Consider the following 57,671-nt stretch of genomic DNA (forward strand, 5'->3'; position numbering starts at 1 on the left):
GACGGACTGCACCACCGCAAGAGCGGTGATGGTTTTCCCCTCTGTTTTGGGCACGGCGATAATCTCCGCCTCCCTGATCACTCTCAGCGCTTTTAGGGTCAGGAGCTCCGGATCACCGGGTCCTACCCCTACTCCGTATAATTTCCCCTTTGTTCTCATTGTCATACACGCCCTGTTTCTTTCATTTTCATCAATATGTCATCCGCTCCCTCTGTTTTCCCCAATATGCCGTGTTCATTGGTAAAAAGGATCACAGCGGTTTTCAAGCTGCCCTGAACACGGTTTTGCACATGCTCGGCGATCTTCTTCATGACAGAGGGAAAAACCTGCCCGCTTAAACCCTGGGCAATGAGATAAGCGGCCGCTTCTTCCGTGGTGTTGCAGGTCATGAGATGTTTGACCTGCTCTGTTCCCGCCCCCTGCAAAGCGGCATGGGCCGCCAGGATTTCCATGCGGGCGTCCGCGTGCCGGGAGTGAGTGTTCATGATCCCGGCAGCCAGCTTGACCAGCTTCCCGGCATGCCCGATCAAAAGAAGGTTTCCAAAATCCAGTTCTCGGGCAAAATCCAGCATTTCTCCGAGATAATTGCTGCATTTAATTGCTTTCGCCGGGTTGATCCCCAGAGAAGCACGGATAAAATTCTGCCCGTAATTTCCCGGACAGACCAACAGATTCTCACTGCCGCCGGCCCGGTGTACCTTCATTTCCAGATAAATGGTGTCGATCCAGGCTTTTTCACTCATCGGCTCCACAATTCCCGTCGTCCCCAAAATCGAGATTCCCCCCTCAATACCCAGACGGGGATTAAAGGTTTTTTGAGCGATCTTTTCTCCCCCTGGCACGGAGATCCTGATGGCCAAACCACCGCTGTAATTCAGATTACGGCATACGTTCCGGGTTTCGGCAAAAATCATTTGCCTGGGCACGGGATTTATGGCCGCTTCACCGACCGGACAAGCCAGACCCGGTTTGGTGACAATGCCGATCCCTTCCCCGCCCGTAATAGAGATTGATTCCCGCCCTGTTTTCTCTACCGTGGCACAGACCATGATGCCGTTGGTGATATCCGGATCATCCCCGCTGTCTTTGGGAACCGCGCAGGATACCCGGCCTTCCCTGATTTCGACATCCCGAACCGGCAGGGTAAGCTCAACCCCTTTCGGCGTCTCAATATGAACCGAACTGCGGCTTTGACCGGTAAGCAGCATCAGAACCGCGGCTTTGGCTGCCGCAGCTGCGCAGGAGCCTGTCGTAACCCCTGTTCGGAGCTTTCTTTTTCCAAGATCATTATCCTTCATTTTGGCCGCCCCATCTCTTCACCGGCTATCCTTCCAGTTCTGAAATGCCCTGCGGGCTTCAGATATGGTGAAAGCGTTTGCTATACCCCAACCATCCTTTTCCTGAAGGATTTCCATCAGGTGCCCGATCCGGGGAAGCCGCAGGTGCACGCTCCGAACCAGTTCTTTTCTAGAAAAAACCTCTGTGGGGGTACCGCCCATAATAACCTTTCCTTCATTCAGGACGTAAGCCCGGTCACAGTATAAAGGTACAATATCAATATCGTGGGTGGCAATCACCACGGAAATGCCAAGCTCCTTTTGGGTTTCCATCATCAGTTTCATGATCTCGCTTGAGCCCATGGGATCAAGCCCGGCCGTGGGTTCATCCAAGACCAGGACCTCCGGTTCCATGGCCAGGATTCCGGCGATGGCCACCCGTTTCTTCTGTCCGAAGCTCAGACAGTGCGTGGCTTTATCTTTTAGATGGCTGATCCCGGTTCTGGCCAGGGCTCCCTCCACCCGCCGCCGCACCTCCTGCTCGGGCAGTTTCATATTGACCGGCCCAAAAGAAATATCTTGATAAACACTGGCGGAAAACAACTGGGTATCGGGGTCCTGAAATACAATTCCGACTCTCCTGCGCAGTTCCCGCAAACCTCCGTGGGAATATTCTAAAGGCTTGCCGCCAAATAATATTCGGCCCGAGGAAGGTTTTAGAATTCCATTGAGATTCAGAAACAAAGTCGACTTCCCGGCTCCATTCCCGCCCAGAACGGCCGTGGTTTTCCCGTTCCTGATCTCCAGATTTATTTGATGAAGCGCCTTGGTGCCGTCGGCATAGACATAACTGAGATCCTGCACCTCCAGGATATTGTCTTTCACCAAATCCCTCCTTCTCCATATTGCCTTAAATACAGGGTACACAATACCAGAAAACAGTTCAAGCCGACTGCCGGCAAAAGTCCGGTCCACCTGAAGGGACAGGAAGTTTCCTCAAGCACATTGAGTTCCCCGTCATACCCCCGGGCCTCCAGTGCCGTATACAGCTCGTCGGACCGCTTATAGGCGCGGATAAAGAGGTTGGACATCAGCGCCGCCAGAGAACGGTATCCTGCAGGCAAGGTAGCATAGCCCAAGCGGGAATTCTGGGCGGTCAGCATATTTTCCGCCGTTTCCAGAAAAACAAAGATAAACCTGTAAATCAGCCCCATCATCTCAACCAGGAGGCGAGGAACCTTTAAACGGCGAAGAACAGCCAATACATCCGTCATGGGCGTGCTTAGGGATAAATAATACAGACAGGATACGGAACCCAGCGCTTTAAAGAACAAATGCAGGGCCGTCTGCAGACCGGCCTGTGTTACCCCCAGATACATCCTGCCCAGTGTTACGGAAAACAAAAAAATTTCTTTGTCTCCCCCGAGATTCACGGCAATGGCGATAATGCCCAACAGCAGAAAGGTCATCGGAGCCATTAGTAATTTGCTAAAGAGGGAAAAAGGAGTACCCCCTTGATAGACGGTAGCCCATCCCATCATCAATAGGACCAGCATAGAGACGGCCACCGAGTTTGCCCAGAGACAAACCCCCAGGGTAAGCAAAGCAAATAACAGCTTTTGCCTGGGATCCGTGTTTTTGAGTTTAGACGCATAAGCATACTGGTCGATATTGATCATTGTTTTTCGCTTTCTCTTTTGCTTCTGCCCCGGACAAAACCCAAATAATAGCCCACGATACCCGCTCCCAAGGCTGCCTGCAGGGCAAAAAGCAGGCTTTCAATCTCCCCGCTGGGCGGTTCCCATACTGAAGAGAACCAGGGCTGGTAATCCGGATTGATTTCCGTGATCGCGGCTTCCGCCTGATCATCAGAACCGCCAAATTCAGCGCCTTTAGCCAGGAAGATAGGAACAACGGCCAGAATAACCACTAAAGCAATTAATAACAAATTATTTCTTAATGTAACATTCTTATTCTTCTTTTCAATTGTCCCCATAGCACCTTAAGCCTCCTCAGCAAAAATTTTCAGGCTTTTCAGCTCCTGCCCGCTGTAAGCGGTGATGGCGTTAAACACCAGCACGGTTAAAATCCCCTCACTGATGGCAAGCGGAATCTGGGTGACGGCGAATATGCCCATGAATTTAAAGAGCGAGGCTGCAAAACCGCCGGTTTCCGCCGGGAAAGCCAAAGCCAGCTGAACCGAGGTCGTGACATAGGTCAGCAGATCTCCGAGAGCGGCCGCCAGAAAAACTGCCAGCCAGCGGGGGCCATGAAGCTTTTGAACGATTTTGTAAGTGGCGAAAGCAACAAGGGGCCCGACCACCGCCATGGAAAAGGTATTGGCGCCCAAAGTCGTCAGTCCGCCATGAGCCAGCAGGATGGCCTGAAACAACAGGACAATCATGCCCAGAACCGTCATTGCTGTCGGCCCGAAAAGAATCGCGCCAAGCCCCACACCGGTGGGATGGGAACAACTCCCTGTAACCGAGGGAATTTTTAAAGCCGAAAGCAAAAAAGTAAACGCACCCGCCATAGCCAGGAGCAGTTTAAGCCTGGGATTGTCCCGGACCGTTTTTTGAATGGACAAAAGCCCCAGGACAAAAAACGGAATGACAATCACTCCCCAGGAGATGCTCCAAACCGGAGGCAGAAACCCTTCCATGATGTGCATACCATAAGCTGCTTGTGGCAATAACGTAAGCATCAGAGTAAAACTTAAAATCATGACAATTTTACGCTTTTTCATTCTTTTTCTCTCCTCTCCTGCCCTGAATTGCTATTTTAGTATTCGATCCCTTTTCTCATGCCGACACCGCGGTCATAGGGATGCTTGCGCTTGACAATCTCGGAGACATAATCAGCCAGGCCGGTCAATCCGGCCGGAGCATTGCGTCCGGTAAAGACCAGCTCCACCTGGGGCGGACGTTCCCGGATAAAATCACTTACCTCTTCTTCGGAAAGAATGCCCATATCTACCGCAGGGAGAATTTCATCGAGAATCACAAGGTCATACCGGCCGCCGGCGGTCTCTTGCCTAACCCGCTCAAACAGCAGCCGCTGTTCGGCGTAAACCCGCTCTTGTTCTTCCGGCCGCATATTCTTGATAAAACCTTTTACTGATTTGTACTGAAGCACGGTCAGCCGTTCCCCCAAAAGGGCCAAAGCCTGATGTTCGCCGGAATCTCCCGACTTCAAAAACTGGCAGTAAAGAACGCGCAGCCCGCTGCCAAAAGCCCTGAGCGCCATGCCCAGCGCCGCAGTGGTTTTGCCCTTTCCTTCTCCTGTATAAATATGGAATAACCCCTTCATTACAATGCCTTCTTCCTCTTTTTCCAATACTTTCCGGACAAAGGTCAGCACCTTTCCGGATCGCTCTTTAAGGTAACCGGGATCCCTGCCCAAACTCGCTCGACTTTTTGGGCGTTGGCAGCCAGAAGTTGATAGACCCTTCCTGTCTCATCCCGCCAGGCCCGGTCCGCCTTTTCCACAGGCACAATTCCACAGCCGATTTCAGTGCCTACAAGAATTTTACCCGCCAGCTTCGCCAGATTGTCCCGAAAATATTCTTCAGGACGGATATCCATCCTGATCAGCTGCCTGACCCCTTCCTGGAGATTCACGATGATCCCGGCCCCATACATACCGGTGATCTCCTGCCCGGCCAAATCAAATACGACCGTACCAGAACCGTAATTTTTCAGCGCATAGGCAGTCTTCCCCTGATATCTTCCGCCCAATATCAAAATCATATCCTTCTCCTTTTTCCGCCATCATCTTCCATTCAAATCAACGAGCAATCAGATGAAAACACACAAGGCCAGCATCAATAATTCGGCCAGCTCCACAAATCCCCCCGCAATGTCGCCCGTAATTCCCCCAAAATTTTTCCGGACCCAGAAATAATAAAAGAAGCTGAACAAAAGTAACCCCCCGGGCAGATATAATCCAGTGCCGCCCGTCAAACCATAGATGGCGCCAACAGTGAAAGCCAGGTCCACGGCAAGTATCCAAACGGTCTTTTTCCCCGCTCCCGCCTTAAAAGTCACAGCCAGCCCGTCAGCTTTGGCGTAAGGGAAAGAGCACAAGATAAAGGCTTGCACAATCCGGGACAAGAGCGGGATAAAGAGCAGCAAAACGGGAAATCCCATGGTCTTTCCGATCAGTTCGGTAAAGCAGGCAATTTTCAGCAGGATTACCGCCCCAAAGGCCATCACGCCGAACGCTCCGGTCCGGGAATCTTTCATGATTTCCAAGCGTTTCTCCCTGCCGGCTCTCGAAAAATAAGCGTCAGCCATATCCATCAGCCCGTCCATATGTAATCCTCCGGTCAGAACCAGGTAGGACAAAGTCAAGAGGATGGCTTTGCCGGATACGCTGAGTGTTGAAAAGGCGAAGAGACGGAAAAGAAGATAGCCGCCCGCGCCGATAAACAAACCGGCCAAGGGCATCAGCACTAGCAAATATTTCTTTCTCCGCTCGGTCCATTCCACCATGGGAAGAGGAAGAAAAGTGAAGAAAGAAAAAACAATGATCAAAGAATAAAATATTTCTCGCATAAAACCCTCAATTCAAAGGATTAGGCCCGGACCAGCAAGCTTCGAGCCGGGTTTTCCCCTTATGGCACTGGTATCCCGTATATACACATTCTATCGCAATATCTCCATGCAGCACAATCTCCCGGTGCAGCCGGGCCAGGGTCCGGATATAATCTTCGACAGGCCGGTCATATTCGATTCCGTCGGAAAACAGCTCATTGGAAACAATGATCAGATTGCTGACTCGCCGGTTCAGACTGATAATCTCCTTTAAAATCCTTTTGCCGACCACTGCCGGCTGCCGAGGGTTCCTGTCCGCGCAAAAAAGCTCATTGGCCAGCAGGATTCCCAGGCAGTCCAGTAATACGGTGTCTTCCGGCTGAAAGAAAGGAATGTCCCCTGTGATATTCACGCTCCTATCCACACTGATAAATCCTTTATCGGCCCGCTGCCGCCTATGCAGACAGATTCGTTCGGCCATTTCCTTATCCTCATCTCGGGCAGTCGCCAAATAAATTTTTCGTCGTTCTTTGGCTAAAGCAGCGGCCAGTTTTTCTCCCAAAGCGCTTTTTCCGCTGCGGACGCCGCCGGAAATGAAAATCAGCATCTCTCATCCCTCATCTCAGATTGGTTCGGCTGAACATTACCGGATATCTACCAGGACGCTGCCGTCGATCTCGCCCTGCTCAAAGGTTCCCATCTCCCGCCCCACAGCCAGGGCGCAATCGATCAGATAGAAAGTGAGCGGGCAGCCTGTCCCCTCCCCCAAACGCATATCCAGGTCAAAATAGGGACTGATTCCCAGTTCGGCCATCACGGCCCGATATCCCGGTTCCGCCGAGAGGTGGGAAGGCAGCATGTACTGGACGGAAAGTGGATTCAAACGGGAAGCAATCAGGGCTCCGGTAATGGAAATCAACCCGTCAATGACGACCGGCAGACGATAATAAGCACAGCCCAGGAATACGCCGGCAATCCCCGCAATATCATATCCTCCGACTTTGCTCAGAACGTCGAGCGGATCGCCGGAGTCAGGCTGACGCTTGTCCAATACCGCGTGAAGAACCGCTTTTTTATGTTCAAAATCAATTTCCGTCATCCCGGCCCCTTTCCCAACCGCCTCGCCTGCGGAAAGGCCGATCAGACTCATGATCACGGCTCCGGAAGTGCTTGTATTGCCAATCCCCATTTCTCCGGTCCCAATGACCTGGTAGCCCTGGTCAACCAAATCCTTCACCATCTCAATTCCCGTTTCAACCGCCCGAATGGTTTCTTCCCGGGTCATGGCCGGTTCAAGCAGCATATTTCTCGTCCCCCGGCGGATTTTCCGGTCGATAATCATCCCGTCCTGCGGCAGGTCGGCATCAACTCCAATATCGACAACATAAACATCGGCTCCGGCCTGCCTGCTTAAAACATTGATTCCGGCAATCCGCTTGGTCATGTTGATGGTCTGCAAAGCAGTGATTGCCGCCGGTGCCGCGCTGACTCCTTCAGCACAGATCCCGTTGTCTGCAGCAAAAACCAGCACACACTTTTTCTCCAAACTGTTTGGTCTTTTTCCGGTGATTGCCGAGATACGGACAGCGATTTCCTCCAGTTTACCGAGACTGCCTAAGGGCTTGATCAGATTATCCAGATGTTTTTGGGTTTGAAGCACAGCCTCCGGCGACACGGGATTGATCCCAGACAAAATTTCGTTTAACAATGACATTTTCCCCTTCTCCTTTTCCAATTAACAAAAAAGTTGCCTCCATATCCTGGAAGCAACTTGGTTGAACGTAATACAAAACTACATTTACAGAGCAAATCTCCTCACGCATTTTGCTTGCCCAATCCCAGGAGTCATATACAGGCAGGTCTCCCGACTTAGCTTCATCCTACTCCGACACCTTCCCGCTTTCCCTGTCAATCCTGACACCCAAAGCAGTGGTATACGTCATTTCGTCCGCATCACGGTTGCTGGGACAGTTCCGGGATTTTCACCCGGTTCCCTATTAAGCATCTCTGCACCTGTACAACGTTTCTATGCAATTGGTATTTTAATTAAACATATTCCTCTATATTTTATCACCTTTTGAACGCAATTGCTGAATTGAATCAAAAAAAATTTTGATTCTTCAGGCGACCGCAGGTAAATTTTCACTTCCCGTAAAGTTTTATAATATCTGCCGCAAATAATCAATACAATATATTAACAGGTTCTTCATTCCCATGAAAGGAGGAAACCTCATGCTTTCACCAAGCCTGGAAGACTATTTGGAAGAAGCTTATCGCTTCTCCCAATTCTCCGCACCGGTCCGGGTGACCGATATCAGCAAAAAGCTGAATGTTTCAATGCCATCGGTCACCAAAGCCTTGGGGAAGCTGAGGGAAAAGAAATATATCTATTATCAGCCTTACGGAGAAATCATCCTGACCGAACAAGGCAAGCGTCTGGGAAGCTTTTTGGTCGAGAGAAACCGGCTCCTGCAAAAGTTCTTAAACCTGATCTGCGCCAAATGTGATACAGCGGCCGAAGCAGAGGCCATGGAACACTATTTATCGGGAGAAACCATTAAAGCAATCCAAAAACTGGTGAATTTTTATCATCATTATCCCGAAGTTTATCAAAAATATCTTGACTATATCTGCGAGCCGACAGATGATCAGTTACTGGAATTCTAAAAAGAGCCCTCCGCTTTGTCCTTAAGCGAAGAGCTCTTTCTTTGATCAGTTTAGCTTTAAATCAATCCGAATATTCGTACAGATTGGGCAACTGCCAGGCACACCAGGAAGGCAATTCCGGTCGGGAGAATAAAGGCCAGAAAAGTCCATTTTTTGCTGCCGCTTTCTTTCAGCGTTGTTAAGACGGTCGTCGCACACGGCCAATGCAGCAGGGCAAAGAGCATGGTACAAAGCGCCGTCAGCCAGGTCCAGCCCTGATTGACCAAAAGGGTTTGCAGTTCTGTGATATTATCCAGCTCAATCATGTAGCCTGAAGACATATAGCTCATGATCAGAATGGGAAGAACAATCTCATTGGCGGGAATTCCCAGAATAAAGGCCAGGAGAATATAACCGTCCAGGCCGATCAATTGTGCAGCCGGATCTAAAAAGCCCGCGGCATGAGCCAGGATACTGGCATCCCCTACATAGATATTGCCGACGATCCAGGTCAGGGCGCCTGCCGGTGCCGCTACCACAACCGCCCGCCTGAGCACGAAAATCGTCCTGTCAATCATCGATCGGTAGAGCACGGAAACGATTTTAGGCCGGCGGTACGGGGGAAGCTCCAAAACCATGGAAGATGCTTCACCCTTGAGCAGAGTGTGAGAAAGTGCCCAGGAGACAATAAAGGTAACCAAAATGCCGATCAGGATCAGTCCGGTAATTATTCCCGCCGTTGCCGCAGTCCGAAACTGCTGGGTCAGGGCTCCGGCCCCAAAAATAGTGCCGATCGCAATCAAGGTCGGGAATCTTCCGTTGCACGGCACGAAGTTATTGGTCAGGATAGCAATCAGCCGTTCCCGGGGGGAGTGAATAATGCGGCAGGATACTATGGCGGCGGCATTACAGCCGAAACCCATGCACATGGTCAGGCTTTGTTTCCCGCAAGCTTTCGCTTTTTTAAACAGATGATCGAGATTAAAAGATACTCGCGGCAGGTACCCCAGGTCTTCCAGCAAGGTGAATAAGGGAAAGAAGATCGCCATCGGCGGCAGCATCACAGATACAACCCAGGCCAGACCCCTGTATAATCCCAGAACCAGAACTCCATGCAGCCAGTCCGGCGCTCCCAGCGCCACAAAAATTCCTGTCAGAACATCCTGAAAATCGAACAGCGCATCAGCAAGCATCCCGGAAGGAACATTGGCCCCTGCAATGGTGAGCCAGAGAATAACACCGAGAATCATCAGCATGATCGGATAACCGAAAACTTTGGACGTCAGAATGTCATCAAGCTTGCGGTTCCAATCGCTGTTTTTCTCCTGCCTGCTGACATTTTGGCAAGCAATATGTTCAGCATCAGCAAAAATATCCCTGACAATTTTATCACCGAAAGTGTTGCCGACGGCGAGTCGGACATTTTCGGCCTCCCCCTGGAGATCTCTCAGCGCCGTATGAAGGATACTATCGTTCATTGTGCTGCCTTCGCCTCCCTGATCATGGATTTCTCACTTTGCAGTTCCAGATGCCGGGCTATATTTTGGATTAATTTTTGATCGCCATCCAAAAAACGCAGGGCTACCCATCTTGGATTAAGAAATTTCCCTAAGCCCAGGCCCTCAATTTTGGGCAAAAGGTTTTCCAGCGTCGCTTCGATTTCCTGGGAATAGCGTACCTGCCTCGGCCGGTTTTGACTTAGACCCTGGACGACCTGGCAGACCTTTTCCCTGAGATCATTGATGCCTTTTCCCTGACGGGCGGCAGTCGCTACAACCGGAACACCAAGCTCCTGTTCCAAGCCGGTAAAGTCGACGGAGATTTTCTTTTTTTGGGCTTCATCAATCAAATTGACACAAACAATGACTTGAGAAGTGATTTCCATTACCTGCAAAGCGAGATTCAGGTTCCGTTCTAAAGAAGTGGCATCCAGCACAACTACGGTTACATCAGGTTTGCCGAAACAGATGAAATCCCGGGCAATTTCCTCTTCGACCGTATGCGCCAGAATAGAGTATGTACCGGGAAGGTCGACCAGTAAGAAGGATTTATCCCTGTAAGAAAAAGTACCCTGGGCATGATCCACCGTTTTTCCCGGCCAGTTGCCCGTATGTTGTCTCAATCCGGTCAAGGCGTTAAAAACGGTGCTCTTGCCGACATTGGGATTACCGGCTAAAGCAATGACGATTTGTCCTTCCTTGCTTGTAATTCCAAAATGCTCTCTCAAAATTCTGCCATGCGTAACGTCAAACTGCATTAAACTCAACTCCCATGTTCATCATATGATCTTCTCACACCGGATAAACGTTGATTTTGGCGGCATCTTCCTTCCGCAGGGCTATTGTCGTCCCTCTTACGCTGTAGGCAGTGGGATCTCCCGCCGGGCCCTTCCGGATACACTCCACGGTCGTTCCGGGGATAATCCCCATATCCATGATTCTTCTGCGCAAAAGTCCGTCCAGCCGGAGCGCCGCTACCGTACAGGCGAACCCTACTTGCACTTTGGCTAACGTCGTCTGGTCTTCTCTGGAACTTCTATTCCGATCCCCCATTTTAATTCCTCCCCGTTTTTTTGTTTACCCAGGCTAACATCGCTCTAAAATAATAGGGTTAGCCTGGGCTAACTTGAAATTCTTCTGTCATATCTTACGGTTGAAGGGGAGGTATTGACACAGGAATTTTGGCAAAAACCCCTGGCAATAAATGGTCCTCTCGATTGTCTTGACTGGTTTATGTACGTGAAAAAGAAAGAATCAAGATTCGGTCAAAAAAAGGCCCGGCGATTATTTTTCGCCGGGCCTCTCTTTTGCGTAAAAGTGAAAGTCACAGTATGCTCCTCCGTATCCTAAGGAGTTCTCTCGATAAAATTTCAAATATTTGCTGACATCAGTGAAATTAATTTCATCGTTATGGCAAAAGATCGCGCAGAGCTCCGGACAACCGTATTCTTTAAACATGTCATGCCATAAACATCTGTGAATCTCAAATTCAAAATTCGTTTTATTATCGGCAACCCAGGAAACATCCCAGCTGTCTCCGGTTAATCCTTTTCTAAACATCAGCTTGAACAAAGAGAAAAAAAACGGCAGTTTTCCAAGCATTTCCCACATTTTTCTGGTATGATTCCGGGTGTTCTCACCAATCATTTTCTCCATGTGGATAATTGCTTTTTCTTTTGTCATTCCTGACTGCTGAAATGTCTGATAGACAGAAATCACGGGAAAAATGCTGCCCATCAAATATCTTTGTTGGGTTTTGCTTTTGCCAGGCGCGTTATTGTTAAGCTGAGCCAGCTTCTGCTCGGCCTTTTCATCAAGAGACTCTCCCTCGCGCTTTCCGAACTCGTCGATCAAATATGTCTTGATAAATTTTTTCATCCCTTGTCCAGCCTTTCCCTGCGGCGACTCTGCTGAGAATACTTCCTTTCGGGCAGGACTGCCCCCTGTTTCACACGCTCCAGCCCAGACTTTCCTGCTGAATGGTGTAAAGCTTCTCATACAATCCCTTTTTCCCGATCAGCTCCTCATGAGTGCCTTCTTCCACTGTTCTGCCTTGATCAAGGACAATAATTTTATCCGCGCCCGCCACTGTTCTCAGGCGATGGGCGATGACAATGACTGTTTTGCCTGCGATCAGCTTTGAAATCGCCTGCTGGATCAGCACTTCATTTTCAGGGTCCAAAGAAGCGGTCGCTTCATCCAGAAGGACGATGGGGGCGTTCTTCAGAAGGGCCCGGGCAATGGATATGCGCTGTCTTTCCCCGCCCGAAAGAGTACTTCCGTTCTCTCCGAGCAAGGTCTGATAGCCATCAGGCATACTACTGATAAATTCATCACAGCACGCTGCCTTAGCCGCTGCCATAACCTGCTCCTCCCCGGCATTCAAATCACCGATTCTGATATTGTTGTAAACCGTATCGTTAAAAAGCACCACATCCTGAAAGACAAAGGACATATAGCTCATCAGGTGTTCCGGATCCAGTGTCCTGATGTCAATACCGCCTATTTTTACTGTTCCCTTGTTGACATCCCAGAATCTCGCGATCAGCTTGGACAGGGTGCTTTTCCCGCTTCCGGAAGGCCCGACCAACGCGGTGATCCCGTTTGCCGGAATGGTAATACTTACATTCTTGATGACTTCCTCCTCGGGCGAAGAGCTTCCGGAGTAGCTAAAGGATACATCTTCAAACACAATATTGTAATCTTTTATTTCCTTCTCGGCGTCTCCCTGCATAATCGGTGTGGAAACAAGGGTTCTCATCCTCTTTGTGGAAATCTGCAGATAAAAAAGCTCCGGAAGAAGAGTAAGCTCTGTGAGGATCGGCCCATAGATTCTCACGACAATCAAAAAGAACATCAACAGAGGGATTAATTCAATTTCCCCTCCTGTCAGCAGATAGGTTCCTCCGAAAACCGTAAGTCCAATTCCTGCTTGCAAAATGATCTGAGCCCCGGTAACAAAAACTCCGGTTCCAAATTCCATTTTGATGGCCATTTGCTTCATTGATTTCAGGGCATTGTCTAAGGCAGTAAATTTAGACCCGTCCAATCCGTAAGACTTAATCACCTTAATGCCTTCCAAATATTCCTGCACTTGGTCTGAGGCCTTGAGCTTAGCTTCCACGTGCTTTTCGCTTAACCTTTTCTGGATCTTCCTGCTCAGGACAATAATGAGAAAAGCAACAGGCACTGTACAAAAGACCGTCAGGGCCAGCCTCCAGTCAAAAATCCCCAGCATAAGGCAAATGAGCGTAATGGAGATGGCGTTCGCTGAAAGCTGGGGCACAACATGGCTTAAAACATGCTCTGTCGTCGCGCAATCCCCCATAATATTGGTCGTCAGCTCAGATAAATCCTTGGAGTTAAAAAAGCTCATCGGGAGCTTTCTGATATGCTCCGCAACACGTGTTCTGGTTGCTTCCGACTCCATATAGGAAGCAACATAGGTTTTCTTGTAATCATTCTTGTTGGCCAGGAAGACCAGGATTGCCGCAATAATCCCGGTTACGAAATAAATTCCCATTCTGGTCCAGGAAATTTCCTCTCCTGTCAGCGGTCTCATCAGTTCGGCAAAGATCTGGATGGTAACAGCGAAGGGCAGCAACAGGGATAGATTGGTTATGGTGCAGGCGATGATGGCTTTCTTTAAATCCGCATACCCCTTATCGGTCAGCATCAGCTTTTCCTGAATATTAAACATTTGCCGTAACCTCCCTTACCGCACTGATTTTCCAGTCAAGTGACTTTGTATACATTTCCCACATGGCACTGTATTTGCCTCCTTGCAAAATCAGCTGGTCATGTGTCCCTTCTTCCACGACTTGACCTTTATCCATCACAATAATTTTATTGGCTCTGCGGATAGTAGACAGGCGGTGGGCAATAATGATGACCGTTTTATTCTGCATCAGCTTTTCAAAGGCTTTTTGAATCAAATGTTCGTTTTCCGGGTCCGCGAAAGCCGTGGCCTCATCAAGCACAATAATCGGGGAATCCTTGACAATAGCCCGGGCAATGGCAATCCGCTGCCGTTCCCCGCCGGAGAGGTGTACACCCTTTGTCCCGATAACCGTGTGGTAACCATTCGGCAGATTTTCCACAAACTCATGGCACTGGGCAGCTTTAGCCGCAGCGATCACCTGGTCATCTGTCGCATTCTGATTCCCCATTCTGATATTTTCCATAATGCTTTGTTTAAACAAGAAGACATCCTGAAAAACAAAGCTGACTCTTTCCATCAGATTATCCAGCTTCATCTGCCGGATATCGATGCCGCCAATTTCAATGCTGCCTTCAGTCACATCAAAAAACCGGGGAATCAGATGAGCAATGGTACTTTTACCACCGCCGGAAGGGCCCACAATAGCCGTAACCTCTCCCGGGCTTGCTTGAAAAGACACCTTGGATAAAGCGGGATGATCCTTGTCTTCATCATAGGAGAATGACACGTTTTTAAACTCAATATTGCGGCCTTCCGTGGTTTGAGGATGAACCGGCTCGGGCAGGATTTCCCTGCGCAGCACCTGATCCATCCGCTCTATCCCCCCGGAAATATGCATCCCGTTGCTGGAAACATACATGATCTTCATCATCACCGAGGAAATGGACGGAACAAAAAGAAGATAAAAAATGAAGGTCATCGCATATTCCGCATAATCGGTGGTATTTAGTCCGATCAGGATTCCAACCGGAATAAGAAACAGGTAAACATTATTGACGATAGTGGAAAAGCCGGACATATAATTCTCCCAGCTTAAAGTAAAGGGAAGCACAAACTCGGTATAGGCTTTAATGGTTTCATGCAGCCGCCGGAAGGAATAGACCGTCTGCTTGAATGCCTTGACCACAGAAATCCCCCGGATGTATTCCACCGAGGCATTGTTCATCTCCTCCAAAGCAGTCTGGTATTTATCCATCATCACCTTGGAGCTCTCATTGCCGTAGGCCCTGAATTGCAAAATAAAGGCCAGGACAATACCGACCATGGCCGCCAGGCCAAAACGCCAGTCAAAGACAAGCAAAATGATCAGCATGACAACCGGCGCTACCATAGATGCGACCAGATCGGGGAGCTGGTGGGCAATAAAGCCCTCAATCTTCTCAATGTTATCATCCATTACTTTGCGGAGCTTGCCGCTGCCGAAATTCAGGTGAAAACCAAGAGGCAGCCCGGCAATATGGGAAGCAAAGCTTACCTTGAGTTCGTATAAAGTTCCGAAAGCGGCCAGATGGGAGCACATCAGAGCCACAAAGTAAAGCAGAATATTGCCGATGACTCCTCCCAGAGTAATCCAGCCGAATACCATTGTCTTCTGCACGTCCAGCTGTGCAAAGTCAGGATAAACGCCTATGATTTCGCGGATAATATAGTAAATTGCTATAAATGGTACAAATGAAACGATAGATGCTAATGCTGCCAGTATCACTGCGGCGATGACCAGGGGCTTTTTTGTTGCGGCCAGCTCCAGAAGCCTTGCCACCCCCCTTTTTGGTTCTGCTTTTTTCACATCCTTGTTCTCCATTTCTCAACCTCTTTTCTTAAATCGCCGGATTTTTTAGTTAGATTATTCTAACTTTTTATTCGATTAAACGTGCCTGGCGGCACAGAACAGAGACCTTCATCTAAAAAGGGTTATAGTCAAATCAAAGAGGACTCTCTCCCAGGGCAAGAATCTCTTCCTGCACCGTAAATAAAAGGAGCAATAGACTGTTTCTCACTATTGCCCTTCAGAAAAATTGGCCTTATTCTACATCGTTTTGGAGTTTAATTTTCATCCTCTGACCAATCAGAACGGCTCAGATAGCAACTCGCACTTCCCCTTTAAGCCCCGCAATAAGCTTCATGACCATCTCTTTGGCCAGATCATATTTACGGAATACCTGAAGGGCCTGGTCAGGATTATGATAGACCTTCCAGTACCCGCACAACAGGGAGCCGGAACCCTTATGCCGGATAAAATCTTTGACATCTTCCAAAGGATACCCCAGTAAGATCCCAATTTCATGCGGAAACTCTTTTTGAAATCTTTGCTTAAATGATTGTAGCAGATCCTCTAAATTTGTTCCGGCAGGGTGTCCCATACTTTTTAAGAAATGCCTGCTTTCCGGCTTTTCAATGGTTTGCAGGATTTTATCTTTTCGGTAAAAAAGAATACTGACATGTTTATCTGATTTGAGCAATTCAAAATAATGAAGATTCAACCTGTCGGCTATCCTATCTTTATTCTCTTCCCAAATATTCATGACTTTTCTGGAATTGTTGCTTAATGAGATGAGCGAAGAAGGCTTCATATCCATTAAGGTTGGCGCAGCGTGTGAAGCTATTCTCATGTACAAATATTCATGATCTTCGCTGTTATTCATATGTTTTTTAAATTGCTCTACCATATAGCTTTCAGCTCCATTTCACCTTTTGAACAATCATTTTTTTCTTTTAAGGTATGACCGGACAAGGCGTTCTTCCAATTGTTCAGAAATCCCCAGCTTTCGGCCAGGGATTTTACCTTTTCAAGCTTTTAACTAAGGATTCTCAATCTTTAAGCCTTGGCTAACGTCTCTCCCAGCTTTCGGCATTCGCCCAGGCCTTCCTCATCCGGCTCCAATTGAAGAATTAAGCCTTCCGCCAGCAGACTGGCTCCGGTTTTTTTCATCCTTTCCTCCCAGTCTCTCATCCACTTTCCATCACCCCAGTCATAGGAGCCAAAAAGCACTACGGAAACATTTGCTAAACTCTGTTTTTCCAGAGAACAAATAAAGGGTTCCATTTCACTTTCTTCTAAAATTTCATCCCCCATCGACGGGCAGCCCAAAGCAACGGCATCCGCAGACAAAACATCTTCTACAGACGCACTCCCGACAGGCACTATCCGAACTTCCGCCTCCAGTGCCCGGGCCCCTTCAGCTACACTTTCCGCCATTTTTTCCGTATTGCCTGTTCCGCTCCAATAAATCACTGAGATTTTTTTCATCGTAACACCTCTCCATTATTTTTTATTAATATTTTGTATCTACATTTCTGATTGCCTTTAAGAGCATTAAGTAATTTTTTGTTTCATCCGAATATACTGCCGTTTCCAGCTCGATTTTAGAACACAGCCTGTCAAATTGTGTTCTGTTCAGATGACTGGTAAACTCTTCAAAGGTCTTTATGCCAAAAATTTTGGGGTTCTTACGGTTCATAGATAATTATCCTCTCTTTTCATCATTTGGTCCGGAGCATATTTTCAGCCTTAACTGATGTAACTGCCAGAAGAAGCAATAAACTCTTACCCCTTGTCATCTTAAAACTGCGGTTCTCTGTACAGCAAAGGCAATGATGTTTTTCCCAAAGATTGATTTGTGTCTATTATAATTAACTGGCCGGGTGTTGTCAATAATGATTATCATTATCAATTGTTTCTTTTTAAAGCTCCTTTATTTTTTCAAAAAAAAAAGCTGCTCAGAAATAAATTTCTGAGCAGCTTAACAATTCCTTCATGCCAAATAACCGATGATTTGGGACTTTTTACTTGATTCCCCTATTGACATAATGGGTATGCAGAATGTGATGGGCCTTGTGGCTTCCCGGCTTATCCAGGTATTCAGCATACAGCTTCTGTATTTCTTCGTTCTTATGGGATTTTCTCTTCGGATTGTTTTTATCCTTATTATAGATCCCGGCTGTTCTGAGCTGTTTCACTTCTTCTGTCTTGGATTTGTCCATAATGATCGGCTGGCCGCCGCCGTTGATGCAGCCGCCTGCGCAACCCATTATTTCGATGAAGTGATAGGTTGACTCACCCGCTCTGATCTTATCCAGAAGCTTGGAAGCCGCACCTGTGCTGTTGGCTACCGCTACTTTCAGTTCCAGGTCTCCGATATTTACGGAGGCTTCCTTGATTCCTTCCTGGCCGCGTACCGCGATATAATCGATATCTTTCAGGTCTTCCCCTGTCAGGATATCGGCTACTGTGCGGATCGCCGCTTCCATTACCCCGCCTGTGTTAGCAAAGATTACAGCAGCTCCTGTGCCTTCTCCCATCATGCTGTCGGCTTTGCTGTCAGCCAGGTCGGTAAACTGGATTCCGGCCTGTTTGATCATTTTCGCCAGTTCTCTGGTTGTGATTGCCACATCAATATCTTTTAACTCGTCTACGACCAGTTCTTCTCTGTCTGCTTCATACTTTTTGGCTGTACATGGCATTACAGATACGACAAAGACTTTCTTGGGATCAATTCCTGCTTTTTCAGGATAGTAGGATTTTGCTACCGCTCCAAACATCTGCTGCGGTGATTTGCAGCTGGAAAGATTATCGAGGAAGTCAGGATATTTGTGTTCGCAGAATTTGATCCAGCCCGGTGAACAGGAGGTGATCAACGGCAGTTTGCCTCCATTGTTGATTCTGCTGATCAGTTCCGTTCCTTCTTCCATAATGGTCAGGTCGGCTGAGAAGTTGGTGTCAAAGACTTTGTCAAATCCTAACTTTTTCAGAGCCGTCACCATTTTGCCCTCAACATCTGTCCCAACCGGCAGTCCAAATTCTTCGCCCAAGGCGATTCTGACGGCCGGAGCTGTCTGTACGACAACATTGAGCTCGGAGTTTTCCAGAGCCGCCCAGACTAAATCGGTATCATCTCTTTCCGACAGGGCGCCAACAGGACAAACTTTGATACATTGTCCGCAGTTGATGCAGTTTCTGGCTGTCAGCTTTTCTTCATACGGGGTGGTTACGGAGGTCTGTGGTCCTCTGTGCGCGAAATCAATGGCGTCAACGTTTTGCACACTTGAGCACACACTCACGCAGCGTCCGCAGAGTACGCATTTGCTGGTGTCTCTGACGACCGGACCTGTTTTGTCCATCGCGGCGCGGGCCGCTTTCTTCTGGTAATAGACTTCTCCTACACCCATTTCTTCGGACATTTTCTGCAATTCGCAGTTTTGGTTTCGGGTGCAGGACAGGCATTCTCTGTTATGGTTGGCCAAGATCAGCTCTAAAATGCCTTTTCTGGTTTCTCTGACCACTTTGCTGGCCGTCTTCACCACTATGCCTTCTACCACTTTGGTTACGCAGGCCGGCTGCAATCCTCTCCAGCCTTCCACTTCCACTACGCAGATTCTGCAGGATGCCGGTTCGTTAAGGCCCTGCAAATAGCAAAGTGTCGGTATTTCGATATTGGCCTGTCTGGCCGCTTGAAGAATTGTATAATCTTTCGGTACGGATACTTCGATCCCGTCAATTTTCAAGGTTACGTTAGACATTCTTATTTTCCCCCCTTGCAGCAGCAGTTTGCGTCTGAACATTTTCCTTTAGCATATGCTTTGAATTCATCTTCAAAGTGTTTGATCAGGGTCAGTGCGGGAACCGGCGCGCTTTGTCCTAAGCCGCAGAAGCTGGTATCTCTCATAATCTGAGCCAGGTGCTTCAGTCTTTTGATATCTTCGGCTGTTCCTTTACCTTCGGTCAGTTTCTCCAGGATTTCCACCATTCTCTGGTTGCCTTCCCTACAAGGCGTACATTTTCCGCAGGATTCTTCTTCGAAAAATTCCATCACTGCTTTGAGGTATTCCACCACACTCTGGTCTTCGCTGACAACCAGAACAACACCTGAACCAAGGGAAATACCGGCTTTTCTCAGGTCATTGTAGCAAATTTTGGTATCGAGCATGCTTTCCGGGAAGCAGGAACCAGACGACCCGCCCAGATGAACGAATTTCAGCTTTTTACCGTCAGCCATGCCGCCGCCACAGTTGTCGATCAATTCTCTGACCGTGGTTCCGAACGGTACTTCATAAACTCCCCTGTTCTTTACATCGCCAATCAGGCACATCAGTTTTGTTCCGCCGCTGAATTCGGTTCCGTAAGAAAGGAACTTCTCTCCACCTTCTTTAACGATATAGGGAATACAGGCATATGTTTCTACGTTGTTTAAAACGGTAGGTTTCAAGTTCAGTCCGGCATTTTTCAGATAGGGCGGTTTGCGTCTTGGCCGACCTGTTTTTCCTTCAATGGATTCTGCCAAAGCTGTATTTTCACCGCAAACATAAGCGCCTGCGCCTGATACGACTTTAATATCGAAGTTAAGGCCTGTTCCCAAAATGTTGTCTCCAAGATAACCGGCCGCTTTGGCATTGGCTATGGCGCTTCTCAGGAGCTTCTGAATCTTGCCGTATTCACCGCGGCAATAGATAAAGCCTTCCGAAGAACCGAAAAGATAGGCCCCGATAGTCATCCCTTCAATCAGCATCAGGGGGTCTCTGGACATGATTTCTCTGTCTTTTATGGTCCCGGGCTCGCCTTCGTCAGCATTACAAACAATATATTTTGTACCGGGAATTGCATAAGCCTGTTCCCATTTTATCCCTGTCGGATAGGCGGCTCCGCCTCTGCCGAAGAGGTTGGCCTTTTTGATTTCCTCAATGGTATCCAGATGCTGCTGCGTAATGGCTTTTTTCAATCCTTCGTATCCGCCATTGGCAACATACTCCTCCACGGAGTCCGGCTTAATTTTGCCGAATCTGGAACTTAAGATTTTTACGTTTTCCATTAGTTAAGCCCCTCCTTATAAGAGTTGATGATTTCCTTAAGCTTAGCTTCGGTCAGGTTTCCGTAAACGTTTTCTCCGATTTTGATGGCCGGAGCGATGTCACATGCTCCGAAACAGGCGGAATATTCCAGGGTAAACAAACCGTCATCGGTTGTTTCTCCCGGTTTTATTCTCAGTGCTTCTTCCAGTAATTCCATCACATTTTCGGCCCCGGCGACATGGCAGGGACCGCTCTTACAGACTTCAATGAGGTTTTTGCCTCTCTTTTCCGTGTCGAACATAGCGTAGAAAGTCATTACTCCATACACCTTGCTCATTGGCATCTCAAGCGCTTTTGCCACTTCTTCCACCCACTCCTGCGGCAGGTAGTTGTTCCCGGAAAGCTGCTGCAGTTCCAACATGATCTGAATCAGGTTTTCTTTTCCGGTTCCAAATTTTTCTAGAACTCCCTTTACTGTCTCCATTCTGATCCCCCTTCGTGTTTTTTGTTCAATATTATTACTAAGTTATTAAACGACATTATCAGGCTGAAAAAATCACTGGTTGAATTTTCCCGCCCAATAACCTTGTTCAATATTTAACAAGCAAAAAAACAAAAAAAAGCTGTTTCCCTTCCCAAAATTTGCAAAAAAGACAATTATCCAAGTTTTTTTATTCTTGTTCCAGATTCATTTTAATTCTAAGACATTTTTTCGTCAACTAGAACTTTCATGTTTTTTACGAACAATATTTAGCATTTTAAGAATTTCTGCGCTAATCCGGCTTTCGTTCATTTTTGCAAAGTGCCGGCAATTGTTCCGATTCCCTCTTCTTCTATCAAATCCTTATGCATCTCCGGCTCAGAAAAGACATCCTTGTTTGGGCCTTTGATTGGGCATTCTTTGGGGCCCTGCTCTATCTCTCGATCTCCGCCAGAAAGACATCTCCGTATTTCTCCAGCTTTCTTTCCCCGACTCCGTTAATTCGAAGCAGGGCCTCTTTGTCTGCGGGACATTTACGAGCCATTTCCCTTAATGTACTGTCAGAGAAAATCATATACGGCGGCAAACCTTCTTCCTGGGCTATTTGTTTGCGTAACGCCCGCAGCCGTTCAAACATCCTCTCGACATCAGATAAGGGAGCCTCGATCAGTACCACCTGTCTCTGAAATACCTTTTCCTGCCCTTTGAGCACCCGGACTGCTTTACCTGAAAGCTTTACGATCGGATACTGTCCCCCGGCAACCGTTAAATACCCTTCCGCAGCCAGAAAATTAATCCTGTCCTTGATTTCCTGCAAAGGAGTATCTTTCATAATCCCATGTGTCGAAAGCTGATTCAGTTCGAACTGCCTGACCTTCTTATTTAAAGAGCCCTTCAAGACATCGGCGACCATGGCCATCCCAAAGCGCTCCCTCATCCGGTAAACACAAGACAGGATTTTTTGAGCGTCTATCGTAACATCGACCCGCTCTTTTTCACCCTCGCAATTGCCGCAGTTCCCACACTGTTCCGGAACATTTTTCTCTTCAAAGTAGTCCAGGATCGCTTTCCTCAAACAACGGGAGGTATGACAGTAATCCACCATAGCCTGCAGTTTCTTGTATTCCTTGGCCTGCCGCACCTCGCTGCCGGTGCTGTCCTCAATCAGCAGTTTCTGAATCTGAACATCCTGCGGACCAAAAAGCAGGATACACTCCGCCTCTTCTCCATCCCGCCCGGCTCGGCCCGCCTCCTGGTAATAGGATTCCATATTTTTCGGCATATTGTAATGGATGACAAACCGCACATTGGATTTATCAATCCCCATCCCAAAGGCATTGGTGGCCACCATAACGGAAATATCATCAAAAATAAACTTTTCCTGATTTTTTTTGCGTTCCTCATCTCTCATTCCGGCGTGATACCGTCCCGCACGAAAGCCCTTGCTCAGCAGCAATTCGCAGAGCTTATCCACATCTTTTCGGGTCGCCGCGTAAATGATCCCGGACTGATCGGGGTGAGTCCTGAGATATTGGCTGATATAGGCCTGCTTGTTTTCCCCGCGCAACACAGAGAAATGCAGCAGGGGACGGTCAAAGCTCATCACAAATACCTGCGGCTGTTTCAGTCCCAGCAGGCGTACGATATCTTTTTTTACTTCTTCGGTCGCTGTCGCGGTGAAAGCCCCCACTAAAGGCCTCTCCGGCAGAACCTGCAAAAATTGGTTGATCCGCATATAACTGGGACGGAAATCATGTCCCCACTGGGAAACACAGTGCGCCTCATCGACTGCCACAAAGCTGACCGGCAGCTCTGTGAGCATCTCCAGAAACTCCTCTGACTCCAAACGTTCCGGGGCCAGATAAACAAGCTTGAACTCCCCTTTCCGTATACCGGCAAGACGGGATCGTGTTTCACGCAAGGGCAGGGAGCTGTTGATAAATGTCGAAGGGATTCCGGTCTGGCCCAGACTGTCCACCTGATCCTTCATCAGTGAGATCAGGGGTGAAATGACCACTGTGATGCCTTCCAGCATCAAAGCGGGGATCTGGTAGGTTATGGATTTGCCCGCGCCTGTGGGCATGACGGCCAAGGTGTCGCGGCTTTCCAATAAGCTGAGGATGACTTGTTCCTGACCTTCGCGGAAGCCGTGATAACCAAAATGTTTATGAAGTTTAGCTTTGGCTGCTTGCAGCATGGCGCTTTACCTTCCTTTTAGACATCATGCAAAATCTTTGAATTTTGGATTTTCAACAAATTAATGGTTGAGAATTATGTAATCAAGGGTAAAAATGGTATAATGTTTCCTGTGAAAAATCATGGACTACGGTCCGGATACCGATGTTTACCTCTTTCTCTCAAACAATAAAAAATTCAGATGGTGGTTTTTATGCGGATATACCAAAGATTTATTCAATATTACAAGCCTTATCAATTCCTGTTTTTTATGGATCTGTTCTGTGCGGTAATCGTCTCGTTTGTAGACTTATCCTTTCCTCAGGTCCTTAGTTATTTAAGCAAGCACCTTTTCAACCAGGGCCGGGAGGTGATTTACAGCTACCTTGTTTATATCGGCCTGATTTTGCTGGCTATGTATATCATAAAGTATTTTTGCCAATATTTCATTACAACCTGGGGACATATTATGGGTGCCCGGATGGAATCAGATATGCGGCGGGATCTGTTCGAGCATTTTCATAAGCTTTCTTTTGCCTATTATGACAAAAATAACACCGGTGAAATGATGTCCAAATTGGTCGGCGACCTTTTCGACATTTCCGAGCTGGCCCACCACGGCCCGGAAAACTTGTTTATCTCCATTCTCAAGATCTTGGGTTCCTTTACCCTTCTAATGCTGATTAACGTCCCGATGAGTCTTATTCTTCTGGTGATCACCCTGCTCATGGTGACGTTCAGCGTCTATAAAAACCTCCGGATGAAGTCCGTTTTCAGGGACAACAGGGTCAAGATCGCCAAGGTCAATTCCCGCCTCCAGGACAGCCTTTCCGGAATCAGGGTGGTGAAATCCTTTGCCAACGAGGATTTTGAAAGGGAAAAATTCGGGCTCAGCAATGACGAATTTTTGCTTTCTAAAAATGAAAGCTATCATATGATGGGCGGCTATCACGCCTGGAACTCCTTTTTCGAAGGGCTGCTCTATACTCTGATTATCGTTTTGGGCGGTATTTTTATTGCCGATGGTTCGATCGGACTCGGCGATCTGGCTGTCTATGTCCTTTATGTCAATGTTTTTATCAGTCCGATCAGTGTCCTGATCAACTTTACCGAACAGTTTCAAAAAGGCTTTGCCGGATTCAGACGATTCACGGACATCATGGAAACCGAACCGGATATTGTAGATAAGAAAACAGCCGCCCCTTTGGTTTCTGTCAAAGGGGACATCGCATACAACAATGTTTCTTTCCGTTATCATGACGAATACCCTGTTCTGGATGATGTCAGCCTTAAAATAAAAGCGGGCCGGAATATTGCTTTGGTCGGACCATCCGGGGGAGGGAAAACAACCCTTTGTTCATTGCTGCCCAGATTCTACGATGTGACAGCCGGCTCCGTCACCATTGACGGCAAGGATATCCGGAATGTTACGCTCAAATCTCTAAGAAATGCTATTGGCATCGTCCAACAGGATGTTTACCTGTTTGACGGCACCGTCAGGGACAATATCGCTTATGGCAAAGCCAACGCCACCGAGGAGGAAATTATGGAAGCTGCCAAAAATGCCAATATCCATGATTTCATCCTGTCTCTGGACACAGGCTATGATACCTACGTCGGGGAGCGGGGGGTAAGACTGTCCGGCGGTCAGAAGCAAAGAATAGCTATCGCCCGGGTCTTTTTGAAAAACCCGCCGATCCTGATCCTGGATGAAGCGACCTCCGCTCTGGACAATGAAAGTGAACGATTTATTCAACAGTCTTTGGAAAAACTGGCTGAGAACCGGACAACCATTGTGATTGCCCACCGGCTGAGCACGATCAAGAACTCGGATGAGATTATTGTTATAACCGAGGGAGGAATCAGAGAAAGGGGCACACACAAACAGTTGCTGGAAAACAACGGCCTCTACGCCGATTATTACAACATGCAGTTTGAAGGTTTGGAATAAAATCATGGTCATAGAAGAAAACAGATAAGCCATCGCGTCCTAAAAGAAGATTCCGGTCAGGAAATGATACAAAAAGGTGATGGGCGGGCCGATGATCTGATTGAGGATCCCGGTCAGGATGAGCAGCAGGAGAATATATGTGCCGATCCGGCTGATTTGATGATACAGCGCACTGCCGCTCAAGCCCAGCAAACCGAAAAGAACATGCGAACCGTCCAGCGGGGGCACCGGAAGCAGGTTAAACACACAAAGAACAATATTGATTTTCACCGCATACTGGAAAATATTAATGACGATGTCATAGGTATCCTGCGCCAGAAAACCCGACGGCATAAAGGTGCTTGCTTTCATGAGAATCAAAAATAATACGGCCACCAGAATATTCATGAGCGGCCCGGCCAGAGAAACGATCATATCATCCCTGACTTTGTTCCGGAAACGATTGGGATTGATCTGGACCGGTCTGGCCCAGCCGAACCCGGCAAGGAGAATCATGATAAACCCAATGAGATCAATATGGGCCAGGGGATTAACTGTATTCCTGCCCTGAGCCCGGGGAGTATCGTCGCCCAGCCAGATCGCCGTCTGCGCATGGGCAAACTCGTGTAAAGAAAACCCGATTAATATACCCGGAAGCAAATAAATGATATTGGCAATACTTGACGTAATGAAGATTACCCTCTTTCTTCGCAATTCTGCCTGAGCCGTCTCACTACCTCTTCATCTGCGGGACAAAAGCGATAATTGTCCAATTCCTCAGGCTGTACCCATTTCAGATCATGGTGAACTTTTTTTCTCAGATCACCGCTTATTATTTTGGAGTCAAAAAAAGTAATTTCAATTCCTTTGCTCCCCTTAAAGTGCCGGGTTTTGGCGAAAACCCCCATGACGGAAAGATCAATATCCAGTTCCTCCCTGCACTCACGCCGAATACACTCTTCCATCGTTTCCCCCGGCTCCAGCTTTCCCCCGGGAAATTCCCAGAGCAGGGGAAGAGTGCCGGCGGAAGCGCGCTGGCAGATGAGGATTTTATTGTTTTGGCGGATAATAGCGGCGGCTACATATAACAAATCGTTCCCTCATTATTTTTACGGTTACTGTCAGTTTACTCTAATTTGCCCGAATCATAAAGTGTTCATCCGCTGTTTTAATCGGAAAGGCTGATTTCGCTGAGGATCAATCTGTTCCCGTTTTCGCTTTTTTCTAAAGTGCCTTTAACCAGATACCTGTTCCCTTCCTTGACCTGCAAGGCATTTTTCGTATTTTTGTCGATCAGGGCGTCAATGGTGCTTGTCCCATCGGAGAGGATCAAAAAAATGATCTGATTGCGGCTGTCATCCAAAAATTTTGTGACAGTCAGCATCATCTCCTGTTCTCCGGTACTGTCTGCTCCATTAACTAACCGGTCAATTGTTCCGCTCTCCTTGTTTTTGCCGGTATTATTACCGGCACTGCCGAGACCGACCGCACTTTGCAGGGAGGGAAGATTTTTTACCGCCAGGGAGCCGCAGATCAAAATGATCAGCAAAAACAAAGCGATTGCGATGTTTCTCCAGTTGAGGCCGGTTTTATTTTGCCCGGGCTTCCCCTGCTGCGGAACTTGCGGGTCTTGATCATGGGAGACGTCATTTTCTAAGTCTTGTTCTTCTTCCGGGCCGGAATCCTTTTGGCCATTTTCCCCCTCGCTGTTTTCCTCCGGTTCCTCCCGATCCTGCTCTCGGTCCTCTTCCACAGCCGGTTCTTCTTCAAGCTTTGTTATTTGAACATAGCGTTTTTCTTGGGCAATATTTTCCGATATCTCAATCGCGCTTAAAATGGTTTGAATATTACTGTCAATCAGACCTCTGTTCACATATTTGGAACTGGCTTTTAAGCGCTGTTCAATCCGGGTGTCTATCTGGTCCTTAAACAAGATGTTCCGGTAGTAGTCAGGCGGAAAGATTTTAGAGACCTTGTCCTTGAATTCCCCTGCCGTAAACCTGCAATGAACGATCAGCCCTTCTATGGTGATATTGGTCATCCCCAGATTGGTGTCTAAGTAGATGCTCAGCTCGTCGCGGTATTTTCTGATCTGTTCGGTCAGATTGATTCGCCTGCCGTCCTTTAGGGTAATCTTTCCGTCCGGTTCTATTTCCGTTATTTCTTCCGGACTCCAGCTCTGCACCTCAATTACTCGGCACCCGAAACGGGAGGAGATCACAAGAAAATCAGGGTCATACCCGCCTATTTGCGGATGGGCAACGACATAGGTGTCCTCCGGCAAATATTTTTCCAGAAGCTCTCCGATTTCTTTTTCGGCGCTCAGTCTGGAATAAAGCGTCACATTTTTTGTTTTGATCTTGCTTAGAGCTTCGCTTAGCTCCTCTTTCCCTAAAAATATTCCCATCTGGTCATCTCCGCCAATTCTCTTTCTACCCTCATTTTCGGATATATGATCCGGAATGTTTAATTAATCGGAAAAAGCCTTCTGGTTTTTATCCACCAGAAGGTTTGGCGTCTTGCCGTCAGGACACTCTGTCTTCATCAATAATCTTAATGAACAGCTCTACAATTTCCGGATCAAACTGTGTTCCGGAACACCTTTTGATTTCCTGAACTGCCTCCTCTTTGCTTTTTGGTTTACTGTAAGGCCTTTCACTGGTCATGGCATCAAAGGAATCGACGACGGATAATATCCGGCACTCCAGGGGAATATCTTCTCCCTTTAGTCCGAGAGGATATCCTTTCCCGTCCCATCTTTCATGGTGTTTGAGAATAAGCTCGGCAATGTCTTTCAGATCAGGCGATACAATAGCGATCCGGTATCCCTTTTCAGGGTGCATGCGCATAACTTCCCATTCTTCCTCTGTCAGCTTTCCGGGCTTGAACAGGATTCTGTCTGGGATACCCACTTTCCCGACATCGTGTACCTGGGACAATAAGGCCAGGGCCGTGATCATTCTGGGATCGAGGACTTTTCTCGTCCCCACCTTCACACTGAGATCCAAGAGCCTGTTGGCATGGCCCTGGGTAATGTAATCTCTTTCAGCCAGGGCAGCCATCAGGGAGTTGATGATTTGACTGCGGCTGCTTTGCTTCTGGAAAAGCTTATTGTGGTACATGTGTTCATCGGCCTTTTTGAAGATCTCATTGATATTCTCCTCCGCGCTGTAGGCAGTCGCCTGTCCTATGGAAACACTGATTGAAATATCCGAGCTTTGACGGTTATGTTCGACAATGTTGTCTATGATTCGTGTGACTACTGATTCTGCCGCCTTTTGATCGGTTTTGTACAGGACAACCGCAAATTCATCCCCGCCCGTTCTGGCCAGCAGGTCATTGTTGCGAATGGAGTTCTCCAGAATCCTGGAAAGCTCGCGCAATAATTGATTGCCATATTCATGGCCCATTGTCTCATTGACAGCCTTCAAACCGTCTACATCGATAGAGAGCACAGTCAGGGGATAGTCCTCCTGGCAATTTGGGAGGTTTTTGATTTCCATTTCAAAAAACAAGCGGTTATTCAGCCCTGTGATGGCATCATGATAGCTGATAAATTTTAATTTTTCTTCCGCTTCCCTGCTCCTGGTCACATCATAGGCCACCATTCCGATTAAAGAGGTCTGATCTTCCTGATTGTCTATGGGAAATAAACAATACTCCATATAGCCTTCTTTACCGCTCGGAAGGCTCATGCTATCTGAATAAAAAAAGGAGCGGTTATTCTTGTTTACTTCCCGGATTCTTTCATCGAACAGTTCAAAGTAGGCGGGAGAAAACATCTTTGCAACATTGGTTCCTTCCATCATTTTGGGCGTCAGCCCCATTCTTTTCGCTCCGGAACTGGAAACACGGATAACATTTCCTTTCGTATCCAAAATGCAGATGGGATTGGGACTGTGCTCCAAAAAGGAGTCCAAAATATACCGGGCCCTTTTCAATTCACCTTTGCTCATCCGCAATGCTGTTTCGGTCTGGGTACGCACCAATAGCTGTCCTACCTGAGCGGCGTATAATTCCGCTATTTCCGTATTCTTTATCTCGGTCTCCTTGGACAGGAGTAAGGAAAAATTGCCAATCATCTTATCCTGACAAGCAATTTCCAATATGGTCACTTTCCCTAATTCGAATTGGTTCTCCAGGGTCCGGGCCAGCTTCAAAGGAATAAATTCCTGAGAGAAATACACAAAGCTGTTAAATGAGATATTTCTGTTGTTTTGAAGCTTTTTAATATAGATATCACTGCGGGAAAATTCTATTCCTCCAACTTGTCCTTTAAGAATTTTCTCAAATTCCCGCAGGTCTTCCTCTTCTCCGGATATTGCTGTTAGAGTAGAAACATCCCTGACAGGGTCATACAGATCAAGCACTGCGAATCTGGCTTCGGTGATGAAACGAATATCTTCGGTCAAGACCTGAAAATCAATCTTGTTGTCTTTTTTACAGACTATGCTGCCGGCCAGTTCAGCCATTTTCTCCAGAATAGTATTCTTTTCCTTTTCCTTATGGTACCGGGATATATAGATGCCGATTGTTTTGGCTGCCATACGCACAATCGGTTTCAGCTTTTCGGGGTCGCCTTCCAGGCCCAGACTTCCTGCTCTTCTGCCCAGAACCGTGATCACATGGCTGTAGCCTGCATTGGTGTCTGTCCCTAATTTGCGGAAGTGTTCCGCCTGTTCTTCGTCGATGACCGCCTCATCTGTCTGCCCGGATCTGATGATGATGGAACCCATATGCTTTCTGCCTATTCTGGTGGTGTCGGTTGCTTCGATTATTTCGCCCTGATGATCACAAATGATAAGGCTTCCTCCTGTTTCTGCACTTATCATTGCGGATACTTCCCGAAGGGTATCCAAATTCATTTTTAGTATATTGTCCATCAAAGCAACATCCTTTTGCCTATTTGTTCAACCAAAATAAATTTTTTAGTATTTCGACATTCTTTAAAAATCACCTTCTTTTTTTCTTGATCATTCCAATAATGCTGGGACAATCGCTTGTTATTCGTCATTTTTCCCTTACACACGAAAACGATATCCGGCCCCCCAAACTGTCTCTACATACTGGGGTGATGAAGGGTCACTCTCTATTTTTTCTCTTATGCGGGCAATATGGACGGTTACTGTTGTCGAATCCCCCAGAGAATCTAATCCCCATACCCGTTCGAAAATTTCTTCCCTGCCAAAAACATGGTTGGGATGTTCGCTTAAAAAAAGCAGCAGGTCAAATTCTTTTTGGGCCAGGTTAACCTCCTGCCCGTGAACATAAACCCTGCGGGCTCCCTTTTCAATTCTCAGCCCCCGGATACTGATGGCTTTCACCGGGGGAGGTCCCTCCTTGAAACGATTTTTCAGCCGTTCGTAGTTTTCCAGGTGGGCTTTGACACGCGCCACCAGTTCTCCCGGACTGAAGGGCTTGGTGATATAGTCGTCCGCACCCAGACTGAAGCCTTTGATTTTATCTATCTCTTCTTTTTTCGCGGAAACCAACAATACCGGAATATCTTTTTCCTCATTCATGCGCCGGAGTATTTCCAGACCGTCCAGGCCGGGAAGCATGATATCGATGATCAGCAGATCATAGGACTCCTTTTGGATTTCCTGAAACCCTGCCAGCCCGTCCGCACAAATTTTCACAGCGAAACCGGCTACTTCCAGATAGTCCTTTTGAAGCTCCGCAATGCTGGGGTCGTCTTCCACAATCAAAATCTTTTTCGCTTCCTGGTTTAAGCTCGTGCTTTTTTCTTTACTCCTGTTCATCTTTCTTCCCTTCCCGTCTTTTTTCTTCTGCAGCGGGGGACCCGGTTCCAAGTGAGATCAGGATACTTGTCCCTCCCCCCGCATTGCTGACCGCCCAAACTCTTCCGTTATGCCCTTCCACAATCTGTTTGGCGATCGCCAGTCCCAAACCGCTTCCCTGGCTGCGCGCGCTGTCCGAACGGTAAAAGCGGTCAAAGATATAGGGCAGGTCCTGCGGACCGATTCCGGCTCCATTATCCCGCAGTTCAATAATGATCCCGGTATAAGTCTCCCTCAGCAATATTTTGATCTCACCCTTTTCCTTATCCATATATTTGCAGGAATTATCTAGGATATTCATCAGTACCCGGCGCATTCTCTCCCGGTCTAGGGGAAGAACATGGCTTTGCCCCAGTCCGCTTTGCAAGCTTATCCTTATCTGGCGGCGTTCCAGCTCAGGCTCGAATTCCAGGATGCATTCCCGGATGTATTTCTCGATATCGGTAGGTTCAAACTGAAAGGGAATCTGGTTCAAATCAAGTTTTGCGTAAAGCAGGAGATCATCAATCATCGTATCAACCTGGCCGGCTTTGACATAGATTGTCTTTAAATATTTATCCATTTTCTCCGGTGTATTGGCTATTCCGTCAAAAATACCTTCCACATAGCCTTTGATGGAAGTCACGGGGGTCTTTAAGTCATGGGAGATACTGGAGATGAGCATTTTGCGGTTTTCCTCATATTTCAGCTGGGTATGGATGGACTCCTTCAGCTTGATCCGCATCGCTTCCAGTTTGCGGCATAAGGCCTGGATCTCTCCATCCCCCTCTTCGGCAATCTCATAATCGAGATTGCCCCGGCTGATCTCACCCGCAGCGTTTTGCAGGTTGCTCAAGGGCCGAATGATGCTCCGGGAAAAATGGAAAGAGATCAAGACACTGGTCGCGAGATATAAAACGAAAAAAAGCAGACCGAGAGCCGCCGCGGCCATCTTCATCTGAACGGCAGCTTTCTCAACGGGCAGTAAAATCACGGCCTTTCCAGGGGCACCATCCCGAAATTTCAAACCGACGCTTCGAATGGTATAGGTGGTGTCGGCCAGCGTAAGCCGTTTATTTAAACTGCTGTGCCAATCCTCGGCTTGCAGGCACTTGTCTATCTCAATCTGATTGAATTCACGGGAAGCAAAAATGACCTCTTCTTTTTTGACGATCAGGATTTCACCTCGGTAAGAAGCCAACTGTTCCTGCAAATGCTTTTGAAAATTCTGATCTTCCAGCATCTCGGGTTTTTGCTCCAGGGCGCTTTTGATGCTCTGGCTCACCTCCAGCTCAGCCTGGACCAATTTTTGAAAATTGACCACGGTTTTATCCGTAAAAGCAAACTGGCCGTAAAGATAAAAGACGGCCAATGCCGCTAAAACAGTAATCAGTCCGGGGATGATTACTGTTGCCGCATTGGCCAGGATTAAACGTTTTTTCAGGTCCATTTTATCACCTTAGAACTCTTTTTGGTCAAACAAATAGTACCCTGCTGTAAAGAACATTATACCATACCCTGCCATGATCAAGAATTCCCTGATGATTTTCCCCAGGGGGAAAGTATTGGCCAGCCACAGGTTGTACCAGCCGAGATGATTGGTCAGGAATAATCCGGAATAGGAAGAGAAGAAGATCTCTATCACCTTGAAGGCCAGAAAAATGAGAATTGCAATAAAAAAAGCGGAAATCCCGCTGCGGAAAATATTGGCCAGCAGAGCGATACCCAAAGCAAGGACATAGATGGGGATAAAGCTGACTGCATAGGCGAGGAGGATCTGACCCACCTGCACTCCGCCGGCTGAACCGGTGTTAAATATCAATCCGGCCGCCAGGGAAAAAACAAGAAGAATCAACAGATTACCCAGAATGAACACTCCTATGGTCAAGACCTTAGCGGTATATATTTTCAGCCTGCTTACCGGACGGGTCAGCGTGACCCGGATCGAATTCTGGGCAAATTCCCCGGCAAAGATTTCAATTGCCACTAAAGCTGTAAAAAGGGGAAGAACAGTATAGCTTACGGCGGAAAGAACAAGCAGGGGGAAATCCGCACTGCCCGCTCCGCGCATTCCTATCCCGCTGCGCATCCCGATGATGGCCAGTTGTCCGATTACTACGGTCATCAGGGAAATCACCACGGCAACAGAAACCTTCTTCTTTTTGCTTAACTTTTCTATCTCATTAAGAAGCGCTGCTCGAAACACGGCCATTTCTTTCTACCTCACTCACAAAATAATTCTCCAGGCTGGCATAGTTTTGCAGGATATCCGGCATGCTCTGGACACTGAGCATTTTTCCGTTTAAGATTACCCCGATACGGGTACAGGTCAGCTCCACATCATGAATCAGATGGCTGGAAATAAAGAATGTGGTGTTATCTTCTTCAGCCAGGCGGTGGATCAGCCTGCGGATGTCGATCATTCCTTCGACATCAAGCCCATTCAGCGGTTCATCCAGAATGAGAAGCCTGGGTCTGGATAAAATCGCTGCCGCTATCCCCAACCGTTGTTTCATGCCCAGGGAAAATTTCCTCGGTTTTTCATGCTTGTATTTGAGCATCCCGGTCAGTTCCAGGGCTTCATCCAGACGGCTGTCATCGACATGCGGATAATAACGGGCGATTTGCTTTAAGTTTTCCCAAGCACTGAGATAGGGATGCGATTCCGCGATTTCAATAATACTCCCTACCTGAGCGGTGGCCTTTTCGTATTCTTCCAGTACACTATGGCCAAAAATCCTGACATCTCCCCTGTCGGGCCTGATTAAACCCGTCATGATTTTCATGGCGGTTGTTTTGCCGGCTCCATTCGGTCCTAAAAAACCGAAGATATCCCCTTTGCCGATCTCCAGATTAATGTCTTCTATCCCTCTGTGGTTGGGATAAGTTTTGGTCAGGCCGGTGATTTCTATTACTTTTTCCACTTTCTGCTCCTCCCTGGCATTCGTTTCCCGCAAAACAGTCCCGGCAGGACTATGATCAACGTGATGAGCAGGACCGCTGAAAATCATTCTCAGCAGCCCTGCTTTTCAATATGAGCCTTCCTTACTCCAAGACCATCCTATATTGCGAATCATAGTTTCTGCCCATTCTGTTGTGAAGATTAAAATAACACTGACTGCTTCCTGAATTAAAGAACAGATCTCCCTCAAGCTTTGATCCGTCTTTCTGAACAGCTTCAAATCTTGCCGTAGAGTCATTTTTATCCTCACCGTAATTTGCCACAAAGCTAAATTCACTTATGGTCTGGGAAGCGTACTCTTCATAGCCCTGCCGATATTCTTCACGATACTTTCCGCTGACCGACTGCTGGTTGATGTCCGTGATTTCCAAGATTCTCTGACCGATTTTGACAAACTTCTGGTCTTTTTCGATCACAATGTCATTGGTGTATTGGCCAAGATATTTTTGCGGTGCGGTTTTCACTGATTCGGTGCTATTCGCAGAAGTCTTTTCAACTTTCTTGCCTGTCAGGTCGGGAGCTTGGACGGTCGTTGTATTGATTCCGGAGATCTTCACCAGCACTTCCAGTGTCAATTCGTGGACCTTGCCGTCCTCTTCGGTCCCGCAAAGCTTTCCTGTCGCCGTCACCTTTTCTATGGTCCCATCCTGATTTACCGCAGCATTGCCCGTTACCTCTTTGACATAGATATCTTTGGTCAACCTCGGCATTAACATCTCTGCCCGGCTTTGACCCATCTGCTTAACCTGCAATGAGGCTACGGCATTTACCAAAGCCGGGATTTGCGTCTCCTGCAAGGAACCGGAGAACTCCTTGGAGCCGTCCGCTTTTTCCTCAACAACGACATAATCCTTGAGATTGCCGATTACCGCATCGGCAATTTTCTCAATATCTTCCGCTTCTTCTTGTTTGAAAGGATCCTCCATGATGGTCCCGTTTCCTTCCGTAAATTCAGTTACATAATAGGTCTCACTGTCGCTGCCTTTACCGATCATCTTATTTTTTTCCCGATAATAATAACTGGTGTGTGATTGCCCCTTACTGTCTTTACTGGAGCCGGTGTTTTCGGAAATATTATTTATCCGGTCGTATTTTTGGCTGCTGTTCTCATAGCTCAATTCCGTCCCGTTATCCTTGAGGCTGTAGGAAAAATCCACCTGGTAGTTATTAAAGACCTCCGAACAGTCGGCCGTAGTCTTTTTCACGGCAGCTTTAAACTGTTCATAACCGCTCTTATTCGCAATATCCGCCAGGGCTGTGGTGGTAAACAGCATGGCCCCGGCGAGAAAGCCGGCAATAACGGCTGTTTTCTTTTTTATCTTCATTTCTCTGACTCCTTTCTGTTTGGGAAAAGCTTTCCTGATTTTTATTATAGAGCTCTGGTCTTGATTTTCTCTAAACAAATCATTAAAAAATTATTAACGATTGATCCTTCTTTCCGGAACAGCTAACCGCAAAGACAGAAAAAAAGCTCCCATTGTAAGCAAAACAATCATACCGACAATACCGGCCCAGCCGAACCTGATCCAGAATAGCCCCCCTATCGTGCCGCTGATGCTGGAACCGACATAGTAAAAGAATAGATATAATGCCGAAGCCTGAGCTTTATCCTCCCCGGCCAAGAGCCCGATCCAACTGCTGGCAATGGAATGGCAGGCAAAAAATCCGAAAACAAAGACAGCAATGCCAAAAATCTTCACCCACAGGTTGGCCGCCAGGGTAATTAGGATTCCAGCCAGTACGATTGCTATTGCTATGCTCAGCACCTTATGCCTTCCTTTTTTGTCGGCCAGTCTGCCCATCCAGGTCGAGCTGATTGTTCCCACAGTATTGATGATAAAGATCCAGCCGACAATGGATTGGCTGAGGGAATACGGCGGAGCAAGCAGTTGAAAGCTGATGTAATTAAACAGGGTGACAAAACAACTCATGAACAAAAAACCCAATCCATAAAGAGTGAGCAAATTGGGGTCTTTACACTGGGAAACAAGCTGTTTCACGATATTTTTCACCTCGACGGGCTTCCGTTTAAAATTGCGGGAGGGCGGCAGCAGGAGCCAGAACATGATGGCGGCGGCCAGACCGAAAGCCCCCACCGCCGCTATCGCCACCCTCCAGCTGTAGTACTCCGTAATTATGCCGCTGATAATTCTTCCGCTCATCCCTCCGATAGAGTTTCCGCTGATGTAAAGGCCCATGGCCAGTCCGAGTCCCTCCGGCTCGATTTCCTCGCTTAAATATGTCATGGCAATTGCCGGCAGCCCGGCCAAAACAATCCCCTGGATGACCCGGATGAAAAGGAGCAAGTGATAATCAGGGCTTATTGCCGTCAGGACAGCCAGCAGAGATGCGGTGATGATGGAAAATGTCATAATGGACTTTCTGCCAACAGCGTCGGAAAGAAACCCCACGAACAGCATGCTGACCGCCATGGCCATAGTTGTGATGGACAAGGAGAGGCTGGCCGCGGCCGGGGAAATATTAAATTCCCCCGCAAGCTCCGGCATAAGGGGCTGAACATTGTACAATATCGCGAAGGTATTGACTCCTCCCGCAAAAAGGGCAAGCACAATTCTCTGAAATGATCTGGTGCCTTGTTTTACGTAATTCACTGAAGATGACTTCTTTCCGCTTTATTCATGATCGAGTAGGTTAAGGAACTGCTTAAGCAGGGCTTCCCCATAGTGATTTTCCCGTACTGATTGTCTGATCTTGTTCACGTCGTAACCTTTTCGAAGCAGGTAATCGTTTTGTTCTTCGATATAAGCGGATATGAGGTCCGCTGTGAATTCCGGGTGAAATTGAACTCCCCAGATATTGTCGTTATAGACAAAAGCATGATGCTGTTCATGCTCACTGGATGCCAGGACCACGGCCCCCGGCGGAAGCCTCTCCGCAGTCTGGGCATGGAGGACATGCGCGGTAAAATTGGGAGGAAGGATCCCCAGCAGGGGATCTTTTCTTCCTCCGGCTGTAAGGTGAATATCTACGGTGCCTGTTTCCCTGCCTCTGGGATGAAAATCCACCCTTCCTCCGAAGGCATCAGCCAAAAGCTGATGCCCAAAGCAGATGCCCAGAGTGGGAATTCTCCTGGGAGCATTGGCACGCAGCCAGTCTTCCAGGAATAAAATCCAGGCTGCGCGGCTGCCGACACTGGCATTTGCTCCGGTGATGATCATTCCTGATACATCATCAAGGCTGGGCGGCTGTTTCTCCTGGTATACGGGCCAGATCACAGTATCCTCAGATACGTCCATTTGGCGGAGAAACACTTCTTCAGCGTCCCCGAACCGTTCCTTTATGGCCTCAGGCGTCGTTCCGGTCTTAATCAGTAAAAGCTTTTTCATGGTGATGCTCCTTTCCTCAAGAGACCTCCTTCCTTCTCTCTTTAGTATGCTAAGGTATCTCCCTGCGCAAACAGGTAAACATATTTCTCTTTAACCCTTTTACCGGTCAGGGTTTCCAGGGCCCTGGCATAATAGGCAAGCTGTACCCTGTACCTCTCTCGAAGCTGACCTGACCCACCTTCAGGCACATAGTCCGTTTTGTAGTCGAGCAGGACGAGACCGTCCGGCTCCTCAAAGAAACAATCGATCACACCTTGGAGCAAAATATTTTCTCCTTGATAAACCTCGCTGTCCATATGTTCATAGACTTCCCCGCAGGGAATCTCCATGTTAAAGGGTACTTCCCGGTTGATGGAGCGGGAGGCGCACATTCTTCTCCCTAAATCCGACTGCAGGAAGGTCCGGATTTTGTTTACGTCAATGCCTTGAGCCTGTTGTTTGGTCAACAGGTCTTTATTGATCATCTTCTCTATCTGAATTTCAATATCCTCTTTGCCATAGTCCAGATGCTGCATGATAAAATGGAGAACTGTCCCTGCTTCGGCCGCGCTGAGACCTTTCTTCTCTTCCATAAACATGGGCCTTTTCACGGGCATATCCGGATAGAGGTATGCCAAACCCTCTTCAGGGCTGTTTTGCTCAAAACGTCTTTTCAGCTCTGTCACCGTCAGTTTGGCCGAGGTCCCGGCAAGCGCCGCAAAGGGGTATACCCAGCTTAATCTGCGCTCAATCTCGGGTTCGACGCCCTCCGGCTGGTTTTCGCCGGTCAAATAATCGAGCCATTTTTCCAATTCCTGCTCACTTTCCTCCCGCCCCGCGGGTGGAATCTTCATCTCTCTGATGTCCCCTGTATTGATCCGCCAGATGGAAGGATCGCCGATCAGCCGCCCTGAGAAGATGTGCGGGCGCAAGGTGCAGGCCTGGTGCCTCATCAATGCCGGCCCGATCCAGTCCAGATATCTGTTGCTGTGCAGAACCTCATAAGCAGGCAATTTTTCCCCAGCGCTGCCCGCGGATTCGGCCCATTTCCTGACGTCCTTGTCCAGATCCTTGACGGTTGCCGTAATCACCAGTTTTTCCCTGGCCCTGGTCAACGCTACATATAATATCCGCATTTCCTCCGAAAGTGTTTCTGCCCGGAGCTTTTCCCTGAGGGCTTGTTTGAGCAGAGAAGGGTAAGAGAGGCGCAGGCTTGGCGTGACGACCTCCGGGCCGAATCCCAGATCATGATGGAGAAGAATATTTTTATTCATATCCTGCAAATTAAATTTTTTCCCGCAGCCCGCCAGGATCACTACCGGAAATTCCAGGCCTTTGCTTTTATGGATGCTCATTATCCGGACTACATTGTCGTTTTCTCCAAGTATTTTGGCACTGCCCAAGTCATTGCGGCTGTCTTTGAGCTTATCGATAAAGTTGACAAAATGAAATAGTCCCTTATAGCTTGTCTCCTCAAACTGCCTGGCCCGTTCAAACAAAATGCGCAGATTTGCCTGTCTCTGCTCCCCCAAGGGCATCGCCCCTATCGCTGCGTAATAACCTGTTTCCTGATAAAGGCGCCAAAGCAGCCGCTCAGTTGACAGGTGCTGAGAAACACGCCGCCATTGGAGAAGCTTTTGGCTGAAAGCAGCGGCTTTCATGGCGGCTGGGGTCTCCGAGCCGGCCAGAATCTGCAGGGCCTTGTATAAAGACGCTTTACGGTCGGCCAGGCGCAATTCAGCCAGGTCCTCGGTCGTAAAGTCCGCTACCGGCGACCTGAGCACGGCCAGCAGCGGAATGTCCTGTAAAGGGTTATCGATGATCTGCAGCAGGGACATCATCACCTGAATTTCGATGGTCTTGAAAAAGCCGGCCCCGGTATCGGCAAATGCCGGTATGCCCTGAGCCGTCAGTTCTTCCATGAACACTTCCGACCAGTTTCGGGTTGTCCGCAGGAGAATGACAATGTCTCTGAACTCGACACAACGATATCTTTCCGCAATTTTATCCCAGACCTGAAAAACCTTTCCTTTTTCATCAGGCTCCCTCAGTTGTTTGATCAGCCGGGCAATCAGGCGCGCTTCACACTGGATATTTTCCAAAACTTCTTCTTTTTCCTCATTTTCACTGTCCCTCTGCCGGCCTTCTTCATTACCGGCACTGTCGTCAATAGGATTGCTCCTGCCGTTTGCTCCGGCCTCCGCCTCATCCTGATCCGGGCTGTCCGAAAGACCGGCCTCTGCTTGTCCGCCGGTCTGAAGGAGATAGAGCTCGACTTCTCCCCCTACTTCGGCATTTTCGGTCTTGCTTTCTTCAAATGCCGCTCCCGGGTTCAGGGCCTCGGCATCCGTATAATGAAGTTCGCCCACTTTTTCTGACATGATTTGTTTGAACAGGAAATTGACCGCGTTTAAAATCTCAGGACGGCTGCGGAAGTTTTTGAACAGAAGGATCTTGCGGTCAGAACCGCCTCTTTCAGAGGCATAGCTGTTGTACTTTTCCAGGAACAGCTCCGGTCTGGCCTGTCTGAACCGGTAAATGCTCTGCTTGACATCCCCGACCATAAAGATGTTCGGATTGTCTTTTCCGGTCAGCATGCCGATCATAAATTCCTGCACATCATTGCTGTCCTGATATTCATCAACGAGAATTTCGCTGAAACGCTCCCGATAGCTCAAGGCGACAGGTGAAGGGACAATGTTTCCCTGTTCATCGGTTTGGGTCAGAACCTGTAAACAAAAATGCTCGAGGTCGTTAAAATCAAGAACGGATTTCCCGTTCTTGCGATCGGCGTATTTTTTGCCGAGATCCAGAACAAGGCCGCTGAGACACTTCATCAAAGGGTATAAGGATTTCAAATCAGCGGACAGACCTGCTGAATCGGTCAGAAATATTCGTTCTTTGATTTTTCGCAGCCGTATTTTCACCTCGTCACGGATATTTTTGACGGATTCCTGTTTGGTTTTATCGGCGTCCTTGCCTGCTGAGGGCCAGCGGCTGAACTGGACAGACTGCATTTTGGCCAAAAGGCGGTCCCATCGGTGACCGCTTCCCGACCTGCTGAGAGCCAGCAGCTCCTCCACATGGGAGAGATCCTCGCCCAAGACCGGAATATAGTTTTGCAGGCCGCCTGTCCCGTCCTTGATCATCTCCAAGGCCCGGTTCAGCTGTTCAACCAAATTCTCCAGTTCCATCTCAGCTGATTCCAGGAGGATCTTTCCCCAGGGGGTCTCGCTAAAATCCTCATCCGTATATTCAAGCAATTCCGCATATTTAAGCAATTCCGCTGTTTTATCCTGAAGCCATTTTTCCGGCCAGGGACTGCTCTGAATAAAATTGTAAAGATTTAAGACCATGTCCTGGAGGGCCTGGTCATCCCTGTTTCCCCCATAGCATTCCAGAAGTTCGTCAAAATTTTCGTCTGTGGTTTCCTTCTCATAAAGCTCTTCAAAAAGCTCCTGTAAAGACTCCAGTTTCATTAACGCGGCTTCGGTTTCATTGGCAATTCTGAAATCGGGATCAAGATTGATCCGGTGAAAGTTCGTACGGATCACTTCCAGGCAAAAGGAGTGAATGGTGGTGATGGAGGCTTTATGGAGGAGGGTCAGCTGTCTCTGAATATTCGGGGAATCCGGATTGTCCTCCAGGACTTTGCTGATCGCCTCTGCTATTCTTTCCCGCATTTCGGCGGCGGCGGCATTGGTAAAGGTCACAATAAGAAGCTTGTCGATATCCACCGGGTGCTGACGGTCGGTAATTTTGCGAATGATTCTTTCAACCAGCACCGCGGTTTTGCCTGCCCCCGCGGCGGCGGCCACCAGAATACTGCAGTCCTTCTCCGATATGGCCTCCCATTGTTCATTCGTCCACTTTGTCTCACTCATGCCCGTTTTTCTCCTCCATCAGCTTCCAGACCTCCGCATCCTGATAATCGGGGAGCAGTTTAAAGCTGTTTTCTTTTCTGGCGGGATCAAACTGGCAAATTGCCCCAAACCTGCAGTACCTGCAGGAATTGGCGGTTTTCTTCCTGTAAGGGGCTATATCCACGCGGCCCCGCATGATTTCCCCGCCTAAATGCTGCAAAAGGTTGCGGACATATTTGCGCAGAAGGTTGAATTGTTCAAATGAAGCCGCCGAAGACCTGCCCAAACCGCCGCCTTTATTGATTCTGGCCGGAATGATCAGGGAGCTGCCATCGATCTGTCTGTCCATTTCTCTAATCAGGCGGACATCGGCCAGGATCAGGCCTTTCATTTTCAACTGTTTCATGATCGCCTGTTCTATTTCTTCCTTGGAGGTCTGCTTGCTCCCCCGGATCAGAGGATCATCAATCCGGAAATAGAGAAGGCCCCCGGGAAGAAGCGGCCGGGGAATATCCAGGCCTTTATTTTCCCATATGGCATCCAAATAGGTCATCAGCTGAATCTGCATTCCATAGTAAACATCGGCCAGTTTGAATTCCTTGTTGTTTGATTTGTAATCCACGATTCTTAAATACGTGCCTTCGGCGGTTTTCAAGGCGTCAACCCGGTCTATTCTGCCGACAAGGTGAATTTTTTCACCGGACTCCAGTTCAATGACAATTGGCGGAAAATCCCCGCTTTCACTGAAATCCATTTCATAACCCAAAGGCTCGAAGCCACTGCGCCTGATATGCTCGGCAATCAGCCGGACTGCCCTCACCAAAACTCTTTTCAATCTCATGGTCAAGGCCGTATATCTTTTGGAAGCGGCTAATCCGGTTCCCTGCATTTTCGCCAGCATCTCGTCGACGATCTGTGAAACCTTAATCTCACACCACTCTTTGTCCAATTCGCGCCAGGAAAGCGCTTGTTCGGCAACCTGCCGGGAAAATGCCTCAATGACGCCATGCATAAATGTCCCGACATCGGGCGGGCTGAATCTATATATTTTTCTTTCCTTCGCTCCCAGGCCATATTGGACATAAAAAGCAAAGGGACAAGCGGTATATCTCTCCAAACGGGAAACGCTGGCATAAGCGGGCTGTCCGTATAATGCCGCGACTTTATCCCCACTGATCGGCGGAGCAATGTTTTTGTACAAGAAAGCTGCCCTGACTGCCCGGCAGCGGTCCCGCCACTCTTCCTGCCCGGCAAACCAGATACAGGTGTCCCGCCAGAGCCTGCTGATTTCCCGGCCGTCGGCTTTGCGGCGCAGGGCCTGAACCATCTGGCTGAACGCAGAGGCCTGCCCTGTGATCAGCTCCAGCTCTTCCGCTCCGGCGGTCGAGGTCAGAACATTGCCGGTTTCAGCCACCATCGGAAAAAGCTTGCGTATACGGGAAATTATGATTGACGGTCTGAGCGTTTTGCCTTCCTGATCAGCAATAGGCCAGCTCAGCCGCAGGTAATTTCCTGATGTGGTTAAAACCTTGTAGATAAGGTATTGCTCATCAAAGGCCTGTGTCCTGGTATCCTTGGCCAGTTCAATCCCTGTCTTGCCCAAGACGGCCCGGTCCGGGTCGGACAAAATATTTTCTTTTATTATCGCTGAGGGGAATACGCCGTCATTGACCCCCAGTACATATAATGCCTTGATTTTGTGACTTTTGGAACGCTCGGGACTCCCCACCAGAACCTGATCTAATGAAGCAGGAATCAAGCCAACCTTAAACTGAGCAAGACCTGTTTTGAGGATATCGGCAAACCTCTTCAGGCTCAGCTTTTCATCCCCCATAATTTCAACGATCTGATCAAAGACTTCCATCAGGATATTCCAAACCTGAGCATATTCGCTGGCCAGGTTCACTTCTCCGCTTTGACGAAATTCGGCGATGGATTGCTCCAGCTTGGCCGGAACCCCGATCCGGCAGAGAAAATCATAAACTGCCGTGCAGATTTCGGCGGTTTGCCGGCGCCCTTTGGTTTTTCCGCGAAATTCCTGAAGGGGCCCTGCCACCTCCAGCCTGATGCGGTTAATCTCTTCGAGCTGCTCGCGATATTGTCCGGAGCTCTTTTCATCCGGCAGAAAATCAGGACTCATTGTCCACTCTTCCTGCTTTGTCCAGCGGCTGCCCCTGATGCCGCAAGCTAAAACATAGTTTTCTAAACGATCAATTTTTTCCTGTTCAATTCCGCTTAAGCCTGTTTTCAAATAGCGGAAAACCGCTTCATAGGACCAGTTTTCCCCAAAGATATCCAGCATGGCCAGCAAAAGGCGTACCAGGGGATGATTGGTGATCTCCACCTTGCGGTCAAGAAAATAAGGAATTCCATATTCAGCGAAAATGATTTCAATAAAGCTCTGGTATTTGTCCAGGTTCCCGGCGACAACCGTGATATCCCTGAAGCGCATATTCTGATCACGGCATTGCCTGATGATATCCCTGGCCGCCGCCTCGATTTCCGAAAAAATATTTGCCGCTGAGAATAAGGCAATATCCTTTGTCTTTGAGTCGTATGTCTGATATGGATATGTATTTAAATAGCGCTCTAAATGAGCAAGCTCACTGCTGTTTTTAAACCTGGGCAAATGCGCCGTCTCCAGCAGCAGCGGTTTTTCCATCTCCGTCCGGGAGGCCTGGGCAACTTTTACGAGCTTATGGTACGCTTCTTTGGTGGGCGCAAAGATATCTAACCCCCCGGCCGGTCCGATCCCGGGCCCATCCGCACAAAGACTGACACTGATCCTCCCGGCTTTGCCCAACAAGCTCTCAATGACAGAGTATTCCTGGACGGTAAACCCGTCAAAGCCGTCGATCCATATCTCCGCTCCGTCATAGGTTCTCGTTTCCGGTATTTTTGCCGCTGCCAGGGTCAGATCATCATCGGAATCATGGTATCTCTCGCGAAGGGCTTCTTCAAACACGGCATAGATTGAACTGAGCTCCAACAGTTTATCTTTGAGAAAATTGTCGTCTTCGAATTCCCCGCTTACTTCTTCAAGACGGTGTGGGGAAATATGATATTGTTTCAACTCTGTGATCAGCTCGGCTATGGTATTGACAAAACCCTGCCGGTCGGCGCTATTGGCAAATACCTTCAAACTGTCCTTCATTTTATGGAGAATCCGGTAAAGGATCATACACTTCCCCGCCTGGTGAATGTGGGGATAGGTGATCCCCCCCGCTTCATTAAAAACACGGAAAGCCAGCCTGCGGAAGCTCAAAACCTCTGTCTGGAAAATCCCCCCGGTTCCCAGGACGGCGATAAGGTCTTTTTCCGCCTGAAAGGTATATTGTTCCGGGACAAGCATAACCAGAGGATGCTCTGCTCTCTCCGTAATTTTTGTTTTTATTTCCTGCAGGCACAAGTGCGTTTTTCCACTGCCCGCCCGGCCTAAAATCACCCTTAAGCTCATTGTCTTGCTCCCATATTCGTCCGTTTTTCCTCCTGTACCCAAGACCCGGCCGGCACTCTATCGATCAATGGTCTCATATTCATGGGCATAAGCCAATCCCCATTCACAGAGGGTACTAAGAATAGGCAGCAGGCTCCTTCCCGCCTTTGTCAGAGAATATTCCACTTTGGGCGGGATTTGGGTATATACCGTTCTCGTCACCAGACCACTGCCTTCCAGTTCCCTGAGCTGCTGAGTAAGCATTTTTTGGGTTATTTTAGGAAGAGTCTTTCTTAATTCACTAAAACGCAGAGTTTTATCCTTGATCTGCCAAAGAATAAGGGCTTTCCATTTTCCTCCGATCAGGGCCAGGGTCAGTTCCATCGAACATTGATATTCATTATTTTTGAATTTGATCATCTGTTATCTGTCTCCTTGCAGCTTTATCCCTTATCCTTTGATCCATGTCCTTGCCCACTTTATCGTGCCTTCCTGCAGCGTCAATGCCTTAAAAAAACAGTATCTTTTTAGATACTATATACCGAAAAAGTACGTACTTGCGATCGGCAGCCATATTCAATAGTATTATATCATAATTAATGAAGGAGTTGATGATCATGAAGGTTGTTGCGTTCAACGGAAGCCCGCGGGTTCATGGCAATACTGCCCGCAGCCTCCGAATTGTGCTTGATGAGCTGGCTAAAGAAGGAATAGAAACCGAATTGGTTCAGCTGGGAGGCCAAAAAGTGTATGGCTGTCTGGCCTGCGGCAAATGTAGCGAACTGAAAAATAACAGCTGTGTCCGCCAAGACGATGAGATGAACACGTTCATTCAAAAGGTCGGAGAGGCTGACGGGCTCCTTATTGGCTCTCCCACCTATTTCAGCAATGTCACCTCTGAGGTGAAGGCGTTTATTGATCGCTGCGGTTATGTAAACAAGGCCAACGGAGGCCATCTTCTGCGGGGGAAAGCTGGAGCGGCTGTCGTCTCGGTACGCAGGGCCGGTTCCAATTTTACTTATTCGGCAATCAACTTTTTCTTTGGAATTGCTGAAATGGTTATTCCAACATCCAGCTATTGGAACATGACCTTGGCCCGGGACCCTGGAGATATTGAGCTGGATGAGGAAGGGATCAGAACCTTTCAAACCTTGGGCAAAAATATGGCTAAGCTTTTAAAACAGATCAATGGAAATTGAACCTCTTTGTCTGCTGATGATGACTTCGCTCAGTTATGTTAAAATGATATCATAATATATTGTATCTTTTATCTTTTTAAGCGGGGATAACCATGGCGATCTATTATATCGACAGAAAAACAGGGGAAACCAGGGAAGAAATTGTGGCTGGGGATCAGTTCCTGCAATGGCTTTATCGGACGGGATCAGGCTCTTTCTTTTTGGAAACGCTCATCAAACGCAAATTTTTTTCTGCTCTATACGGGAAGTACCAAGATACCGGACAAAGCCGAAAAAAAATCAAGGGCTTTGTCCAGAGTCTGGCCATTGATTTATCCGAGGCAAAAATTGAGGATATCGGCAAATATTCTACGTTCAACGAATTTTTTACCAGAGAATTAAAACCTTCCCGCCGTCCGCTCTGTAATCAGCCTGAGGCTTTGATCTCCCCAGCCGACGGTCGGGTTTTTGCTTGGGAAAATATCGACATTGATCTGATGGTGCAGGTGAAAGGCCTTGCTTATACTCTTGCCGACCTGCTCCAGGATCAGGCTTTGGCCCTTGCTTATTCCGGGGGAACCTGTCTGGTCATCAGACTTTGCCCTGCCGACTATCACCGCTTTCACTTTCCGGACAGCGGTGTCCCCGGCCCGCCGCAGCAAATCAAAGGAAGCTATTATTCGGTTAATCCCCTGGCCCTGCATAAAATTATCCGGCTTTACTGCCGGAATAAAAGGGAACTGACTGTTTTCAGGTCGGATCATTTTGGCGACATGCTGCTCCTTGAGGTGGGAGCGACCTGTGTCGGCTCAATCATTCAGACGTACTCGGCGAATCAGCATGTCGCCAAAGGATCTGAAAAGGGGTATTTTAAATTTGGCGGCTCGACTGTTATTGTCCTGTTCAAAAAAGACAGGGTGAAATTGGATGAGGATATTCTTGATCATACCGTTTCCGGCTTTGAAACGAAGATATTAATGGGGGAACGGCTGGGCGTTAAACTGAAATAAGCGCAGAAAAGGATATCATTCCGGAAAACTCTTTTCTTTCAAATCTCTTTTGATTAATTCTCCAATTAATTCTTCAGAGATCGGCTTGCTCGTAAAATGTCCCTGAATGAATCCGCACCTTGCTTTTTTTAAGTAATCATATTGTTCGGAGGTTTCAATTCCTTCGGCAATCACATCAATGTCCAGGTCCTGAGCAAGTGAAATGATTGAGCTGACAATTTTCTTGCCCTGGTACCCCGGATTGATTTCTTCTACAAAGGATTTGTCTATCTTTAAAACATGAATGGGCAGCCGCCTGAGATATCCCAGAGAAGAATATCCCTTCCCAAAATTATCCAAAGATATTTTTATGCCCATTTTTTTCAGTTCAATCATTTTGAGGATTGTCTCATCCAGGCAGTCCGCAAATGTATTCTCGGATATTTCAATCTCCAGGGAGGACGGGGAGAGCTCCGTTTCGGACAGAATATCCTTAATGGCTTTGACAATATCACCATTCCGGAGCTGTGTCGCCGAGATATTCACTGAGATCATCCCTTGGAAATCATATTCACTTTTCCATTTTTTTGCGGTTTCGCAGGCTTTTTTGATCACCCATTCCCCAATGGGAATAATCAGGCCGGTTTCTTCGGCAACATTGATAAAATCCACGGGCTCCAAATGGCCTTTAAACGGATTATTCCATCTGAGCAAAGCTTCTACTCCCCTGATTCGGCCTGTCTCGATGTCATACTGAGGTTGATAGATCAGCTCAAACTCTTCTTTTTCCAGTGCTTTGCGCAACCCTTTTTCCATATTAAATTTGAGAAGGACTTCCTCCGCAATCGCAAAGGAAAAAATCCGCACTGTATTTTTTCCGCTTTCCTTCGCTTTATACATCGCCATATCCGCATACTTCAGCAATTCCTCTTTTGTTACGCCATGATCGGGGAAAACCGAAATCCCTATACTGCAGCTGAGATGAACAACACTGTTTTTTCCGAGTACAAAAGGTTTCAGAAAGCAATCTTTCACCCTTTTCGTTAAAGCCAGGATTTCTTCATTGCAGCTGGCATTCTGGAACGATAAAACAAATTCATCTCCGCCTAAGCGAGCCAATGTATCATAATCCCGAATGTTTGAGGAAATCCTATGGGCAGATTGTCTGAGGATCTCATCCCCACAGTCATGGCCCATACTGTCATTGATTTTCTTAAAGTTGTCAATATCTAAAAACAATACCGCAACCTTCTCATTTAATCTTTTCGCTTTTTTTAAAGTGATGTCCAGTCTGTCAAAAAACAACTTCCTGTTCGGAAGGCTGGTCAGACTGTCATGATAAGCAATATAAGCCAGTTGGTCCTCGTGTACTTTTAAATTGTTGATGTCAATATGCATGCCGGCCAATATCGACGGTTTCCCATTTTGATCCGAATATGATCTGCCGCTCGAACGAATCCATTTATAGGAACCGTCCTCACTTCTGACCCTATACTCATCATAATAATCTTCGGTTTTTCCATTGAAGAATTCATTGAACAGTTTGCAGACATGTTCGCGGTCATCAGGATGAATCCGGTGTTCCCATTCCTCAATCGTAATATTCTCCGTTGAGCAGACATTGAGAAATCTGCCCGCAAGTTCTTTTTCCCCTGTATTTCGTTTAAGATACCACACCCTGTCACAACTGGATCTCATGATCAATTCCAATATCTTGTTTTTTTCATCCAGTCTGGCTTTTTGAACCTTGATTTGCTCATTTATTTTTTTCAGTTCTTCATTGTGAAAATTCAATTCTTCATGACTTTGAAACGGTTCGCTCAATTCTTTAAAAATCGCCACAAAATAGCCTGTTTCAGGGGAAAAGGCCCTGATTTTGTACCATTTATCCCCGAGATCCGCGTATTGCTCAAGTACTTCCCGGTTCCCCCTGGAAGCAATTTCCCCTAGAAAACTGATTAAACCGGCAAAACTGCCGGGATCAGAATGGAGCTCTTTGAGTGTACTGCCGATCACATCCTTTTTCTTGCCGCCGATTATCCTTGCATACGCTGTATTCAGATATAAATGCTCGCAATCAACAGCAACACCATTGTTTTGAATGATCCTGCCATAAAGAACCGCATCCGATATATGTTCCAACGCAATCTCAAAGGATTGTTGACAAATTTCCAAGGATGATTCCCCTTTACAATGGACTTTTTCCAAGCTGTTCTGGCCTGTTTTTCAGGGCAAGTATGCGCAATTTATCTTTGATCGGGGTTCCAGTATTTATAATTTTATCATGTATTATCTTGTTTTTGAATAAATCTTATCCAGATGTTTGGGTTATGATTTATAATAGAAATATATAACCTTACTTTGCCCGGAAAAGGAGAAAAAAATGATTAAACATTTTAATAAAGTATTAGTGGCCAACCGAGGGGAAATTGCGATAAGAGTCTTCAGGGCCTGCAAGGAACTGGGAATTCAAACGATTGCGATTTATTCCGAAGAAGACAAGTATGCTTTATTCAGGCTCAGAGCGGACGAATCCTATTTGATCGGCAAAAAGAAAAAGCCGATTGAGGTTTATCTGGGGATGGAAGAAATTATTGACCTCGCTGTGCGTAAAGGAGCAGATGCCATTCATCCCGGCTATGGTTTCTTATCGGAAAATCCGGAGTTTGCCCAAAAATGTTTTGAGGCAGGAATTGAGTTTATCGGTCCTTCGGTTCATTCCATGGTCAATATGGGGGATAAGATCAAATCCAAACTCCTGGCCCACAAGGTCGGAGTACCTACCGTCCCGGGGATTGATAAACCGATGCAATCCGTCCGGGAAGCGATCCTTTTCGCTGAGGATTACGGGTACCCTGTCATTCTGAAAGCGGCGGCAGGCGGCGGAGGCCGGGGCATGAGAGTGGTTTACAGTCAGAAAGACCTGGAACGCGAATTTTACAGTGCCCAAAATGAATCCCGTAAAGCTTTCGGCATTGACGAGATTTTCATTGAGAAATATCTGGATAGGCCCAAACATATCGAGGTCCAGATCCTTGCCGATAAACACGGTCAGATCGTTCATTTATATGAACGGGACTGTTCTATTCAAAGAAGGCATCAAAAAATTCTGGAATTTGCCCCCGCTATCGCGATATCCGCGGCATTGCGGGAAAGGCTGTGCAATGACGCCCTGAAAATCGCCCGGGCAGCGGAGTATATTAATGCCGGCACCATAGAGTTTTTGGTGGACAAAAACGAAAACCACTATTTTATTGAAATGAACCCCCGCATCCAGGTCGAACATACCATTACGGAGATGATTACGGGTATTGACATTGTCCAAAGCCAGGTCTTAATTGCTCAAGGCTACCCGCTTGATTCCCCGGAAATCGGCATACCTTCCCAGGAATCGGTCGATCTCAGAGGCTACTCCATCCAGTGCCGCATAACAACAGAAGACCCTTTGGCAAACTTTGCCCCCGATACAGGCAAAATAGAGACGTACCGGACAAGCTCAGGTTTTGGCATCCGGCTGGACGGCGGAAACGGCTACACAGGATCAACCATATCTCCCTATTACGACAGCCTGCTGGTAAAGATTATTTCCTGGTCCAGAACTTTTGAAAATGCGACGAGAAAAGCAATTCGTTCAATTAAGGAAATTAATATCAAGGGTGTAAAAACAAATGAAGCCTTTCTGATTAATGTTCTTAACCATGAAAGATTCCTGAGCGGGGAATGCGACACTCATTTTATTGATGATACGCCCGAGCTTTTTGACATCAAACCGAAAAAAGATTATGAAACCAAGATTCTCAGGTTCATCGGTGAAAAAATTGTCAATGAAGTCAGAAATACCAAAAAGGACTACAATATCGCCCCTGTTCCCAAAATAACCGTGCCGGAAAATTTGACGGGCCTCAGACAAATTTTGCAGGAGAAAGGGGCCCGGGGATTTGCCGCCTGGGTAAAAAACCAGGAGAAGCTGCTTTTGACCGATACCTCTTATCGTGATGCCCACCAGTCTTTACTGGCGACCAAGGTCAGAACCAAGGACATGCTGAAGATCGCGGAGGCCACTTCTGTTCTGGCTAAGGATTTATTTTCCCTTGAAATGTGGGGAGGAGCTACCTTTGATGTTTCCTACAGGTTCTTAAGAGAGTCTCCCTGGAGAAGACTGCAGGCTTTGCGAAAGCTTATTCCCAATATTCCGTTTCAAATGCTTCTCAGGGGGTCCAATGCCGTTGGTTATACCAATTATCCCGATAACCTGATCAGAGCCTTTATCCAGGAATCGGCGGAACAGGGCATTGATATTTTCCGAATCTTTGACAGCCTGAACTGGCTTAAAGGGATGGAGATTGCTTTTGATGAAGTCCTCAAGACCGGCAAGGTCGCCGAAGTGTGTTTTTGTTATACCGGCGATATATTGGATGAAAAACGGGATAAATTCTCTTTGCAGTATTATGTAAACATCGCTAAGGAAATCGAACGAATGGGCGCTCATATCCTCGGGATCAAAGATATGGCCGGGCTGCTCAAGCCATATGCCGCCGCCAAGCTGATTCGGGCCCTCAAAGAAGAAATCTCTATTCCGATCCACCTTCATACTCATGATACCAGCGGCAATGGCGTGGCTACTCTGCTGATGGCTGCCGAAGAGGGCGTAGATATTGTGGATACTGCCTTTAACCCCCTAGCAGGCTTGACCAGCCAGCCGGCTTTGAACTCCATCGTCGCCGCTTTGGAAAACACCGAGCTTGATACAGGGATCAATCTGATGGATATTCAAAAGATCTGCAGCTACTGGCGGGAAGCGCGAAGTGTGTACACCCAGTTTGAATCGGAATTAAAATCCGGGACGGCCGAGGTCTATAAATATGAAATCCCCGGCGGGCAGTATTCCAACCTTAAGCCCCAGGTTGAAAGCTTTGGTCTGGGCCATAAATTTCAAGAAATCAAGGAAATGTACCGGGAGGTGAATGATCTTCTCGGAGATATCATCAAAGTGACCCCGACGTCCAAAGTGGTCGGAGACCTGGCCATATTTATGGTGCAAAACGGTCTGAACAGCGAGAACATTTTGGAAAAAGGGAGGAACCTCGCTTTTCCCGATTCTGTCGTCGACTATTTTCGCGGTATGATGGGCCAGCCGCTCGGCGGTTTTCCCGAAGATCTGCAAAGCATGGTTTTAAAGGGGGAAAAACCGATCACTTGCCGGCCCGGGGAAATCCTCAAGGATATCGATCTTGACCATATTACGGAGAAGCTCAACTCGGAGTTTATGTCCGAAGCCAACATCAGAAACGCCATAAGCTATGCTCTCTATCCCAAGGTATACAGTGATTATCTGCAGTCTTTATCAGAATACGGCCACCTTTATAACCTGGAGAGCCACGTCTTCTTCTATGGCCTGCGGGAGGGTGAAACCTGTGAGATTGACCTTGATGAAGGAAAAGTAATGATTCTCAAGCTTGTAGAGGTTCATGCCGTTGATGAGGAAGGCTATAAAAACGTCGTCTTTGAGGTCAATGGAAACAGGCGGGAAATGAAGATATTTGATAAGAATTTCGAAGAAAGCGAAAAAATCGATAAAACTCTTATGGCTGATCCGAATAATCCGTCTGAGGTCGGTTCTTCCATTTCCGGAAGCATAGCGAAAATATTTGTCAGTGAAGGAGAAAAGGTCACCAAGAAACAAAGCCTGATTATTATTGACGCCATGAAAATGGAAACCAATCTGATCGCGCCTGTTGACGGAGAAATTGAGAAGATCTTTATCTCCGAGGGCCAGCTGGTTAAGTCCGGCCAGCTTATCCTCAAAATAAAACAGGATTCCTGAACAAAAGGGCATTTATTTTTTAGCAATAAATAAATGTCCTTTTCTCTTGACCGCCTGCCTACTTCGTCATACTATAAGGTTAATCTCAGATCAATTTCCCGGATAGCGGAGGTGAATCCATGACGGTCCTGCTCGAGGGTAAAGACATCCGCAAGACCTATCAGACCGGCGAAGTAACGGTAGCTGTTTTAAAGGGACTTAACTTTCAAATTCTGCAGGGGGAGTTTATTGTCGTTCTCGGCCAAAGCGGCTCAGGCAAAACTACCCTGCTTAATATTTTGGGGGGCATGACCAAGGCCACCTCCGGCGAGCTTTTCTATAAAGGACATCCGCTTCATCAAGCCAGTGATAAAGAGCTGACTCTTTACCGCCGCAATGAAGTGGGTTTTGTTTTTCAGCACTATAATCTGATGTCTAACCTGACCGCTTACGAAAATGTCAAGCTGGCTTGGGAAATTGCCGAAAATCCTTTGTCTATTGAGGAAATCTTAGGGGATGTGGGCCTTAAGGACTGGTCCGCCCATTTTCCTTCCCAGCTTTCCGGCGGGCAGCAGCAAAGGATTGCCATAGCCCGGGCCATTGTCAAAAATCCGGAGCTCCTTCTTTGTGATGAACCTACAGGGGCTTTGGATATTCAGACGGGGATTCAGGTTCTCAAAGCTCTCCAAAAGCTGAATAGGGAATACCGCAAAACCGTACTGATCATTACTCATAATGCGGAAATCTCTAAGATGTCTAACCGGGTTTTTTATCTGAAAGACGGTCTCCTGGACCGGATTGTTGTCAATGAGCATCAGATTCAGCCTGAAGATATTACATGGTAATCGGTATGGTGCTGTTTTCATGTTGACCTGCATAGTTGCATTTCAATTTTTATGATGAAATGGGGCCGCCTTATGGCTGTGCTGAACAGGAAAACGATCAGGGAAATTAAGGAGAACAGAGGTGTGTATTTCGCCTGCATGGTCGTGATCGCCATTGGGCTGATCGCTTATGCCTCTATGTCTATTGTTCTGGAAAATCTCCAACGCGCCCAAAATGTTTTTTATACAGAGACTCACTTTGCTGACGGCTTTATTCAATTGACCGGCTATCCTGAGAATAAGGTAAGCGGTCTTTCCCATATTTCCGGAATCGATGTGATCGAAGGACGGATCGTGAAAGATGTCCGTATTTTTGAAGAAAAAACCGATTCCAACCGCTCCCTGCGTTTGGTTTCTTTGAATACATCCGACCCTAAGCTTGATCTCGTTCACCTTTCCAGCGGCAGAATACCTGAGGATAATTCTGCCGAAATGCTTGTTGATCCAAAGTTTTTTGCGGCAGGCAAGTTTCATCTGGGTGATCCGCTTACTCTTATTTTGGAAGGCAAAAGGGCGACCTTCACCATTGTAGGCACTGCTCAGAATCCGGAGTTTATTTATGCTATGCGCAATGCTCAGGACATCTATCCCGATCCTTCATCCTTCGGTATTGCCTATGTTCCCACAGCTTCCCTCAAATCGCTTGTTAAAGAATCGGGGCAGGTCAATGATCTGATTTTCTCCTTAAAGCCGGGAACTGATTTTACGGCCGTGAAAAATCAGCTGCAGACTGAACTGGCTCCTTACGGTGTGCAAAGTATCATCCCCCGTGAAGATCAAACAAGCCACTTTATCCTGAACAATGAATTGACCCAGTTGAAGGGAACAACGAAAACCCTGCCGGTGATTTTCCTGGGAGTAGCGGCCATCATCCTCTATACCATGCTCAGAAGGCTGATTGAGCAGCAAAGAGTCGCCATCGGCACACTCAAGGCTTTTGGCCATACCAACAGGGAGATCATTTTCCACTACCTCTCTTATCCCTTGCTGATCGGCTTTATCGGCGGGTTAATGGGCGGCCTGACCGGTATTGCTTTATCCTTCCCTCTGACTTCTCTGTATGAGGAGTTCTTTGCCCTCCCCGGCCTGCAAAGCTCCTTTTCCCTGAAATATCTTTTTTGGGGAATCGTTCTCTCCCTCTTTTTCAGTTTGATCAGCGGCATCAGGGCCTGCCTGGATATCCTGCGCCTGGAACCGGCTTCGGCGATGCGTCCTCCTGTCCCCACCGCAGCCCGCAAGACTCCCCTCGAAAAAGTATCTTTGATCTGGAACAGCTTTTCCGCCCAAACCCAGATGGGGGTGCGCAATACTTTCCGTTCTCCCGTCAGAAGCATGATTACTGTGCTTGCTCTGGCAGTTGTCTACAGCATGATGGCGGTATCCTGGTCCATCCAGAGCATGTCGGATAAGCTGACCACTTTTCAGTATGAACAGGTTCAGACTTATGATGTCAAAATCTCCATGCAAGCCCCTTCCGCCATGCGCGCGGTAAGAAATACCCTGGCCCGTGAACCGGGCGTTACTGAGGTTGATCCTGTCCTGGAAGCGCCGGCCACAATCAAAAATCAATGGCTGGAAAAAGAAGTCGTCATTATGGGGCTTCCCCGGGAAACCACGCTGTACAATATTCTTGATCAAAATGAAAACCGGGTAGAGGTCCCCGAAAGCGGAATTCTGCTCTCCGAACATCTGGCGGACCTTCTTCAGGTGAAAACCGGGGATTCCGTTATTGTGGAAAGTTCCCTGAATCGAGAACTTATTGCTGATACTCCCCGTACGATAGCTGTCCAGGGTATTGTTCCTCAATACATCGGCCTCAATGCTTTCATGGACATTGATTCCCTGCAGGATTTTCTCCGGCAGGGTGAAATCAGTACTTCCATGCTGATAAAAATAGATCCTGAACAGTTAAGCGCCTTAAAAAGCAAGTACCGCGACGCCGGCCAGGTTGCCACGTTAGAATCCATTCAGGAAAATGCCGAGAAAATTAAGCAGATGATGGAATCCTACAACTTTACTACTTATTTTTTGGCGGTTATTGCCGGAATCGCCGGCTTTGCCCTGATTTATAATTCCAGTATCATTTCCCTTTCGGAAAGAAAAAGGGAATTGGCCTCTTTATCTGTTCTCGGTCTTACGCCCAGGGAAATATTGCAGGTGATTATCTCCGAACAGTGGACGCTCAGCCTGTCCGGAATTCTTTTGGGCATCCCTCTGGCTTATGCTCTGCTGGCCGGAATGGCCAAATCCTTAAGTACCGATCTCTACAGTATTCCGGCCGATCTGCCGCCTTCTGCTTTATTGTGGGCTGCCGCGGGGACGGTCATTTTTGTTTGGATCGCTCAAAACCAGACCTTCCGCAGGATCAAGTCCCTTCCTTTTGTCGAAATCCTTGCGGTTCAAGAATAAAATCGCCGCTTGAGCCAAACAATCCTGTTTATACTTTTTCCCGGTAAACGCAGTCTCAAATTTATTTTTAGGAGGACTGAATATGAGTGGAGAACAGTTGAACATTTCTCAGCGCAAATCCGGGGTATTTCAAGATTTTTTCTTGAAAAAATACTCTTTGTTCAAAAACCCGAAAAGAAAAAGATTGCTGATTTTCGTTTTTGTGCTCTGCCTTATTGTCCTTTTTAGCCTAGTCTACAGTTTCTTACCTCTGCAAGGAAGGCTGCTGACTGTCACTCCTCAAGAATTCAGCAAGGGATTTACGGAAGAGGCTCAGGTTCTCCCGTCCAATGAATTATTAATTTACAATCAGGTTGATGGAAAAATAAAAACCATTTCTGTGCAAAACGGGGATCAGGTTAAGAAAGGCCAGGTCCTTCTGGAAATTGATACTGTTGATTTAAGCTATCAGCTGAGTGCCCTCACTGCCCAATTGGGCAGTATTGAGGGACAACGCCAGCAGACCGGCGGCGCATCCGCCGAAGCGAATATCAACCAACAAAGATTGCTGCTTGAACAAGCGGAAAAAGATGCTCTGGCCCAAGAGCAGTCCCTTAACCGTGCCAAAGCCCTCTATGGGACCGGTGCCATTTCCCTTGTTCAATTTGAGGAAGAGGAACGCCTGAATGAAAAGGCCAGGAATAACCTGGCCCAGCAAAAAAATGCCTTGGAGCTGCTCAACCATAACAAATCAGGTTCGGAATTATATTTTGACAGTCAAAAAAATGCGCTAAGCGCTCAAATTTCCCAGTTAACAGAAAAAATCAAAAATGCCAGGATTTCAGCTCCCCAAGATGGCTATATTAAGGATCTGACCTTTAAAGAAGGTTCCATGATCTCTTTGGGGCAGTACCTGCTGAGTGTTTATCAAAACCAGGGCTACAAGCTGGAAAGCTACGTCCTGGCCAGTGATGTCCTGGGAATCCGATCCGGGGACCCTGTGGAGCTGGTTCAAGACACGGGCGACGGGAAAAAAACCTTAGCGGCTAAAATTGAACACATAGATTCTTCCGCTGTTGAGCGAATTTCCCCTCTCGGTCTGACAGAAAACCGGGTTAAGGTTACCCTGCTTCTCCAGAGTAATGCTCCTGTTGTTCTGGGAAGCAGCATGGATGCCCGATTTACGACTGCTCAGGAATCCAATCAGCTTATTGTCCCAAAAACCGCGGTTTTTTCTTATCAGGACGGCTATGCGGTATGGACTGTCGAACAGGGAAAAGCAAAAATCCAACCCGTTACCAAAGGGTTGGAAAATGATCAGTCGGTGATTATTCAAGAAGGTCTGACTGCCGGAGCTCTGGTTTTGCTCGATACTGAATTGACGGGGCTTAAGGAAGGAAAACGGATTAATGCCGGTTAACGCCTCTCAGATTTTGCTGAAGGCCTGGCAGGCTCATTCATAAGTCACGGCAATCTCGGCGATCATTTGCTCAAAATCATTGAGCTCATCAATAAATTGATTGATGACATTTTCATCGAATTGGGTGTAGCCGGACAAAATTTTTGGCAAAAAGGGACAAGATTTTTGGCAAAAATTACACCGTTTCTCAGAAGTATTTCCGAGGTATCGTTCGCTTGCATCGACCGCCCCGGAGGGGGTGATTCATGCAAAAGAGCGAGGCCATTTAAGACATCCGGGAGGGAGCAGCCGCGAGGCCGCCCCTCCTTTTGTCTTGCCCGGTTTAAGCGGTCTATGCGCCTTCCACTTCAGCCGCCAGATACTCAGCCACCGGGACGATGTACTCTTCAGGGAGGGACTCGATGTCCCTTTTCTCCCTCTTAATGAGTGCAGCGTATACGGGAATCATGTAATTCTTGACTGCTGCCATTACTGCCCGCCTCCTTGTGTTAGTGTATTGACACGCTCTTCAAGCGCGGCAATCCTTGCATTTGCTTCAAGCAATTCCTCAAACAGTCCGGCCACGGCCTCATAGAGGTCGATATTTAGTTCTTGG

At 47.6% G+C, this 57,671-nt stretch carries 49 protein-coding genes and 1 riboswitch (2 of these 50 only partly in view); of the genes, 8 read left to right on the top strand and 41 right to left on the bottom strand.

The window, feature by feature from the left end:
• The 11 genes in view from cobI to cobT are tightly spaced (at most 48 nt apart) and all read right to left on the bottom strand, a layout consistent with a single transcriptional unit that may run on beyond the window.
• Nucleotides 1-165 carry the start of a precorrin-2 C(20)-methyltransferase gene (gene cobI, locus SGLY_RS14515; RefSeq protein ID WP_013625982.1) on the bottom strand. It extends 549 nt beyond the left edge of the window, so the window shows 165 of its 714 coding nt (coding positions 1-165); the start codon lies at nucleotides 163-165; its stop codon lies beyond the left edge, outside the window.
• Nucleotides 162-1,298 (bottom strand): cobalt-precorrin-5B (C(1))-methyltransferase CbiD, encoded by a 1,137-nt coding sequence (gene cbiD, locus SGLY_RS14520; protein ID WP_013625983.1) that lies wholly within the window; start codon nucleotides 1,296-1,298, stop codon nucleotides 162-164. The genes cobI and cbiD overlap by 4 nt, the downstream gene beginning before the upstream one ends.
• 18 nt (nucleotides 1,299-1,316) lie before the next feature.
• Complete coding sequence (locus tag SGLY_RS14525) at nucleotides 1,317-2,162, bottom strand: ATP-binding cassette domain-containing protein (protein ID WP_013625984.1); 846 nt, start codon at nucleotides 2,160-2,162, stop codon at nucleotides 1,317-1,319.
• Nucleotides 2,159-2,956 (bottom strand): cobalt ECF transporter T component CbiQ, encoded by a 798-nt coding sequence (gene cbiQ / locus SGLY_RS14530; RefSeq protein WP_013625985.1) that lies wholly within the window; start codon nucleotides 2,954-2,956, stop codon nucleotides 2,159-2,161. The genes SGLY_RS14525 and cbiQ overlap by 4 nt, the downstream gene beginning before the upstream one ends.
• Nucleotides 2,953-3,273 carry an energy-coupling factor ABC transporter substrate-binding protein gene (locus SGLY_RS14535; protein ID WP_013625986.1) on the bottom strand — a complete coding sequence of 107 codons (321 nt, stop codon included), beginning with the start codon at nucleotides 3,271-3,273 and terminating at the stop codon, nucleotides 2,953-2,955. Before SGLY_RS14535 ends, cbiQ begins: the two co-directional genes overlap by 4 nt.
• Before the next feature lie 6 nt (nucleotides 3,274-3,279).
• On the bottom strand, nucleotides 3,280-4,023 hold the full coding sequence (locus SGLY_RS14540; protein WP_013625987.1) for an energy-coupling factor ABC transporter permease: 744 nt from the start codon (nucleotides 4,021-4,023) through the stop codon (nucleotides 3,280-3,282).
• Between the two features lie 35 nt (nucleotides 4,024-4,058).
• Nucleotides 4,059-4,586, bottom strand: a complete 528-nt coding sequence (locus tag SGLY_RS14545; RefSeq protein WP_013625988.1) for a cob(I)yrinic acid a,c-diamide adenosyltransferase — start codon at nucleotides 4,584-4,586, stop codon at nucleotides 4,059-4,061.
• A 44-nt stretch (nucleotides 4,587-4,630) separates the two neighbouring features.
• Nucleotides 4,631-5,026, bottom strand: coding sequence for a bifunctional adenosylcobinamide kinase/adenosylcobinamide-phosphate guanylyltransferase (locus tag SGLY_RS17250; RefSeq protein WP_013625989.1), 396 nt, complete (start codon nucleotides 5,024-5,026; stop codon nucleotides 4,631-4,633).
• A 48-nt stretch (nucleotides 5,027-5,074) separates the two neighbouring features.
• Nucleotides 5,075-5,833: an adenosylcobinamide-GDP ribazoletransferase gene (locus tag SGLY_RS14555; protein ID WP_013625990.1), complete on the bottom strand. Its 759-nt coding sequence runs from the start codon at nucleotides 5,831-5,833 to the stop codon at nucleotides 5,075-5,077.
• 7 nt (nucleotides 5,834-5,840) lie between these two features.
• The gene (locus tag SGLY_RS14560; protein WP_013625991.1) at nucleotides 5,841-6,419 is read right to left on the bottom strand and encodes a bifunctional adenosylcobinamide kinase/adenosylcobinamide-phosphate guanylyltransferase; all 579 of its coding nucleotides are present in this window, start codon (nucleotides 6,417-6,419) and stop codon (nucleotides 5,841-5,843) included.
• Nucleotides 6,420-6,455: 36 nt separating this feature from the next.
• Entirely contained in the window at nucleotides 6,456-7,526 is a 1,071-nt protein-coding gene (gene cobT, locus SGLY_RS14565; protein WP_013625992.1) for a nicotinate-nucleotide--dimethylbenzimidazole phosphoribosyltransferase, read from the bottom strand.
• Between the two features lie 123 nt (nucleotides 7,527-7,649).
• Nucleotides 7,650-7,844: riboswitch (cobalamin riboswitch) on the bottom strand.
• 200 nt (nucleotides 7,845-8,044) lie between these two features.
• Between cobT and SGLY_RS14570 the strand changes: the two genes are divergently transcribed.
• The gene (locus SGLY_RS14570) at nucleotides 8,045-8,479 is read left to right on the top strand and encodes a metal-dependent transcriptional regulator (protein WP_013625993.1); all 435 of its coding nucleotides are present in this window, start codon (nucleotides 8,045-8,047) and stop codon (nucleotides 8,477-8,479) included.
• Nucleotides 8,480-8,535: 56 nt separating this feature from the next.
• Here SGLY_RS14570 and SGLY_RS14575 read toward each other — a convergent pair whose 3' ends face one another.
• From SGLY_RS14575 to recQ, 13 genes are all read right to left on the bottom strand, one after another.
• Nucleotides 8,536-9,936: a nucleoside recognition domain-containing protein gene (locus SGLY_RS14575; RefSeq protein ID WP_013625994.1), complete on the bottom strand. Its 1,401-nt coding sequence runs from the start codon at nucleotides 9,934-9,936 to the stop codon at nucleotides 8,536-8,538.
• The gene (locus SGLY_RS14580; protein ID WP_013625995.1) at nucleotides 9,933-10,715 is read right to left on the bottom strand and encodes a FeoB small GTPase domain-containing protein; all 783 of its coding nucleotides are present in this window, start codon (nucleotides 10,713-10,715) and stop codon (nucleotides 9,933-9,935) included. The genes SGLY_RS14575 and SGLY_RS14580 overlap by 4 nt, the downstream gene beginning before the upstream one ends.
• Before the next feature lie 34 nt (nucleotides 10,716-10,749).
• On the bottom strand, nucleotides 10,750-11,010 hold the full coding sequence (locus tag SGLY_RS14585) for a FeoA family protein (RefSeq protein WP_013625996.1): 261 nt from the start codon (nucleotides 11,008-11,010) through the stop codon (nucleotides 10,750-10,752).
• 231 nt (nucleotides 11,011-11,241) lie between these two features.
• Nucleotides 11,242-11,835, bottom strand: coding sequence for an L-2-amino-thiazoline-4-carboxylic acid hydrolase (locus tag SGLY_RS14590; protein WP_041444843.1), 594 nt, complete (start codon nucleotides 11,833-11,835; stop codon nucleotides 11,242-11,244).
• A 70-nt stretch (nucleotides 11,836-11,905) separates the two neighbouring features.
• Nucleotides 11,906-13,657 carry an ABC transporter ATP-binding protein gene (locus SGLY_RS14595; protein WP_013625998.1) on the bottom strand — a complete coding sequence of 584 codons (1,752 nt, stop codon included), beginning with the start codon at nucleotides 13,655-13,657 and terminating at the stop codon, nucleotides 11,906-11,908.
• A complete protein-coding gene (locus SGLY_RS14600; RefSeq protein WP_013625999.1) occupies nucleotides 13,650-15,479 on the bottom strand; it encodes an ABC transporter ATP-binding protein in 1,830 nt (609 codons plus the stop codon). Before SGLY_RS14600 ends, SGLY_RS14595 begins: the two co-directional genes overlap by 8 nt.
• A gap of 274 nt (nucleotides 15,480-15,753) precedes the next feature.
• Entirely contained in the window at nucleotides 15,754-16,344 is a 591-nt protein-coding gene (locus SGLY_RS14605) for a DUF3793 family protein (RefSeq protein ID WP_013626000.1), read from the bottom strand.
• Nucleotides 16,345-16,493: 149 nt separating this feature from the next.
• Complete coding sequence (locus tag SGLY_RS14610) at nucleotides 16,494-16,925, bottom strand: flavodoxin (protein ID WP_013626001.1); 432 nt, start codon at nucleotides 16,923-16,925, stop codon at nucleotides 16,494-16,496.
• Between the two features lie 25 nt (nucleotides 16,926-16,950).
• Nucleotides 16,951-17,136 carry a hypothetical protein gene (locus SGLY_RS14615; protein WP_013626002.1) on the bottom strand — a complete coding sequence of 62 codons (186 nt, stop codon included), beginning with the start codon at nucleotides 17,134-17,136 and terminating at the stop codon, nucleotides 16,951-16,953.
• A 325-nt stretch (nucleotides 17,137-17,461) separates the two neighbouring features.
• Complete coding sequence (locus SGLY_RS14620) at nucleotides 17,462-19,195, bottom strand: NADH-dependent [FeFe] hydrogenase, group A6 (RefSeq protein ID WP_013626003.1); 1,734 nt, start codon at nucleotides 19,193-19,195, stop codon at nucleotides 17,462-17,464.
• A 2-nt stretch (nucleotides 19,196-19,197) separates the two neighbouring features.
• Nucleotides 19,198-20,481 carry a complex I 51 kDa subunit family protein gene (locus tag SGLY_RS14625; protein WP_013626004.1) on the bottom strand — a complete coding sequence of 428 codons (1,284 nt, stop codon included), beginning with the start codon at nucleotides 20,479-20,481 and terminating at the stop codon, nucleotides 19,198-19,200.
• Entirely contained in the window at nucleotides 20,481-20,945 is a 465-nt protein-coding gene (locus tag SGLY_RS14630; protein ID WP_013626005.1) for an NADH-quinone oxidoreductase subunit NuoE family protein, read from the bottom strand. Before SGLY_RS14630 ends, SGLY_RS14625 begins: the two co-directional genes overlap by 1 nt.
• A gap of 430 nt (nucleotides 20,946-21,375) precedes the next feature.
• Entirely contained in the window at nucleotides 21,376-23,139 is a 1,764-nt protein-coding gene (gene recQ, locus SGLY_RS14635) for a DNA helicase RecQ (RefSeq protein WP_013626006.1), read from the bottom strand.
• Nucleotides 23,140-23,331: 192 nt separating this feature from the next.
• Here recQ and SGLY_RS14640 point away from each other — a divergent pair, with 192 nt between their 5' ends.
• Nucleotides 23,332-25,068, top strand: a complete 1,737-nt coding sequence (locus SGLY_RS14640) for an ABC transporter ATP-binding protein (RefSeq protein WP_013626007.1) — start codon at nucleotides 23,332-23,334, stop codon at nucleotides 25,066-25,068.
• Nucleotides 25,069-25,107: 39 nt separating this feature from the next.
• Here SGLY_RS14640 and SGLY_RS14645 read toward each other — a convergent pair whose 3' ends face one another.
• The 14 genes from SGLY_RS14645 to SGLY_RS14710 all read right to left on the bottom strand — a co-directional run bounded on the left by SGLY_RS14645 (nucleotide 25,108) and on the right by SGLY_RS14710 (nucleotide 44,834).
• Nucleotides 25,108-25,761, bottom strand: a complete 654-nt coding sequence (locus tag SGLY_RS14645; RefSeq protein WP_013626008.1) for a site-2 protease family protein — start codon at nucleotides 25,759-25,761, stop codon at nucleotides 25,108-25,110.
• Nucleotides 25,743-26,138 carry a (deoxy)nucleoside triphosphate pyrophosphohydrolase gene (locus tag SGLY_RS14650; RefSeq protein ID WP_013626009.1) on the bottom strand — a complete coding sequence of 132 codons (396 nt, stop codon included), beginning with the start codon at nucleotides 26,136-26,138 and terminating at the stop codon, nucleotides 25,743-25,745. The genes SGLY_RS14645 and SGLY_RS14650 overlap by 19 nt, the downstream gene beginning before the upstream one ends.
• 77 nt (nucleotides 26,139-26,215) lie before the next feature.
• Nucleotides 26,216-27,454 carry an OB-fold nucleic acid binding domain-containing protein gene (locus SGLY_RS14655; RefSeq protein WP_013626010.1) on the bottom strand — a complete coding sequence of 413 codons (1,239 nt, stop codon included), beginning with the start codon at nucleotides 27,452-27,454 and terminating at the stop codon, nucleotides 26,216-26,218.
• Between the two features lie 118 nt (nucleotides 27,455-27,572).
• Complete coding sequence (locus tag SGLY_RS17255) at nucleotides 27,573-29,930, bottom strand: diguanylate cyclase domain-containing protein (RefSeq protein ID WP_013626011.1); 2,358 nt, start codon at nucleotides 29,928-29,930, stop codon at nucleotides 27,573-27,575.
• A 138-nt stretch (nucleotides 29,931-30,068) separates the two neighbouring features.
• Nucleotides 30,069-30,809: a response regulator transcription factor gene (locus SGLY_RS14665; protein ID WP_013626012.1), complete on the bottom strand. Its 741-nt coding sequence runs from the start codon at nucleotides 30,807-30,809 to the stop codon at nucleotides 30,069-30,071.
• Nucleotides 30,796-32,277: a sensor histidine kinase gene (locus SGLY_RS14670; RefSeq protein WP_013626013.1), complete on the bottom strand. Its 1,482-nt coding sequence runs from the start codon at nucleotides 32,275-32,277 to the stop codon at nucleotides 30,796-30,798. The genes SGLY_RS14665 and SGLY_RS14670 overlap by 14 nt, the downstream gene beginning before the upstream one ends.
• Before the next feature lie 9 nt (nucleotides 32,278-32,286).
• A complete protein-coding gene (locus SGLY_RS14675) occupies nucleotides 32,287-33,039 on the bottom strand; it encodes an ABC transporter permease (protein WP_013626014.1) in 753 nt (250 codons plus the stop codon).
• Complete coding sequence (locus SGLY_RS14680; RefSeq protein WP_041445475.1) at nucleotides 33,011-33,751, bottom strand: ABC transporter ATP-binding protein; 741 nt, start codon at nucleotides 33,749-33,751, stop codon at nucleotides 33,011-33,013. Before SGLY_RS14680 ends, SGLY_RS14675 begins: the two co-directional genes overlap by 29 nt.
• A 121-nt stretch (nucleotides 33,752-33,872) precedes the next feature.
• On the bottom strand, nucleotides 33,873-35,114 hold the full coding sequence (locus SGLY_RS14685) for a hypothetical protein (protein ID WP_013626016.1): 1,242 nt from the start codon (nucleotides 35,112-35,114) through the stop codon (nucleotides 33,873-33,875).
• A 93-nt stretch (nucleotides 35,115-35,207) separates the two neighbouring features.
• On the bottom strand, nucleotides 35,208-36,401 hold the full coding sequence (locus SGLY_RS14690; RefSeq protein ID WP_013626017.1) for an MFS transporter: 1,194 nt from the start codon (nucleotides 36,399-36,401) through the stop codon (nucleotides 35,208-35,210).
• A gap of 21 nt (nucleotides 36,402-36,422) precedes the next feature.
• The gene (locus SGLY_RS14695; protein WP_013626018.1) at nucleotides 36,423-37,136 is read right to left on the bottom strand and encodes a glutamine amidotransferase; all 714 of its coding nucleotides are present in this window, start codon (nucleotides 37,134-37,136) and stop codon (nucleotides 36,423-36,425) included.
• Between the two features lie 41 nt (nucleotides 37,137-37,177).
• Nucleotides 37,178-40,999 (bottom strand): UvrD-helicase domain-containing protein, encoded by a 3,822-nt coding sequence (locus SGLY_RS14700; RefSeq protein ID WP_013626019.1) that lies wholly within the window; start codon nucleotides 40,997-40,999, stop codon nucleotides 37,178-37,180.
• Nucleotides 40,992-44,435, bottom strand: a complete 3,444-nt coding sequence (gene addB, locus SGLY_RS14705; protein ID WP_013626020.1) for a helicase-exonuclease AddAB subunit AddB — start codon at nucleotides 44,433-44,435, stop codon at nucleotides 40,992-40,994. The genes SGLY_RS14700 and addB overlap by 8 nt, the downstream gene beginning before the upstream one ends.
• 57 nt (nucleotides 44,436-44,492) lie before the next feature.
• Nucleotides 44,493-44,834 (bottom strand): winged helix-turn-helix transcriptional regulator, encoded by a 342-nt coding sequence (locus SGLY_RS14710; RefSeq protein ID WP_013626021.1) that lies wholly within the window; start codon nucleotides 44,832-44,834, stop codon nucleotides 44,493-44,495.
• A 197-nt stretch (nucleotides 44,835-45,031) separates the two neighbouring features.
• Between SGLY_RS14710 and SGLY_RS14715 the strand changes: the two genes are divergently transcribed.
• Nucleotides 45,032-45,613 carry a flavodoxin family protein gene (locus tag SGLY_RS14715; protein ID WP_013626022.1) on the top strand — a complete coding sequence of 194 codons (582 nt, stop codon included), beginning with the start codon at nucleotides 45,032-45,034 and terminating at the stop codon, nucleotides 45,611-45,613.
• 92 nt (nucleotides 45,614-45,705) lie between these two features.
• Nucleotides 45,706-46,602, top strand: a complete 897-nt coding sequence (locus SGLY_RS14720) for a phosphatidylserine decarboxylase (RefSeq protein WP_013626023.1) — start codon at nucleotides 45,706-45,708, stop codon at nucleotides 46,600-46,602.
• A gap of 15 nt (nucleotides 46,603-46,617) precedes the next feature.
• Here the strand turns inward: SGLY_RS14720 and SGLY_RS14725 are convergent, their stop codons facing one another.
• Nucleotides 46,618-48,756: a GGDEF and EAL domain-containing protein gene (locus SGLY_RS14725; RefSeq protein ID WP_041444844.1), complete on the bottom strand. Its 2,139-nt coding sequence runs from the start codon at nucleotides 48,754-48,756 to the stop codon at nucleotides 46,618-46,620.
• A gap of 208 nt (nucleotides 48,757-48,964) precedes the next feature.
• Here SGLY_RS14725 and SGLY_RS14730 point away from each other — a divergent pair, with 208 nt between their 5' ends.
• From SGLY_RS14730 to SGLY_RS14745, 4 genes are all read left to right on the top strand, one after another.
• Nucleotides 48,965-52,405: a pyruvate carboxylase gene (locus SGLY_RS14730; RefSeq protein WP_013626025.1), complete on the top strand. Its 3,441-nt coding sequence runs from the start codon at nucleotides 48,965-48,967 to the stop codon at nucleotides 52,403-52,405.
• 119 nt (nucleotides 52,406-52,524) lie between these two features.
• The gene (locus SGLY_RS14735) at nucleotides 52,525-53,229 is read left to right on the top strand and encodes an ABC transporter ATP-binding protein (RefSeq protein ID WP_013626026.1); all 705 of its coding nucleotides are present in this window, start codon (nucleotides 52,525-52,527) and stop codon (nucleotides 53,227-53,229) included.
• Nucleotides 53,230-53,301: 72 nt separating this feature from the next.
• Nucleotides 53,302-55,677: an ABC transporter permease gene (locus SGLY_RS14740; RefSeq protein WP_013626027.1), complete on the top strand. Its 2,376-nt coding sequence runs from the start codon at nucleotides 53,302-53,304 to the stop codon at nucleotides 55,675-55,677.
• An 82-nt stretch (nucleotides 55,678-55,759) separates the two neighbouring features.
• The gene (locus SGLY_RS14745) at nucleotides 55,760-57,076 is read left to right on the top strand and encodes an efflux RND transporter periplasmic adaptor subunit (protein ID WP_013626028.1); all 1,317 of its coding nucleotides are present in this window, start codon (nucleotides 55,760-55,762) and stop codon (nucleotides 57,074-57,076) included.
• Between the two features lie 331 nt (nucleotides 57,077-57,407).
• Here SGLY_RS14745 and SGLY_RS18185 read toward each other — a convergent pair whose 3' ends face one another.
• Together SGLY_RS18185 and SGLY_RS14750 are read right to left on the bottom strand one after the other, a co-directional pair.
• Complete coding sequence (locus SGLY_RS18185) at nucleotides 57,408-57,545, bottom strand: CD1375 family protein (RefSeq protein WP_013623800.1); 138 nt, start codon at nucleotides 57,543-57,545, stop codon at nucleotides 57,408-57,410.
• Nucleotides 57,545-57,671 carry the 3' portion of a hypothetical protein gene (locus SGLY_RS14750; protein WP_013623799.1) on the bottom strand. 62 nt of this gene lie beyond the right edge of the window, so only the last 127 of its 189 coding nucleotides appear in the window; its start codon lies off the right edge, out of view; the stop codon is at nucleotides 57,545-57,547. The genes SGLY_RS18185 and SGLY_RS14750 overlap by 1 nt, the downstream gene beginning before the upstream one ends.

Source organism: Syntrophobotulus glycolicus DSM 8271, assembly GCF_000190635.1.
In the GTDB taxonomy this organism is placed as follows: Bacteria; Bacillota; Desulfitobacteriia; order Desulfitobacteriales; family Syntrophobotulaceae; genus Syntrophobotulus; species Syntrophobotulus glycolicus.

What these genes read in the sequence shown, in the direction of transcription:
- cbiD (WP_013625983.1), bottom strand. Translation starts at nt 1,298, where the DNA reads ATGAAGGATAATGATCTTGGAAAAAGAAAGCTCCGAACAGGGGTTACG.
- cbiQ (WP_013625985.1), bottom strand. Translation starts at nt 2,956, where the DNA reads ATGATCAATATCGACCAGTATGCTTATGCGTCTAAACTCAAAAACACG.
- SGLY_RS14535 (WP_013625986.1), bottom strand. Translation starts at nt 3,273, where the DNA reads ATGGGGACAATTGAAAAGAAGAATAAGAATGTTACATTAAGAAATAAT.
- SGLY_RS14540 (WP_013625987.1), bottom strand. Translation starts at nt 4,023, where the DNA reads ATGAAAAAGCGTAAAATTGTCATGATTTTAAGTTTTACTCTGATGCTT.
- SGLY_RS14545 (WP_013625988.1), bottom strand. Translation starts at nt 4,586, where the DNA reads ATGAAGGGGTTATTCCATATTTATACAGGAGAAGGAAAGGGCAAAACC.
- SGLY_RS17250 (WP_013625989.1), bottom strand. Translation starts at nt 5,026, where the DNA reads ATGATTTTGATATTGGGCGGAAGATATCAGGGGAAGACTGCCTATGCG.
- SGLY_RS14555 (WP_013625990.1), bottom strand. Translation starts at nt 5,833, where the DNA reads ATGCGAGAAATATTTTATTCTTTGATCATTGTTTTTTCTTTCTTCACT.
- SGLY_RS14560 (WP_013625991.1), bottom strand. Translation starts at nt 6,419, where the DNA reads ATGCTGATTTTCATTTCCGGCGGCGTCCGCAGCGGAAAAAGCGCTTTG.
- cobT (WP_013625992.1), bottom strand. Translation starts at nt 7,526, where the DNA reads ATGTCATTGTTAAACGAAATTTTGTCTGGGATCAATCCCGTGTCGCCG.
- SGLY_RS14570 (WP_013625993.1), top strand. Translation starts at nt 8,045, where the DNA reads ATGCTTTCACCAAGCCTGGAAGACTATTTGGAAGAAGCTTATCGCTTC.
- SGLY_RS14575 (WP_013625994.1), bottom strand. Translation starts at nt 9,936, where the DNA reads ATGAACGATAGTATCCTTCATACGGCGCTGAGAGATCTCCAGGGGGAG.
- SGLY_RS14580 (WP_013625995.1), bottom strand. Translation starts at nt 10,715, where the DNA reads ATGCAGTTTGACGTTACGCATGGCAGAATTTTGAGAGAGCATTTTGGA.
- SGLY_RS14585 (WP_013625996.1), bottom strand. Translation starts at nt 11,010, where the DNA reads ATGGGGGATCGGAATAGAAGTTCCAGAGAAGACCAGACGACGTTAGCC.
- SGLY_RS14590 (WP_041444843.1), bottom strand. Translation starts at nt 11,835, where the DNA reads ATGAAAAAATTTATCAAGACATATTTGATCGACGAGTTCGGAAAGCGC.
- SGLY_RS14595 (WP_013625998.1), bottom strand. Translation starts at nt 13,657, where the DNA reads ATGTTTAATATTCAGGAAAAGCTGATGCTGACCGATAAGGGGTATGCG.
- SGLY_RS14600 (WP_013625999.1), bottom strand. Translation starts at nt 15,479, where the DNA reads ATGGAGAACAAGGATGTGAAAAAAGCAGAACCAAAAAGGGGGGTGGCA.
- SGLY_RS14605 (WP_013626000.1), bottom strand. Translation starts at nt 16,344, where the DNA reads ATGGTAGAGCAATTTAAAAAACATATGAATAACAGCGAAGATCATGAA.
- SGLY_RS14610 (WP_013626001.1), bottom strand. Translation starts at nt 16,925, where the DNA reads ATGAAAAAAATCTCAGTGATTTATTGGAGCGGAACAGGCAATACGGAA.
- SGLY_RS14615 (WP_013626002.1), bottom strand. Translation starts at nt 17,136, where the DNA reads ATGAACCGTAAGAACCCCAAAATTTTTGGCATAAAGACCTTTGAAGAG.
- SGLY_RS14620 (WP_013626003.1), bottom strand. Translation starts at nt 19,195, where the DNA reads ATGTCTAACGTAACCTTGAAAATTGACGGGATCGAAGTATCCGTACCG.
- SGLY_RS14625 (WP_013626004.1), bottom strand. Translation starts at nt 20,481, where the DNA reads ATGGAAAACGTAAAAATCTTAAGTTCCAGATTCGGCAAAATTAAGCCG.
- SGLY_RS14630 (WP_013626005.1), bottom strand. Translation starts at nt 20,945, where the DNA reads ATGGAGACAGTAAAGGGAGTTCTAGAAAAATTTGGAACCGGAAAAGAA.
- recQ (WP_013626006.1), bottom strand. Translation starts at nt 23,139, where the DNA reads ATGCTGCAAGCAGCCAAAGCTAAACTTCATAAACATTTTGGTTATCAC.
- SGLY_RS14640 (WP_013626007.1), top strand. Translation starts at nt 23,332, where the DNA reads ATGCGGATATACCAAAGATTTATTCAATATTACAAGCCTTATCAATTC.
- SGLY_RS14655 (WP_013626010.1), bottom strand. Translation starts at nt 27,454, where the DNA reads ATGGGAATATTTTTAGGGAAAGAGGAGCTAAGCGAAGCTCTAAGCAAG.
- SGLY_RS17255 (WP_013626011.1), bottom strand. Translation starts at nt 29,930, where the DNA reads ATGGACAATATACTAAAAATGAATTTGGATACCCTTCGGGAAGTATCC.
- SGLY_RS14665 (WP_013626012.1), bottom strand. Translation starts at nt 30,809, where the DNA reads ATGAACAGGAGTAAAGAAAAAAGCACGAGCTTAAACCAGGAAGCGAAA.
- SGLY_RS14670 (WP_013626013.1), bottom strand. Translation starts at nt 32,277, where the DNA reads ATGGACCTGAAAAAACGTTTAATCCTGGCCAATGCGGCAACAGTAATC.
- SGLY_RS14675 (WP_013626014.1), bottom strand. Translation starts at nt 33,039, where the DNA reads ATGGCCGTGTTTCGAGCAGCGCTTCTTAATGAGATAGAAAAGTTAAGC.
- SGLY_RS14685 (WP_013626016.1), bottom strand. Translation starts at nt 35,114, where the DNA reads ATGAAGATAAAAAAGAAAACAGCCGTTATTGCCGGCTTTCTCGCCGGG.
- SGLY_RS14695 (WP_013626018.1), bottom strand. Translation starts at nt 37,136, where the DNA reads ATGAAAAAGCTTTTACTGATTAAGACCGGAACGACGCCTGAGGCCATA.
- SGLY_RS14700 (WP_013626019.1), bottom strand. Translation starts at nt 40,999, where the DNA reads ATGAGTGAGACAAAGTGGACGAATGAACAATGGGAGGCCATATCGGAG.
- addB (WP_013626020.1), bottom strand. Translation starts at nt 44,435, where the DNA reads ATGAGCTTAAGGGTGATTTTAGGCCGGGCGGGCAGTGGAAAAACGCAC.
- SGLY_RS14710 (WP_013626021.1), bottom strand. Translation starts at nt 44,834, where the DNA reads ATGATCAAATTCAAAAATAATGAATATCAATGTTCGATGGAACTGACC.
- SGLY_RS14715 (WP_013626022.1), top strand. Translation starts at nt 45,032, where the DNA reads ATGAAGGTTGTTGCGTTCAACGGAAGCCCGCGGGTTCATGGCAATACT.
- SGLY_RS14720 (WP_013626023.1), top strand. Translation starts at nt 45,706, where the DNA reads ATGGCGATCTATTATATCGACAGAAAAACAGGGGAAACCAGGGAAGAA.
- SGLY_RS14730 (WP_013626025.1), top strand. Translation starts at nt 48,965, where the DNA reads ATGATTAAACATTTTAATAAAGTATTAGTGGCCAACCGAGGGGAAATT.
- SGLY_RS14735 (WP_013626026.1), top strand. Translation starts at nt 52,525, where the DNA reads ATGACGGTCCTGCTCGAGGGTAAAGACATCCGCAAGACCTATCAGACC.
- SGLY_RS14740 (WP_013626027.1), top strand. Translation starts at nt 53,302, where the DNA reads ATGGCTGTGCTGAACAGGAAAACGATCAGGGAAATTAAGGAGAACAGA.
- SGLY_RS14745 (WP_013626028.1), top strand. Translation starts at nt 55,760, where the DNA reads ATGAGTGGAGAACAGTTGAACATTTCTCAGCGCAAATCCGGGGTATTT.
- SGLY_RS18185 (WP_013623800.1), bottom strand. Translation starts at nt 57,545, where the DNA reads ATGGCAGCAGTCAAGAATTACATGATTCCCGTATACGCTGCACTCATT.